Here is a 57671-nt window from a genome sequence, read left to right as displayed (position 1 = left end):
CCGGTATCGGAGCCGGCATCGCTCCCTCCTGGTTTCTTCCGACACTCACTGTGTCCTTTCTTCTCGGTATCGGAGCCATTCTGGCGGGAAGCTTCCTGGGACAGCGCTTATCTCTCCGAAGCAGCTGCCGCTTTGACTGGCTGGGCGGTCTCCTTCTGATCCTTCTGGCTTTTCTGAAGCTGTAAAAGCATATATCTCCGGGCAGCTTTCTACCGTCCGATGAGATCAATGGCCTCCCGGACATTGCCCACACCGATGAGCTTCAGATTTTCCGGTGCCTTCGGTATCCTGCTCAGGCATACTCTCGGAAGCACACAGGTGGTAAAGCCCAGCTTTGCGGCCTCCTGCACCCGCTTTTCCGCCATGCTGACAGCCCGTACCTCCCCGGAGAGCCCGACTTCTCCAAATACCATCATTTTATCATCCACGGGGACATCCCGGTGGCTGGAAGCCAGGGCCATGACAATGCCCAGATCCAGCGAGGGCTCATTGACCCGGATCCCTCCTGCAATATTCACATAGGCGTCACAGTCGGACAGGTGCAGCCCCGCCCGTTTTTCCAGCACGGCAATGAGCAGATTCACCCGGTTGTAATCAGTTCCCGCCGCCGTCCTTCTCGGCATGCCAAAATTGGTCCGGCACACAAGGGCCTGGATCTCCAGAAGCATGGGACGCGTTCCCTCCATGGAACAGGCTGTGACAGAGCCGGAAGCTCCCTCCGGCTTTCCGCTCAGCATGTATTCCGAGGGATTTTTCACCTCTGACAGACCGTCATTTCGCATTTCAAAAACACCGATTTCATTGGTGGAGCCGAATCGGTTCTTTACGCCCCTCAGGATCCGGTAAGGGGCATTCTTTTCTCCTTCGAAATACAACACCGTATCCACCATATGCTCCAGCATCCGCGGTCCCGCCACCGTTCCTTCCTTGGTCACATGGCCCACAATGAAAATGGTGATATTGCAGCCCTTGGCCAGCTGCAGCAGCGTATTGGTGGATTCCCGCACCTGCCCCACGCTGCCGGGTGCGCTTCCCGCTTCTTCCCGGTACATGGTCTGGATGGAGTCGATAACCACGGCTTCCGGTTTCTCCTCCACCAGCACCTCAGAGATCAGATCCAGGTTGGTCTCACATAAAAAGGATAGCTCCCCGGAAAATTCTCCCAGCCGCTCCGCCCTCAGCTTGATCTGACTTAAGGATTCCTCTCCGGAAATATAAAGGACCCGGTGTCCGTTTCCGGCCAGATTCCGGCATACCTGCAAAAGCAGGGTCGATTTTCCGATGCCCGGATCTCCGCCCACCAGGATGAGAGAACCGCCCACCAGGCCTCCGCCCAGCACCCGGTCCAGCTCCTCCAGCCCGGTGGTTACCCGATGTTCCCCGGAGGCTTCAATTTCCGACAGTCTTTTGGGACGTTTTTCTCCGCCGACAACCCCTGCACCGGCTCCGACCTTCACCGATGCTCCTGTCATGGCAAGTCTTCCCGCTGCCGTTGCCGCCTTCCGTACCGGTGCCTCGACGAGCGTATTCCACTGACGGCAGCCTGGGCACTGCCCCAGCCATTTTGATGTCTCATAGCCGCATTCTTTACAGAAAAATGCAGTCGTTCTCGCTTTTGCCATTGCAACCTTTCCTCATAAAAGCTGGGCTGCCGCAGGCTTATATAAGCCCCGCAGCAGCCCGTCGTCTTCAGATTCTCAAATTTCAGTCTCTCTGCCTTATCTCTTTCTGATCTCCACAGCAGCTGAAGCTCCCTCAGAAAGCTCCACGCTGAGGGTCAGCTTTCCGCTCATATTCGTTTTCATGACACCGGCATCCTCTCCGCCGATATTCACATCATATTCGGAATCATCGGAAAGCTCCAGGGTGATCTGAGCGTCCTTTGCGCCCTCCACCTGAAATTTCACTCCCGTATCGTCCGCCTCAAACTCATTGACTGCTGTTCCCGGAACGGATTCGTAGACGAACATCCCGTTTCTCTCCAGCTTTGTAATATCCCGATAGGTCTTTACCTTATAAATGTCACCGCCAAATTCATAATCCTGAAGCTTCGCCTTTACATCAAGGGTATAATCTCCAAAGCTGATGGTTCCGTTTTGCTCTGTGCGAATCAATTCTTTTACTGCTGGCATGGCCTGTCCTCCTGCTATACGAATGAAAATTTTATGTCTGGCTTTTTCAGTTGCCCTTATTATAGTATACAATCCGACTTTTTTCCAGAGATTTAAACATAAAATTTCAGTTTTCCATCCTCAGCCTTTACCGTCACCGAATCGCCGGCCTTGACAGAACCGTCCAGAATCTCTTCGGCCAGCCGGTCCTCCACCTCGCTCTGAATGGTCCGGCGAAGGGGTCTGGCCCCGTATTTCTGATCGTAGCCCTTTTCAATGATGAATGCCTTTGCCGTCTCATCCAGCAGAAGGGTAATATTCATCTGGGACCTGGTCCTTGCACAGAGATTTCTCATCATAATATCCACGATCTCACCCATGTGGGACTTATTCAGCGCATGGAATACGATGGTCTCGTCGATCCGGTTTAAAAACTCCGGCTTGAAGATCCGGCGCACCTCTTCCATGACGCCGTTCTTCATATACTCATAATCCTCCGCCTCGCTGCTCACTGCCCCGAAGCCCAGCCGCTTGGGCTCAATGATCCGGGCTGCTCCTGCATTGGAGGTCATGATCAGAATGGTATTTTTAAAATCGATTTTCCGACCCTGGGCGTCGGTGATATGGCCGTCGTCCAGCACCTGCAAAAGGATGTTGAACACATCGGGATGAGCCTTTTCGATCTCATCAAACAGGATCACGGAGTAGGGATTCCGGCGCACCTTCTCGCTGAGCTGGCCGCCCTCTTCGTACCCCACATATCCGGGCGGTGACCCGACGATCTTGGATACGCTGTGCTTCTCCATGTATTCGGACATATCGACCCGGATCATGGCATTTTCGCTGCCGAACATGGCCTCCGCCAGCGCCTTGGAAAGCTCTGTTTTTCCAACGCCGGTGGGGCCCAGAAACAGGAAGGAACCGATCGGGCGGCGGGGATCCTTGAGGCCCACCCGGCCCCGTCGGATGGCCTTGGAAACGGCAGTCACCGCCTCCTCCTGGCCGACGACCCGCTCATGAAGGATTTCCTCCAGATTTCTGAGCCGTTCCGCCTCACCTTCGGACAGCTTCTTCACCGGGATCTTGGTCCAGCCGGACACCACGTCCGCGATCTCATTTTCAGTCACATAGAGCTTCTTTCCGTTCTTTTCCTTTTCCCATTTTTCCAGGAGCTTTTCCTTCCGCTCCTTTTTCTTCTGCTGCTTTTTCTTGATCTCTCCCGCCTTCTCATAGGCCTCGGCCTGAATAGCCGCCACCTTCTGCTCCTCCAGACGGTCGTATTCTTCTGTCAGCTTCTTGATCTCCTCCGGCTCTGAATAGGTGGTCAGCCGTACCTTGGAGGAAGCCTCATCAATGAGGTCAATGGCCTTATCCGGAAGAAACCGGTCATTGATGTAACGGGCTGACAGCTTCACTGCCGCCTCAATGGCATCCTGGGTGATCGTCACCTGATGATGCTCCTCGTATTTATCCTTGAGGCCCTTTAAGATAGCAACTGCCTCCTCCTCCGACGGCTCCTCCACCATCACCGGCTGGAACCGCCGTTCCAGAGCGGCATCCTTCTCAATATATTTCCGATACTCGTCAATGGTGGTGGCACCGATCAGCTGAATCTCGCCTCTTGCCAGGGACGGTTTTAAAATATTGGAGGCATCGATGGCACCCTCAGCGCCGCCGGCACCGATAATGGTGTGGATCTCATCAATGAACAAAAGCACGTTTCCGTCAGCCCGCACTTCCTTCAGAACATTTTTGATCCTCTCCTCAAATTCGCCCCGGTATTTGGAGCCGGCCACCAGACCGGACAGATCCAGTGTCACCACACGCTTATTCTTCACCGTGTCGGGCACATTTCCCTCCACGATCTTTCCTGCCAGCCCTTCCGTGATGGCAGTTTTCCCCACTCCCGGCTCACCGATGAGGCAGGGATTGTTCTTTGTCCTCCTGCTGAGGATCTGGATGACCCGTTCGATCTCATGCTCTCTGCCAATGACCGGATCCAGCTTTCCCTCTCTGGCAAGGGCCGTCAGATCCCGGCTGTAGCTGTCCAGAGTCGGAGTCGTGCTCTTTCCCTGGCCTTTGCTTTTCCCGTCAAGCTCCTCCTTGGCCTGACTGGTATCGGCCCCCATGGAGGCCAGAAGATCCACATACATCCGCTGGATGTTCACATTCATCGTGGCAAGAAGTCTCGCAGCGGAACACTCGCTGTCCTTCAGCATAGCGATCAGAATATGCTCCGTCCCGATGAGGGGAGACTTAAACTGCATGGCCTCCCGATAACTGGCCTCCAGCACTCTGGCAGCCCTGGGAGAATATCCGCCCGGCTCTGCCATATGAACCGGCGAGGCCGGTGCGATCAGCTTTTCTATGAGGGCCAGCACCCGGTCCTCCTCGATTCCGTGATTGGCAAGGACCTGCGCCGCTGCGCTGGTGCCCTCCCGGATCAATCCCAAAAGGATGTGCTCCGTCCCCACATAGCCCTGTCCCAGGGCCTCGGCCATACTCACTGCCAGACGAAGCGCCTCCTCAGCCTTTCCTGAAAATCTGTTGTTATACATGATGTCGTTGTCCTCCTGGTATTAATGTCTCAGACCAGCTCCGGAAGGCATTTCCGGATATAAGAAGCTCTGGCCTTTTTCAGGTCGTTTTTATCCTCCTCCGGCGCAATGCACTGCATGTTGGCCGGCTGTATTTCCATCATCAGCCCGTAAATATTTACCGGCTCCTTAAACTGCACAAGCCCTTCCATCTCCCCGGCTCTCACCTGGGACAGATACGTCATGGCTTCCTTTAAGCTCAGCTTTTTCGCATAGCGCAGAACACCGTAGGATTTGTAAACCTCATCCTCCATATCCAGCCGGTGATTCCGCAGAGTCAAAGATTTGATCTTCCGCTCACTGGCTGCAAGACGGTCTGCCATCTGTTTCACCAGTGCAATGATCTCCTCCTCGGTAACTCCCAGAGTCTTCTGGTTGGACACCTCATAAAGTGCTCCGAAATTTTCATTGCCTTCTCCGTAAATCCCCCGGACGGTCACCCCGAACCGGCTGATCTCATTGACCAGCTTGGTGAACTGCTTCCCGGCGCTTAACATGGGAAGATGCAGTGTCACCGCCGCCCGAAGTCCTGTCCCCACATTGGTGGGATAAGCCGTCAGATACCCGTATTTTTCATGAAAGGCATAATCAAACCGCTCGTTGACATAATCATCCAGCCTCCCTGCCTCCTCCCAGAGCTTTCCAAGCTCTGCCCGGCCGGACATGCACTGGATCCGCAGATGATCCTCTCCCGCCAGAGTGATGCTGACCGCCTCATCTTCCGACAGAAGCAGACTCTGGGAGCCTTTCTTCTCAGCTCCGGCCCCGTTGATGGCCCGGCGCTCTCTGAGGGCGTCCTTTTCCACGCCATCCAGAGAAGACAGGGGGACCGTCAGAAAGCTCCGTCCGTCTGCCTCGCCGATTCCCTGAAGTCCGTTCTCCAGTTTTCCAACCAGCTCCTTACTGTCCTCCTCGGACAGCTTCTCCGGAAAGGGATAATGCTCCAGATTCCGTACCAGACGGATCCGGGACGCCAGAAACACATCGTGCTGATTTTCCGTATCCTGATACCATTTAAGCATACTCATTCAATCTCTCCTTCAGTTCCCTGATCTCGTCGCGGTAGCGGGCTGCCGCCTCGTATTCCTCTTCCTGTACCGCTTCCTTAAGCCTGGAGCTCAAAAGCTCAATGCTCCTCTCCAGCTTCTCCCGGCCATCCTCCTCTTTTGTCTCAGCCATTCCATGACTGTAAAGGGGACGCTTCCCGGTGTGGGTATCGTTTCCCTGGACCTTTTTGATATTTTCACTCATCAGAAGGTCAAAGACCCGGTAACAGTCGGGACAGCCGAACCGGCTGTTCTTCACAAAATCGCTGTAGGCCGTATGACAGGTGGGGCATACCACCTGATTCATGGCCAGCTCCTCGCTCTCCTTTGTATCGGAATCCAGGCCAAACAAATCTGCCAAAAGCTTCCCGATGGGGTAATCGGTGTCAAATACCGCACTGTAATGGCCGAAATCCATCTCCCTGGCGCAGTGGCTGCACAGATTGTGCTCTGTCTTCACACCTCCGATGACCTCTGTATAACGAATATTTGCTTCTCTGATCTTACACTTCTCACATAACATGGCCGTATCTCATTCTCCTTTCCTGCACGGACCCTCGAACTGATCCATTATGGAATCGACCAGGCCGTGAATCTCCTCGCGGCTGATATCCTGACAGGCCGCCTTTGCCAACAGCACCTGCATTCCGGACATCAGCTCCTCAATCGCCTGTATCTTATCAAAATCCACGGCAATGACGGCTCCCTTTCGCCTGTCCAGCTTCACAAAGCCTTCCTGCTTCAGAACCGAGTACGCCTTATTTACTGTATGCATGTTGATTCCAATGGTTTCAGCCAGACTCCGCACTGAAGGGAGCACATCTCCCTCCCGTATGGCGTCAGTGGCGATACCGACGATGATCTGGTTTCTCAGCTGGATATAGAAGGCTTCGTCACTGTTAAAATCTATATTGATTATCATATTCTCACCCAACTTCTTTCGTTATATTTGTTATACGTATAATAGCACAGAGCTGGACAGATTGCAAGTGGAAGGAGCTGGGGACGGATGTGGGATGAATATCGGAAAGGAATCATGCTTGGCGGGGTAATGCCCCACCGCAGGTCGGCAGACTAGATTGTCTTTTGCGCTCGCTTGTTTAAAACACTTGACAAATAGGCTCAAAAAGAGGAGCCCCGCTCCCAAACTGAATCATCCGCCAGTCCTGGGACGAAGCTCCCTCTTGTTTCTTTAGAAATTATCAAGAAGTCCTTTGTAAAACTCGCAGTAATCTTTCCGTTTCTCTGCCGTAAACTGCATGGCCTCTCTGGGATGTCGGTTTAACTGGCCGGTGAACATATACTGAAGATCAAAGCCCCAAACCACTCCCTGCTCCCGCAGCGGAAGCATATACTTTTCAATAAAGATCAGCAGGCTGTACAGATTGTATTTGGGATTCTTTAAGAAGCCCAGCAGAAGCTCCATGGCGCAGTTGCCTGCCCCCCGCCCCATTCCCTGTGCTGTCGCATCCAGATAGGAAATGCCATAGGACATGGTCTCAATGGTGTTGGCAAATGCAAGATTCTGGTTGTTATGTCCATGGAAGCCCACCTGCTTGCCGGAATTTTCCGCCGCTGCCAGGAAGGTCTTGGCAAGAACGGAGGCATTCTCCGGATAGAGAGACCCATAGCTGTCCACCAGATAGATCACATCCACGCTGGATTCACAGATCATGGCCAGCGCTTCCTCCACCTGATTCAAGTTAGCCTGAGAAATGGCCATAATATTGCAGGTGGTCTCATAGCCCAGATCATGGAGGTACTCGATCATCTCAATGGCCGCCGGAATCTGATGTACATAGCAGGCTACCCGCACCATGTCAATGACACTCTCACTCTTGGGAAGAAAATCCGTTCTGAAATCACACCGTCCCACATCTGCCATCACAGAAATCTTCATATCGGAAACATTTTCTCCTACGATGGCACGGATGTCTTCCTCCTTGCAGAATTTCCATTTTCCGTAATCCTTTTCATTGAACAGGGTTCTGCTGGCCTTATAACCGAACTCCATATAGTCTACACCGCTCTTGATATTGGTTTTATAGAGCTCTCTTACGAACTCGTCGGTAAATTCAAAGTTATTGCAGAGACCGCCGTCCCTGACCGTCGCATCCAGGACCTTCACATCGTCCCTGACGCTCATCAGATTTCCTTTTCTTGATGTCATCTTTGTCTCCCTCGCTTCTGTCACTGTTTATATACTTTAGCGCTTTAAAGTGTACCAGCGAATGTAATTATAACACCGCAGGATTCATTTGTCAACCGTCGTAACACAGTAAAAATAAGAGTGAGAATAAGAGGGTCGCAAAAGTAGAGAGCGATTCCAGCGCAGGACTACCGCTGCATTTTAACCTTTCCCCTGCTGCAACTGTACAATCCAGCTATTCTCTACAGAGCAGCAGCTCCCTTTTCTATCCAAACAAAGAAGCGTTGCTACTGACCTGAAATCATTCTGATTTCAGATCATTGTGCAACACTCCCATCCAACATCATCTGTTGTTTAACCTGTATACGGATTCCTACAAATCCAGGATCTCAAAATCGTCGTCATCATCCAGATCCAGAACCTCATCAGAGACAGCAGACTGTCTCGTCGGACGGACCTGCTTTTCCTTTGCAGGCTGCCCTGAGCGGCTAGCCGCTTTCTCCTTCACAGGCTGCTCTGAGCGGCTGGCCGCCTTCTCCTTCACAGGCTGCTCTGACAGTCCGGCCGACTTCGCCGCGCCGGACTCCCTTACAGGATTGTACGGTTTCTCTGCAGCAAGCTGTCTCACCGGATTGATCGGCTTCTCACCGCCGTCTACCCGGCCGCCGGGAACGGAATCAGACAGGAGCGCTTCCAGCAAATCAAAGTCTGAATCCAGATCATCCTCTTCGTACTCCGGCTCTGCTGCCACAGGCTCCAGATCATCGTCCTCGTACTCCGGCTCTGCTGCCGCAGGCTCCAGATCATCGTCCTCGTACTCCGGCTCTGCTGCCACAGGCTCCAGATCATCGTCCTCGTACTCCGGCTCTGCTGCCACAGGCTTCAGATCATCGTCCTCATATTCCGGCTCTTCTTCCGGTATCACTGGTTCCTCTTCATATTCCGCGGCATGGTCCTCTGTGGACGCCCACATATGTGCCTCTGCTTCCTCATCCTCGCCGTCTAAATCATAATAATCGTCATCCTCATAGGCTTCACCATAAGCTTCGCCGTCATAGGACTCATCCTCGTAATCCTCATCATCAAAAGGCTCGTCCTCTTCATCGCCGGAAGGGCCGTCGTCATACTCATCATACTCATCATGCCCGCCTTCCTGATCGTGACGCTTTCTGGTCATGGAGGCTGTGAGAGCGATCAGTAAAATGAAGCACAGCACAGCCAGTCCGATGATGATCATCATTCGGATCCGCATGGATTTCTGGTAGGAATCCTGGGCTGTCTGGAGCTTGCTCTGGGAAATCTGATTTTCCTGTCCCATGGTAACAAGGCCGGAGGGGGCAGAAATGACCGTACCTTCACTCTGGTCGTAAATAAAGAAACTGGTCTTTCCCTCTTGATTTGTGCCGTAGATCAGATAAAAGCCATCGGCATCATAGGAGGACGGAAACATCCAGCCGCTCACTGTCTGGCCTCCGATGGTAATATCCGCAGGAGTAAAGCCTGAAGGTACAAGCTCCTCAGCAGGAGTCTCTATGGTATAGCTCCTTCCGCCGAGTACGACTGTACCTGCCGGAGAAGCCCCGCTGTTCTGCGCCTCTGTGCCGTCCTGCGTTCCGGCTTCACCACTCTGGGTTCCCTCTTCGCCGCTCTGTGTCTCCGCCTCAGTGCTCTGTGTGCTCCCGGTTTCCGACGGAGCATTGGCTGCTGTCGTTCCCACGATCAGAGGACTGCTGGGGATCTGGTTTCCGGCGGTCTGCGCTGCGGTCTGGGACTCGCTGGCCCCCCGTACCACGCGGATGGTATATTTTGCCGTTGTCACACCATCTGCCGCCGTCACGCTGATGATTACCGGATTCTCACCCATTTTCAGACCGGAATTTCCTGCAATGACCATCTTTGCACCGCTGTCGGTGGTCTGTGCATTGACAAGAAGTTTATCACATTCGGCGCTCACCTCCACCCGGTACTCATACGTACTGGGCGAAAACTCCGGCGAAAGAGTGCCCGGGGACACTTCCAGAGAAGCGAGGGTGGCATCACCGGTCCCGCCTGTGGCGAAAGCCGTCAGGGAAAGGCCTGCAGCCAGCATACCGCACACCAGCAAAAGCGACAGAAAGCGTTTCATACGTAATTTCATAATATCTCCTCGAATCCTTTATCAAAACGGAGTGATCCGCATCATCTCTAATAGATTGGAATGCTCCGCATCATTTTTTTGTCGTCTGTTCCATTATACCGATTTGCCGGGTTCATTGTCAACCGCAGGCCGGAAAGATTCGGAAAAGATTAAGAATTGGTTCGATCAAGGGCTGCCTGCCATTCCTTCTCCCGAAAGCCCGTCAGGACAAAATCATCTCCCACAAGAACCGGTCTCCTGACCAGCATTCCGTCGGAGGCCAGAAGGGCATACTGCTCCTCCTCGCTCATGTCCGCCAGCTTATCCTTAAGCCCCAGCTCCCGGTATTTTAATCCGCTGGTATTGAAAAATTTCCGGAGCTCCAGGCCGCCTTTCTCCTTCCAGGCCTTAAGCTCCTCGGCCGTAGGATTCTCCTCCACGATATGACGATCAGTGAAAGAGACATTCCGTTCCTCCAGCCACCTTTTTGCCTTTTGGCATGTGCTGCATTTGGGGTATTCTACAAATAACATGATTTTCCTCCTCAGAAAAGGAACGCCGCCGGGTTTCCTCCCCTCTGCGGCGTTCTGATGGTCCGATCAATATAAAGGATATCTGTCTGTCAGTTCCTTCACCATGGCCTTTGCCTTTGCGGTGTTGGCCTCGTCCTGGGTGATGACCAGGCGGATGGCTTCCGCAATGATCTCCATGTCAGCCTCCACAAGGCCGCGGCTTGTGACGGCAGGAGTGCCGAGGCGGATACCGCTGGTCACGAAGGGCTTCTCCGGATCATTGGGGATCGCGTTCTTGTTGCAGGTAATATTGGCCGCATCCAGAAGCTTTTCAGCTGCCTTGCCGGTAACACCGACAGGGCGGAGATCCACCAGCATCAGATGATTGTCCGTGCCTCCGGAAACGATGTCGAAGCCTCTCTTCTGCAGCTCGCAGGCCAGCTTTGCAGCGTTTGTCTTGGTCTGAGCCATGTATGTCTTAAAGCTGGGATCCAGCGCTTCCTTAAAGCACACTGCTTTTGCAGCGATCACATGCATCAGAGGGCCGCCCTGAATACCGGGGAAAATTGCCTTGTTGAAATTGAACTTCTCCTGCATTTCATTGCTGGAAAGGATCATGCCGCCTCTGGGACCGCGCAGGGTCTTGTGAGTCGTGGTGGTGGTCACATGGGCATAGGGAATGGGGCTCATATGAAGTCCTGCCGCAACAAGACCGGCAATATGTGCCATATCCACCATGAGATATGCGCCGACCTCATCGGCGATCTCGCGGAACACCTTGAAATTGATCTCTCTTGCATAGGCGCTGGCACCTGCCACGATCAGCTTCGGCCTGCACTCATGGGCAATGCGGCGCACCTCCTCATAATCGATCACGCCGTCGTCATTTACCCCGTAGGGGACAATGTTGAAATAAGCGCCGGACATATTGGCGGGGCTTCCGTGGGTCAGATGGCCGCCGTGGGCAAGATTCATGCCCATCATAGTATCGCCGGGCTTCAGGATCGCAAACTGAACTGCCATATTGGCCTGGGCGCCGGAATGGGGCTGTACGTTCACATACTCGCAGCCAAAGAGCTTTTTGGCACGCTCTCTTGCCAGATCCTCTACCACATCCACGTACTCGCAGCCGCCATAGTACCGTTTTCCGGGATAGCCCTCGGCGTATTTATTGGTCAGAATGCTTCCCATGGCTGCCATGACAGCCTTGCTTACCAGATTCTCGGAAGCGATGAGCTCCAGATGGCTCCTCTGACGTGTAAGCTCGTCCTGCATGGCTTCCGCGATCTCAGGGTCATAGTTCATTACTTCGTCAAATGAATACATGTTTTCCCTCCTGCTGATGCTCTTATTCTTTTATATCCAGTTTAATATGCACATCTTCCAGCTGCTTCGGGCTCACCTCGGAAGGCGCTCCCATCATGATATCCTGGGCATTCTTGTTCATGGGGAACGGAATGACCTCGCGGATAGAATCCTCACCGGCCAGCAGCATGACCATGCGGTCCACGCCGGGGGCAATGCCTGCATGGGGCGGTGCTCCGTAGCAGAACGCGTTGTACATGGCCGGGAACTTGGCCTTTACATCCTCCTCGCCCAGTCCCACCAGGCGGAAGGCCTCTATCATGATTTCCGGGTCATGATTTCTCACGGCGCCGGAGGAAAGCTCAATGCCGTTGCACACCAGATCATACTGATATGCGTAAATTTCCAGAGGATCCTGCTCCTTCAGAGCCTTCATGCCGCCCTGGGGCATGGAGAAGGGATTGTGGCAGAATTCCAGCTCACCGGACTCTTCACCGATCTCATACATGGGGAAATCCACGATCCAGCAGAATTCATAACATTCCTTGTCCATATACCGCTCTGCATAATTGGCCACGATCTTTCTGGCTGCACCCGCAGTCTTCTGGGCCTCCTGCCTTGTTCCGGCAGCCAGAAGCACCAGCTCGCCGCCCTTGAGTGACAGAGCCGACAGAACATCGTCCTTTCTCTCAGCCAGGAATTTGGAGATACCTCCGGTCAGAGAGCCGTCAGCTCCTGCCTTGAACCAGTATGCCTTTCTGCCTGTCTGAACCTCCACATCGGCGCAGATCTTATCGATCACCTTGCGGCTTTCGGTAAATTCCGGGCAGACAACTGCCTTGATCACGGCTCCGTTAAAAGGCTCAAAGCCGCAATCCTTCAGGACTTCGGTTGCCTCCGTAAGCTCCAGCCTGATCCGCAGATCCGGTTTATCCGTTCCGAACCGTTCCATGGAATCCCGGAAGGAGATTCTGGTAAAGGGAGCCCTGGACGCTCTGTCATAAGTTCCGTATTTTTCAAAGACAGGCGGAAGCACCTGCTCGATAATAGAAAAAACATCCTCCTGAGAAGCAAACGCCATCTCCATGTCAAGCTGATAGAACTCACCGGGAGAACGGTCGGCTCTCGCATCCTCATCCCGGAAGCAGGGAGCAATCTGGAAATACCGGTCAAATCCGGATGCCATTAAAAGCTGCTTGAACTGCTGTGGTGCCTGAGGAAGCGCATAAAACTTGCCCGGATGATTTCTGGAGGGCACCAGATAATCTCTTGCACCTTCCGGAGAAGAGCAGGTCAGAATGGGAGTGGTGATCTCCAGAAAGCCCAGATCCATCATTCTCTGACGAAGCTCCGCCACAATACGGGAACGCATCACGATCTTGCTTTTCACCTCAGGATTTCTCAGATCCAGATAACGGTATCTGAGGCGGGCATTCTCATCGGCCTCCCTGGATCTGGACACCTCAAAGGGAAGCGCATTGTAATAGCACTTTCCGAGAACCTCCATGGATTCCGGAACCACCTCGATCTCTCCCGTGGGAAGAGCCGCGTTTTTGCTGGAGCGCTCTCTCACCACACCGGTAACGGAAATGGTGGACTCCCGGTTCACGGAGGAGATCTTCTCCATCATCTCTTCCGATTCAATGACCACCTGGGTCTCGCCGTAAAAATCCCGGAGAATCAGAAAGCCCAGATTCTTGCTGACCCGGCGCAGATTTTCATACCATCCGGCCAGAGTCACAGTTTCGCCCACATGCTCTATTCTCAATTCATTGCAGGTATGTGTTCTTGACTGAAACATGTCTTCACCTCATTTATTTAAGTTTTTACTTGCGATAAAATTCTTTAAATTCCCCGTAGCCTTCCTTTGTCAGCTGCTCCTTCTGGAATTTTTTATTTTTATTCATAGTGGCAACCAGCACCTGAACGCCGGCCTCCCGCTCCTTTTTTGCCTCGGCAAGGGCCTTTACCATGCCCTCCACCGGCATGTTCTTCTCGATCAGATACGCCTTCTTCGCACCTGCCTGCGGCACCTGGAAGCCCTTCTCCATGAGAATGGTGATGATGCGCTCAAAGCCGATGGAAAATCCGCAGGCCGGCGTGTTCATACCGGTGAATTTTCCGATCATCTCATCGTAACGGCCGCCGCCTGCCACGGAACCGCCCAGTTCTTCCATCTTGATCTCAAAAATGGAACCGGTGTAATAGGACATGCCGCGGACCAGAGTCGGATCGAAGACCAGGGCAAACTCACAGGAGGCTGCCGCCTTCACGCTCTCAATGATAGTCTGCATACCGGGGATCACATCGTCTGCGATGACTCCCGAAAGCTTCTCAGAAAGACATCCGAGGCTGTCGCCGCCTTCCTCCATTGCAGCAAATAGTCCCATGTATCTGTCGACGGCATCCTTTGCAAAGCCGTTCTCCAGAAGCTCTGCCTCCACACCGCCCATACCGATCTTATCCATCTTATCCAGGATAATAAAGACCTGATCATAATCCTTTTCCTCAAATCCACTGTAGGCAGCCATTGCCTTAAGCACTCTGCGGTCATTGAAGCAGACCTTAAAGCCTGCAAAGCCCAGCTTTCCCAGCAGCGTCGTGGTCGCGGACATCAATTCGATCTCCGCCAGACAGGTGGGATCGCCCAGAATGTCGATATCGCACTGCATAAACTGACGGAACCGTCCTCTCTGGGGCCGGTCGGCTCTCCACACATTCCCCATCTGCAGCGCCTTGAAGGGTGCCGGAAGGGAAGCGGAATTGTTGGCGTAATATCTGGACAGGGGCACGGTCAGGTCATACCGCATGCCGCAATCCACCACATCCTCCTCGGTCTGTGCCTCAGGGATGTGAAGCTTCTCCCCTCTCTTGAGCACCTTGAAGATCAGCTTCTCGTTCTCTCCGCCCTGTTTGCTGGAGAGGTTTCCGATATTCTCCATACAGGGAGTTTCAATATGGGAAAAACCGAAGCTTTTATAAGTCTCCTGAATCTGATTGATCACATAATCTCTTACCTGCATTTCCGCAGGGAGAATATCCTTCATGCCGGTTACCGGCTTTTTCGTCATTGCCATGATTATCTCCTCTGTTTTTGCCCGTTCTCCGGGCACACACTGTTTATCATACACGAACATCTGTCGGTTTTCAAGACAAAAGTTTCCGTTTTCTGTCAATCATCTCGTCGATCCGCTCCAGATACAGATCGATATCCTTCACATTGTCGCAGCGCTCAATGCGTCCGCCGGGAAATACGGCCTTTGTGGTGGAGCCTGCCCCCATGGCCACAATAGTCTGCTTCTCTTCCATAATAAGAATATTGTAGATCCCGGCCTTGCCCGGCTTCGCATATCCCACATTTTCAAAATTGCCGGCCATGTTTTTCTGGCGGTACAGATAATAGGGCTCAAGGCCGAGTCTGCGGCAGTAGGCGGCGGTGAGATTCATCATCTCCTCCGTATTTTCAAATTTCATATGTGCGTACTGATCCCACATGCGGTTGAGTCTTGCCGCCCGCTTGATCGCCAGCGAATGAACCGTAATGCTGTCCGGCGCCATGGAATAAAGCTTTTCCATGGTATAACGGACATCGTCAATATTCTCCTCGGGAAGGCCCATGATCAGATCCATGTTGATGTTGTCCATTCCTTCGGCTCTGGCCATCCGGTACGCCTCCTCGATCTGTTCCGGCGTATGGCGTCTGCCGATGATCCTTAAGGTCTCCTCTTTCATGGTCTGCGGATTGATGGAGATCCGGGTGACCGGATGACGCTTCAGCACTCGCAGCTTTTCCGGTGTCACGCTGTCCGGCCGGCCGGCTTCCACCGTCCACTCCTGTACATGGGAAAGGTCAAAGCTCTCTTCCACCTTGGAGAGAAGCCGTTCCATCTGGTATGGCTCCAGCGTCGTGGGAGTCCCGCCGCCGATGTAGATCGTATTGAGCTTTTTCCCCGCAAAGGCTTCCTTCGTATAATCGATCTCCTTAAACAGTGCATCCAGATACTCGTCCATCCGGGGCGCCCATTTTGCCACCGGATAGGAGGTAAAGGAGCAGTAAAGGCAGGTGGTCGGACAGAAGGGGATCCCGATGTAAATGCTGTAGCCGTCCTCATAATCGATGTGCTTTAACACCTCTTTCTCCCGTCTGGCGATCTCGATGCTCAGATCGATCTTCTCCTGGCTGGCCAGGTAGGTCTCCCGCATATAATAAGAAATCTCTTTATCGGACGCTCCCTCCTCCAGCATGGCCATGGGGATCTTCGTCGGACGGATGCCGGTCAGCGTTCCCCAGGGAAGTTCTTTCCCGGTATCCTCGCTGAGCAGACTGTAAACAAGACGCTTGAGAAGGGATTTAGCCGCCTTCCGGTCACTGTAATCCACCGGTCCGAAGGCCAGCGAATTTCCCCCTGCTGAACATAACTCCACCCGGATCTCTCCGTCCATATAATCTACGGTCAGCTTCCGGTCATCAGCCGACGGTTCCCCCTCCTTTGTGGTGATCTCTGCCCCGGGATAAAATGCCATGAGAAGGCCCCGCACATCGTATTCAAAGTTTTCCTCACTAAGCTTCAGATAAATCATCGCAATTCCTTTCTCCTGCAGCCGCGGGCACAGTCCCCTCCGCTGCAATTTTTTCTGTTGTCTGCCTGTCTATCGCTTCCTTCAGCCGCTTCAGATAATCGGAAAATCCCACCTTATCGGCGCCATAGGTAAACTGCAGCTCATACTCCAGCAAAAGCCAGGTGGAAATATCCGCCTCGTTGTGCTGGATCACTGCCTCCAGATTGTCAAGGGCTTTATAGAGTTTGGCTTCCTCTGTTTCTCTCAGTTCCATCTCTGCCAGCAGTGCTTTGAATTCCGACCTCTGCACAGGTGGAAAGGAGTCGATCCAGCCCATAAATTCCCTTTTTTCCTTTTCTTCATCATCCTCTGTCTTTAAAAAGGTGGGAATGTCTCCGGTGAATGCCTCACCCAGATCATGGATGAGACACATTCGTATCACCCGGTCCATATCAAGCTTCGAAAATTCATCCTTCAGAAGGAGCGCCATAAGAGCCAGACGCCAGCTGTGCTCGGCCACGCTCTCCCTCCTGCCATTGGAGGTCCAGGAATGCCTGGTATTGCATTTGAGGCGTTCTGCCACCGATAAGATTTCAAGAAATTTTTCCGGCTCCATATCGTATCTCCTTACAGATGCTCCTTGCAGGCCAGTTCCTGCACTTCCACCTTAAAAACAGCCGTCTTGCGAAGCATATTCTCATCAAACTCCCAATCTCCCCGGCCTGTGACATGCTCCATGATCAGACCAATCCCGACCTGCCGTTCTTTCTCATCCGTCACCAGGGCTGCCCGGCCTGTCCCGATCACACTCTGAAACCGCGCCGAGTATTCGCAGGCCAGCTCATCCTCATTGAGCTTATAATTGGTATCCAATTCAAAGCCCACCACAGGATTCCTCTCCATCAGCTCCAGCTTCCGCCCTTTATTTGCCCCATGAAAATAAAAGGTATAAGCGCCTTCCTTTTCCGTAAAGCCGAAGCTTAAGGGAACGATGTAAACTCCGCCCTCATCCTGGAAGCCCAGACGGCAGCAGCTGCACCGACCCACAATATCCTTTATTTTCTCCCTGTCTGTAACCTCTCTGTCTTTTCTTCTCATAAACCCTTGTCCTCCTGTCGCTTTCCGCTGACCATTCCATCAGAGATTCATAACGATCAGTGCCGCTCCCGACACGATCAGCATCCATGTCACCAGCCTTCTGACGGTCTTTTCATTCATGATCCGTCCCGCATACATTCCAAGAAGCAGGCCGGCAAGAGTGAAGGGAAGAAGCACCGCCGCTTTTTTCAGAAGCGATACGTTCAGAATTCCCCAAACCGTGTACAGAATGATCCGGAAGGTATTCTCCACCAGAAAAACCATACAGATATTGGCCTTGAAGGAATGGCTGTCCTCGGTGACCCGGCCCACATAGGCACCCAGCAGGGCTCCTACGCCGTAAAGGCCGCACAGAATTCCCGAGAGGATCCCGATCAGTATAAGGACCGCCTTTGACTCCTTTGTCTTCCTGAGTCGTCTCTCCCGGACAAGCATTTCCAGTCCCACCAGAATGATGACAAAACCGAAAATGATCTTGATCAATCCGTTATCCGCATTTTTTAAAAACAAAATCCCCGGTACGTTTCCCACCAGCACCAGTGCTGCCAGCGGAAGCCATATCTTCCATTTCAGACAGCTTCGTTCCCGCCATGCAAGGATCGCGTTGGTCGGATAGCCTGAAAGCAGCTCCACCGGCGAGATATTGATATTGTCTGCCCCGAAGGTTAAAACTGTCGTAAACACCAGCGTGTTGGCAAAACCGCACAGCCCTTTCACAAAGAAAGCCAGCACTGCCGCAATCATCCACCAAATCATACTCGTTTCCCCTCATGCTGCAGGATCCGGAGCTTTTGTCCGTCTCCTTTTTCAGTCAAATGAAAACGGGGCATCGCCGTGCCCCTATCTCATCCACTGTGTCAGCGGGTTATGGGCCCGCTCATATTGTATCGTCGTGCTCTCCCCGTGCCCCGGATAAACAACCGTATCCTCCGGAAGCACCAGAAGCCTCTCCCGGATAGACCGGGCCAGATCCGACATGGACGAGGTCGGAAAATCCACCCGCCCGTAGGAGCCGGCAAACAGCGTATCGCCGCTCATGAGCACCTGCTCCTCCGGAATATAATAACACAGGCCTCCGGCCGTATGGCCCGGCGTGGCGATCACCTCGATCTCAAAGCCTGCCAGCGACAGCTTCTGTCCGTCTTTTAAAAATTCATCCGCCTTCAGCGTAATGGGACTGGTCCATTTTCCGGACAGATTGTACTCGGCGTTTTCCAGCACCTCCCGCTCCTTCTCTGCGGCATATATTTTGATCCTGCCGTCTGTATCCCCGGAGGTGTTCCTTCCGTTAAACAGATCCCGAAGCTCCTCTGCCCCTTTCATATGATCAAAATGTCCGTGGGTCAGAAGAATGGCTGCAGGCTTTCTCCTGTTGTTCAGGCACCAGTCATAAATAGAACGGGCGCTGTCCGCAGGATCCACGATGACTGTCTCCCCTGTCTGTGTGTTATTCAAAAAGTAACAGTTGGTACTGATCATTCCCAGCACCGCACATTCGATCTTCAGCTTTTTCATATCATCCCGCCGTTCTCTCAATGTCAATGACGTTGTCGATCTGACGCAGCTTTTCGATCAGCTTCGACAGTTCATCCACTCCATGAGTATCAAAGCTCATGGTCACAGTGGCCATCCCCTGTTTGCTGGTGCGGATCATCATCGACGTGATGTCGATCTGCCGCTCTGTAAATACCTTGGAGATATCCACGGCCAGACCCATCCTGTTTCTGGCATAGATCTTGATCTCCGCCGAATAGGTCTCCTGTGTCCTGTCCCCATCAGGAAGCTGCCATTCCGCATCGATCAGGCGGCTTCTTTCCTCCTTCGGCAGATTGATAATGTTGATACAGTCTGTTCTGTGAATGGAAATTCCACGGCCCCTTGTCACGAAGCCCACGATCTCATCTCCGGGCACCGGACTGCAGCATCTGGAAAAACGCACAGCCAGATCATGGACACCCTTCACCACGATTCCGTTCTTGCTCTTTTCTTGAGGACGCTTCTCCCTGGCAGCCGCATCCTCCAGAACCTTTTCATCGGTCAAGAGCTCGCTGGGATTTTTCCGCTTGTATTCCTCCAGAAGCTTATTGACCACCTGGCCTTCCTTGAGGCCGCCGTGTCCGATGGCTGCCAGCACCGCATTCCACTCCAGGAAGCCGTATTTGGAGAGAACCTTCTCCTCATACTCCGGCTTGCCGATCTCGGCAAAGTTGATCCCCTTCGCCTTACAGTAATGATCGATCATGTCCTTGCCGCGGATAATGTTCTCTTCCTTGTTCTGGGTCTTGAACCACTGATTGATCTTATTCTTGGCCTGAGCACTCTTTACCGACTTCAACCAGTCGCGGCTGGGGCCCTTGGAGTTCTGGGAGGTAATGATCTCCACCCGGTCTCCGTTCTGGATCACGTAATCGATGGGAACCAGCTTGTCATTGACTCTGGCGCCCACCATCTTATTGCCGACGGCACTGTGAATGCTGTAGGCAAAATCCACCGTAGTGGAACCGCTGGGCAGGTTTTTCACATCGCCCCCCGGCGTAAAGCAGTAAACACTCTCTGAAAAGATATCCAGGTCGGTCTTCAGGGAGGAGAGGAATTCCTTGTTGTCGGACATATCCTTCTGCCACTCCAGGATCTGACGAAGCCAGCTTAACTTCTCCTCTTCCTTCTGGGCAATGCTCTTGCCGTCCTGCCCTTCCTTATATTTCCAGTGGGCGGCAATGCCGTACTCCGCTGTCCGGTGCATGTCATAGGTACGGATCTGTATCTCAAAGGGCTGCCCGGTGCTGCTGATCAACGTGGTATGAAGAGACTGGTACATATTCGCCTTGGGCATGGCGATATAATCCTTAAACCGCCCGGGAATGGGCTTATACATCTCATGGATGACACCCAGAGCCGCATAACAGTCCTTGACAGTCTCCACAATGATACGCACTGCAAAAATATCGTAAATCTGATCCAGCGTCTTGTGCTGGTTCACCATTTTCTTGTAAATACTGAAGAAGTGTTTCACACGGCCGTCCACCCGGGCTTCAATCCCCGCTGCCTTCATGTGAGTCTTCACTTCTTCCATGATATTCTGTACAAACTCTTCCCTGGTAACTCTGCGCAGGGAAATCTTTTCCTGAAGATCCCGGTATACATCCGGCTCCAGATATTTTAAGGACAGATCATCCAGCTCGATCTTGATCTTGGAAATACCAAGGCGGTCTGCAATGGGAGCATAGATCTCCATGGTCTCCCTGGCCTTCTCCTTCTGCTTCTCCGGCTTCATATACTTGAGGGTACGCATGTTGTGGAGCCGGTCCGCCAGCTTAATGAGAATGACCCGGATATCCTTTGCCATGGCAAGGAACATCTTTCTTAAATTTTCCGCCTGGATCTCCACCTTGTCGGCAGACCAGGACAGCTGAGTCAGCTTGGTGACGCCATCCACCAGAAGGGCCACCTCTTCTCCGAAGGTCTGCTTCATCTCATCCATAGTCATGACCGTATCCTCGACCACATCGTGGAGAATACCGGCAATGATGGATTCCTTGTCAAGCTCCAGCTGGGCCAGGATAATGGCCACGCTCAGGGGATGAACGATATAGGGCTCTCCCGATTTCCTGAGCTGCCCCTCATGGGCGGCGCGGGCAATCTCATAAGCCTTTCTCACCATGCTGAGGTCATCGGAAGGATGATATTTCTTTATGGATTCTATCAAAATATCAAAAAGCTCCTCCGGAGTCGTGGAGGTCAGCATCGTATCGCCCCCGGCGATGATCCGCTTGGACTCCTTTCCTCCGTTTCCGTCGTGGACGACTTCTTCCACCGGCTTCAAAGCACCATCGTCAAATTCCACTGCACCGGCCATATTCAGCTTATCAATCTCACCTGTTCCTGTCATAAATATCGTCACCTTTGGTATGTGTTATTCTGCCCCTGCTGCTTTCCGCTTACCGGGAAAGCATCTTGCTGATCGCATATTCATCTTCATTGATATCCTTCTGCATCGCCAGCGCCTCGTGAAGGTCATAATCCACAAAAGCACCGCCTCTCCAGCCGACTACACGATTGCTCTTGCCTTCAGCCAGAAGCTCCACTGCCTTTGCCCCCATGATGGAAGCATAAACCCTGTCCTTGCAGGTAGGCATGCCGCCGCGCTGCATATATCCGAGGATGGAAGCTCTTGTTTCGATGCCGGTGGCCGCCTCGATCCGCTTCGCCATACTGGTGGAATGACCGATGCCTTCGGCATTGATGATGATATGATGCTTCTTTCCCTTTTTCCTGTGTTCGATAATATGGTTAATGATATCCTGTTCGTTGTTGTCGTACCGTTCCGGAAGAAGAATATCCTCCGCACCGTTGGCAATGCCGCACCACAGAGCAATGTATCCCGCGTTCCGTCCCATAACCTCGATGATGCTGCAGCGCTCGTGGGATGTGGACGTGTCACGGATCTTGTCGATGGCTTCCATGGCTGTATTCACTGCCGTATCAAAGCCGATGGTATAATCGGTGCAGGCAATGTCCAGATCAATGGTGCCCGGCAGCCCTACGGTGTTGATCCCGTGCTCTGCCAGCTTTCCGGCTCCCCGGTAGGAACCGTCGCCGCCGATGACCACCAGTCCTTCAATGCCGTGCTTTCTGCACATCTCGGCCCCCAGCGCCTGGCCCTCCTCCGTGCGGAATTCCTCACAGCGGGCCGTATAGAGAATGGTTCCGCCTCTCTGAATGATCTCAGAAACGCTCCGGCTGTTCATATCCACGATCTCTTCATTCAGAAGGCCGGCATATCCTCTCTGAATTCCCTTAACCTTCATTCCTTTGGCGATGGCAGTCCTGACTACTGCACGAATTGCCGCATTCATGCCCGGAGCATCTCCGCCGCTGGTCAGTACGCCGATGGTGTTGATTTTATTTGCCATAATCTCTTCCTCCAAAACGCCCCATGGGCAGGGTTCTCACCGAAAAATAGAATTACTTCTAATTATATTTGATTATTTCCCTGTTTTCAATAGGCTTTTCCACAACTTTTACGTTCTCTTTCCCATATTTTAGGGCAAGTTTTTCCACAAGTGCCTCGTCGGCCCGTACTGTGTTGGAAATTCCCAAAAGCTTTCTTGCCCGTTCCTTCTTTAAAAAGATTCCCACCTGATCGCTCCCGTCGCTGTCGGCGATCAGTGAAAGGAACTTCTGCTCCCCGGCAAACCAGGATGCCTTGTCCTCAAACTGGACCCACAGGATCCTCGGCAGACTGTCAAAGGGAATGATCCGTTCGCATACCAGCTTGCCTCTGGCTTCGTCGCCCAGGGACACCCTTCCCCGCACAAAGATCTTATTGTCCTCAGTGAGAACCGCCCGGTTTGCTTCGTAATCTCTGGGAAATACGATGACCTCCACCGTCCCCACCATATCCTCAACGGTAAGAAATGCCATCAGCTGGTTGGTTTTTGTAGTCTTGACCGTTTTTCCGGTAATCATACCGCCAACGGTGACAATCCGGCCATCGGTGACCGCTGCCTCTCCCGTCTCATCATCCACATTGAAATCAGAGGTTCTGGCCGTGATATTCCGCTCCCATTTTTCTCTGTATTTTTCCAGAGGGTGGCCGCTGATATAAATACCGAGGACCTCCTTTTCATATGCCAGAAGCTCCTCCTTCTCATATTCTCCCACATCCTGGAAAACAGACTCATGAGCCTTCTTCTCTTCTTCTCCCATAAAATCAAAGAGGCTCATCTGTCCGGCAATATCGATCTTCTTCTCCCGGTTTTTCTGCTCTACCAGCTCCATGGAAGCCAGCATCTTCTGCTTTCTGGTGCCGGGAAGGCCGTCCAGGGCGCCGGATTTGATGAAGTTTTCCAGGCTTCGCTTATTGATCTCCTTGTTGGTCAGCCGGTATATAAAATCCTTGAGATTCAGATAGGGACCGTTTTCTTCCCGGTTCCGGACGATCTCATCAATGACGCTCCTTCCGATGCTCTTGATGGCCGAAAGTCCGTAACGGATCCCTCCGCCGGACACGGAAAAGTCGGCGACGCCCTCATTGATATCGGGCGGCAGAAGCGGAATTCCCATACTTCTGCAGACAAGGATGTATTCCGATACTTTGGAGGAGTTGTCGATGACTGAGGTGAGCAGCGCTGCCATATACTCCACCGGGTAATAATATTTCAGATAAGCCGTCTCATAGGCCACCACGGCATAAGCCGCCGCGTGGGACTTGTTGAAGGCATACTTTGCAAAATCCGTCATCTCATCGTAGATCTGATTGGCGGTCTTTTCGTCGATTCCGTTGGCGATGCAGCCCTTTACCCCCTCTGCCTCATTGCCGTAGACAAAGTTCTGCCGTTCCCGTTCCATGACTGCCGCCTTCTTCTTGGACATGGCGCGGCGCACCAGATCGCTTCTCCCCAGGGTATAGCCGCCCAGATCCCGCACAATCTGCATAACCTGCTCCTGGTAAACGATACAGCCGTAGGTCGGCTTCAGGATCGGTTCCAGCTGAGGGCAATGGTAGGTGATCTCCTCGGGGTGGCTTTTGCCCCGGATATACTGAGGAATAAAGTCCATGGGTCCGGGCCGGTACAGGGAGATCCCGGCGATCACATCCTCCAGGCTGTGGGGCTGCAGCTCTTTCATGAAGCTTTTCATCCCTGCGCTTTCCAGCTGGAACACTCCCTCGCACCGTCCGGTGCAGAGAGAATCGTACACTGCCTTGTCATCAAAATCGATGTGATCGATATCTATGGAAATCCCGCGGCTTTTCTCCACCAGCTTCACCGCGTTCTGAATGACCGTCAGCGTACGCAGTCCCAGGAAATCCATCTTGAGAAGTCCCAGTTCCTCCAGCGTCGTCATGGTGAACTGGGTGGTGATGGAACCGTCAGCTGCCCGGGAAAGGGGCACGTATTCCTCCACCGGCTTCTGACTGATCACCACCCCCGCTGCATGCATGGAGGTGTGCCGGGGAAGGCCCTCCAGACGGCGTGACATGTCGATCAGATATTTTACCTGGTCATTGCTCCTGTAGGCCTCGGCCAGATCCGGGCTTTTCAGTGCCTCGTCAATGGTAATGTTGAGCTCCTTGGGTACCATTTTTGCGATCTGGTCGCAGAGGGCGTAGGGCATATCCAGCACCCTTCCCACATCCCGGATGACGCCCCGGGCCGCCAGGGTACCGAAGGTTACGATCTGCACTACCTTATCCTTGCCGTACTTGCGTCCCACATAGTCGATGACCTCCTGCCTTCTCTCGAAGCAGAAGTCCACGTCAATATCGGGCATGGAGACACGCTCCGGATTCAGGAACCGTTCAAAGAGCAGATTGTAGCGGATCGGATCGATATTGGTGATTCCCAGCGTATAGGCAACAATGCTTCCGGCCGCGGACCCCCGTCCGGGCCCCACCATAATGTCATTGTCCCTGGCATATTTGATAAAATCCCAGACGATCAGGAAATAATCCACATATCCCATGGTCTTTATGACGCCCAGCTCATAATCCAGGCGTTTTTGCAGGGAACCGTCATCGTCGGGATAACGCTTTTTAAGTCCTTCAAAGCAGAGCTCATTTAGATATTCCCAGGAGGTTTTTCCGTCGGGCACGTCAAACTTGGGAAGCTTTGTCACGCCGAACTCAATTTCCACATTGCAGCGCTCTGCAATTTTCTGAGTGTTATCAAGGGCCTCTTCTGCATACGGGAACAGCTTACGCATCTCCTCCTCGGATTTGCAGTAATACTGTCCGCCCTCATAGCGCATTCTGTTCTCGTCGCTGACCTTCTTGCCGGTCTGAATGCACAGGAGGATATCATGGGGCTCCGCATCCTCCGCGAAGGTATAATGGATATCATTGGTCGCCACCAGATCGATCCCCAGCTCTCTGCTCATACGGACCAGCTGCGTATTGACCAGACGCTGTTCCGGGATCCCGTGATCCTGAAGCTCCAGAAAGAAGTTTCCCTTTCCGAAAACACTCTCATATCTTCTGGCCGTCTGACAGGCCTCCTCGTACATGCCCCGGATCAGATTCTTGGGGATCTCCCCCGCCAGACAGGCGCTTAATGCGATGATCCCCTCATGGTACGTCTCCAGTACCTCATAATCCACACGGGGCTTGTAATAAAAGCCGTCAATGAAGCCCTTGGAAACAATCTTCATCAGATTTGAATAGCCGGTATTGTTTTCCGCCAAAAGGACAAGATGATAATACCGGTCCTCGGAATTGTTTCCTTCTTTTTCAAACCGGGAGCCATTGGTCACATAGACCTCGCAGCCCAGAATGGGGCGGATCCCCGCCTCCTTTGCCGCCCTGTAAAAATCAATGACACCGAACATGACGCCGTGGTCCGTGATGGCAAGGCTGTCCATGCCAAGGGCCTTTGCCTGGCCCACCAGCTCCTTTATTTTGCTGGATCCATCCAGAAGGCTGTATTCCGTATGCACATGGAGATGTGTAAACGCCATGGGATTTCCTCCTTTTTTGCAAATACCCCGCAGTCTCCTGCGGGGTACTCAGTTGTCTTATGACTCGCTTTTCAGATATTTCTCGATGGCCTCCATGGCTTTTACTTCATCCTCGCCGTTTACTGTGACCTGCACACTCTCACCGGCGCCCATTCCCAGGGCCATCATACCCATAATACTTTTGGCATTCACTTTTCTGGAACCATCCTCAATATAGATCGTGCTGTCATACTGGCTGGCAACCTGTACAAGCATCGCCACCGGCCGTGCCTCCAGTCCGGCTGGAATCCCAATCGTTATTTTCCGTGTGATCATAGACTCTCCTCCTCGTCATCCCTTAAGGCTTTCGCCAATTCCTTCAATTTCCGCAGACGATGGTTGACACCGGATTTTCCTACCGGCGGAGTCAGGGAGTCACCCAACTCCTTTAAGGTCGCTTCCGGCTGCTCCAGCCTGGCTTCTGCAATTTCCTCCAGGCCCTCCGGCAGCTTGTCAAAACCAAGTTTGTCGCGTATATATAATATATCATTGATCTGCTCTACAGCAGCTGATACCGTTTTGTTGATGTTGGCCGTCTCACAGTTGACCTTCCGGTTGACCGTTCCCCGCATTTCCTTGAGTATCCGGACATTTTCCAGATTCATCAGCGCCACGTGGGCCTCCATGACCCCCAGCATATCCACGATCTGGTTTCCTTCCTTGATGTAGACAACGTGGTATTTCTTGCGAAGCACCGTCTTGGCCTCGATGCCGAACGCTCCGATCAGCTCCGTAAGCTGTCCGGCCTGCTCTACCCTGGTGCAGACGATCTCCAGATGATAGGATTTCTCCGGATTGCTGATGGATCCGCCTGCCAGAAAGGCACCGCGGATAAACGCTCTCTTGCAGCAGGCGTTCTGAACCACTCTGCTGCTAATGAAATCCGCCCGCTCCTCAGGCCTCCCGTCGTCGCTCCAAAGCTTCATGGCCTTGAGTATCCGGGATACAGAAGCCCGGTCCCGCACCGTCAGAATATGGACACCACCCCGCAGGGAAACCTCCGGTGTCACCTGAAAGCCCCTCTTGAGAAGAACTTCAAATTTTCTCACCACATCGGGATTTTCAATACGCGCAGTCAGGATCTCACCATTCTGGGACACCTGCCCACACATGCGGAAAATCGCTGCCGCCTCGGCGATCTGGCAATGTCTAGCACTGCCCACCTGTCGGGAAAGCTCTTCCTTCACTTCCGACGAAAAAGACATGCACTCACCTCAAAACACTTCCTGTTATATCATTCTCAAACCGTATTGTCAAGGAAATCCCCCAGAAGGCGTACTTCCATTTCCAGGGTGACTCCGAATTTTTCTCTCACAATTCCCTTTATCCGGCGGCAAAGCTCCAGGATATCCGCCGCGGTGGCTCCGCCTTTATTGACCACAAAGCCACAGTGTTTTTCCGACACGCAGGCTCCGCCGACGCAGAAGCCTCTGAGTCCTGCATCCATGATCAGTTTCCCTGCAAAATAGCCCTCCGGCCGCTTGAAGGTGCTGCCTGCACTGGGAAATTCCAGCGGCTGCTTTTCCTTTCTTCTGGCCATAAGCTCATCCATCCTGGCCCGGATCGATTCTTTCTCTCCCGGAGTGAGAAGAAGCTCCACCTCCGTGACAATATATTCCATGGGAAGAATGCAGCTTTTCCGGTAACCCATCTGAAGGTCGGAAAGGCTGAGCCGCTTTTCTTCCCCCTCCTTCGTAAGCACCGATGCCGACTGAACCACCTGGGCCATCTCACCGCCGTAGGCCCCGGCATTCATAACCATGGCTCCCCCTACGGTCCCCGGTATCCCGGAGGCAAACTCGAAGCCCGCAAGGCCCACATCGCAGGCGAAAGCCGCCACTCTGGAAAGCATGGCTCCCGCACCGGCAACGATCCGGTTTTCCTCCCCACGGATCTGTCCAAGGCTCTTTCCCACGTGGATCACTGCGCCCCGGTAGCCGCTGTCACTGACCAGAAGATTGCTTCCGTTTCCCAATATAAAATACGGCTTTTCCATTTCCCGGCACAGCCGGATGACTGCCGCCAGCTGTTTTTTATCCTCCGGTGTCACAAAATAGTCTGCAGGGCCTCCCACCTGAAAGCTGGTGTGCTTTTTCATAGGTTCGTCCTTCAAAACCTGTTCTGTGATTTCTTTCAGCCTGTCAATAAACAAATCCATCTTTCCTTCCGCCCTTTGTCCGGTTTTAATCGTCGTCCTCGTCCGTCCGCCCCCTCATCAGGTTCCTCTGAACGCGGTTATAAAGCTCTTTGGCCGCATTATAGCCCATTTGCTTCTGACGGTAATTAACTGCAGCAGACTCCACGATGACGGCCAGATTCCGGCCGGGACGAATGGGAATGTTGTGGCATACCACCTTGTTGCCCAGAAATTCCGTATACTGCTCATCCATGCCGAGTCTGTCATATTCCTTATCCTTATCCCAGTCCTCCAGATTGATGACCAGGTTGATCGTCTGAGTATCCTTCACGCTCTCTGCGCCGAACAGCGCCTTTACATCGAGGATGCCGATGCCCCTGAGCTCGATCATATGCTTTGTGATATTGGGAGCCGATCCCACCAGCGTATCATCGCTGACCTTGCGGATCTCCACCACATCATCCGTCACCAGACGATGTCCGCGCTTAATGAGCTCCAGAGCCGCCTCACTTTTACCGATGCCGCTCTCACCCATGATCAGAACACCCTCGCCAAACACATCCACCAGCACGCCGTGAATGCTGATCGTCGGTGCCAGCTGTACCTTCAGCCAGCGGATCGTCTCCGCCATCAGGTCTGACGTGGTCTTTCCCGTGGAAAGAAGTGGAATCCCGTACTGGATCGCCAGCTCCTTGATCTCCTCATCTGGCTTCAGATTCCGCGCATAGACAAGGCAGGGGATCTTCCGCCTGAAGATTTCCTCATACATATTCCGCTTTGCCTCCTGGCACATGGAATTAGTATAGGCATACTCCACATTTCCGATGATCTGTACACGTTCATGGCTGAAATGATCAAAAAATCCTGCCAGCTGAAGCGCAGGCCTGTTGATATCCGGATAACAGATCTTTATCTGAGAAATATCGATCTCCGGCGTAAGATTCACAAGTTCCACTTTTTCTATCAGCTTCCTCAGCTTAACCACCGGTGCATCCATTCTGTTCCTCCTTCTCCCAATCCTGCAGATTTTTCCGGGTTTGTTCTTCGTATCTGATTCTAATTTTTATCCTAACACAGGAAAGTAGGAAGCGCAAGCTTATTCGGTCTCCTCCCTGTGCTTCTCCTCCTGTGCGGCATCCTTATGGAAAAATTCATAAACAGCCCTTGCCGCCGCCTCGTTCATCTGGGAAAGGCTCTTAAGCTCCTCCACAGTCGCTGCCCGAAGCTTCTCTATGGTCCCGTAATAACGCATCAGTGCCTTTCTTCTTGCCGGCCCCACGCCCTTAATATCCTCCAGGACCGAATGAACCTGATCCTTTCCCCGGAGGCTCCGGTGATACTCGATGGCAAACCGGTGCGCCTCGTCCTGGATCCGCTCCAGCAGCCGGAAGCCCTCGCTCCTCCTGTCGAGCGGCAGCTCCTGTCCCTCAAAATACAGCGCTCTGGTGCGGTGATTGTCATCCTTCACCATGCCGCAGACGGGAATGGAAAGCCCCAGCCGCTCCAGGACCTCCTTCGCCACGGACACCTGTCCCTTTCCGCCGTCCATCATGAGGATGTCCGGAAACCGGTCAAAGCCGCCGCCCTTCCGAACTCCGGCCTTTTCTTCCTTTCCGTGGACAAATCTCCTGGTGAGGACCTCCTCCATGGATGCGTAATCATTGGGACCCTCCACCGTCCGGATCCGGAACTTCCGGTAATCGGCCCGTTTGGGGCGGCCGTTCTCATAAACCACCATGGACCCCACCGACTGAAAACCGCTGATATTGGAAATATCAAAGGCCTCCATCCGTACAAGGCCGGAAAGGCCCAGCACCTCCTCCAGTTCCCGGACAGCTCCTGTGGTCTTCTGCTCCTCTTTCTTTATTTTTTCCCTGTCCTGGTGAAGAATTATGCTGGCATTTTTTTCCGCCATCTCCATGAGCTTAAGCTTCTCACCCTTTTTCGGCACATAAATGGTCACCTTCTGGCCCCTCTTTTCACTGAGCCAGGCTTCGATCAGCTCCTGCTCGTTCTCCTCCAGACCATGCTGCAACATCAGGGCTCTGGGAATAAAAGGCGTCCCAGCATAAAACTGCTTGACGAAATTTGTCATGATCTGGGCCGGTCCATCCCCCTCACCAACAGACAGATGAAAATTGTCCCGGCCAATGAGCTTTCCCTCTCTCATAAAGAAGATCTGCACCACCGCATCGCCGCCGTCGGCTGCATAGGCAATGATGTCTCTGTCCTCCTGGCCGCTGTCGGTGATCTTCTGGGTCTGGGCGATCTTCTGGACGCTGAACAGAAGCTCCCGGACGGAAGCTGCCGTCTCAAAATCCAGTGCCTCCGCCGCTTCCCTCATGTCCTTCTCCAGCTTATTTAAAATCGTATCGTAATGCCCTCCCAGAAAGCTTAAGACCTGATTGACCGACTCCCGGTATTCCTCTTCGCTTATATAGCCCTGGCAGGGAGCCGCGCATTGCTTGATATGGTAATTGAGACAGGGCCGCTCCTTACCAGTATCCTTCGGAAGATTTCTGCTGCAGGTCCGTATCTTATACAGCCTGTGGATCAGTCCGATGCTGTCCTTCACCGCTCCGGCACTGGTATAGGGGCCAAAATAACGGGATTTGTCCCTCTTCATATCCCGCGCAAACAATACCCGCGGAAACGCCTCCCCCACGGTCACTTTGATATAGGGATAGCTCTTGTCGTCCTTCAGCATGGTATTGTAGCGGGGCCTGTACTCCTTGATCAGATTGCACTCCAGAACAAGGGCCTCCAGCTCCGAATCAGTAACAATATATTCAAAGCGTGCGATCCTTGATACCATTTTATTGATTTTCGCCGTTTTCCCCCGGCTGCTCTGAAAATACTGACGCACCCGGTTTTTCAGGCTGATGGCCTTGCCCACATAGATGATCTCATCCTTATCGTCGTGCATCAGATATACGCCCGGTTTTGCCGGAAGCTTTTTCAGTTCCTCCTCAATGTCGAACATGAAACCTCCTCATGCAGAAAATCCCACCGTCCGGTGCAGGCGTATCCGCCGCCCACGCCGACCGATGGGACAATATCCTGTCTGTGCTGTTATTCTTTGATGGATCCGACAGGCGGTTCCTCCGCCGGGGCCTGCTCTGCCGTTGCCTCCCTGACTTCCGCCTGTCCGGCTTCTTCCTGGCCGGCTTCTTCCTGGCCGGCTTCCGCTGCCGGTTTTTCCCCTTCGCCGTCCCGGATCTCCCGGAATATTTTCATAAATTCTTCTCCGGTGATGGTCTCTCTCTCAATAAGGAAGGCAGCGATCTTATCCAGAGCCTCCCTGTTCTCAGACAGCAGGCGGATGGCCTCACTGTGGGCCTCCTCCAGCATCAGCTTCACTTCATTATCAATATCAGCCGCAGTTACATCTGAACAGTTCAGTACTGCCCTGCCGTCCAGATATTTGCTCTCAATGGACTCCAGGCCCATAAGGCCAAACTTCTTGGACATGCCGTACTGCGTCACCATAGCACGGGCCACAGATGTGGCTCTCTCAATGTCGTTGGCTGCCCCGGTGGTCACTGTGTCAAAAACGATCTCCTCAGCTGCACGGCCGCCCAGGAACTGCACCAGCATAGCCCGAAGCTCTGCTTCACTATTTAAATATTTTTCCTCCTCCGGCACATTCATCACATAGCCGAGAGCCCCCATAGTACGGGGCACAATGGTGATCTTCTGAACCGGCTCGGAATCCTTCTGCAGAGCGCTGACCAGCGCATGTCCCACCTCATGGTAGGAAACGATCCGCCGTTCCTTCTCGCTCATGATGCGGTCCTTCTTCTCCTTGCCCACCAGGACCACTTCCACAGCCTCAAAAAGATCCGACTGGCTCACCACCTTGCGGCCATGCTTCACCGCATTGATGGCTGCCTCATTGATCATATTTGCAAGATCAGAGCCGACTGCTCCTGAGGTAGCCAGGGCAATGGCCTCCAGATCCACCGAATCGTCCATGAGAACGTCCTTGGAATGGACCTTCAGAATATTGACACGTCCTTTCAGATCCGGCTTATCCACGATGATCCGCCGGTCCAGACGGCCGGGACGCAGAAGGGCCTTATCCAGGATCTCCGGCCTGTTGGTGGCCGCCAGAATAAATACACCCTTATTGGAATCAAAGCCGTCCATCTCGGAAAGGAGCTGGTTTAAGGTCTGCTCCCGCTCATCATTGCCCCCGCCGTAACGGGAATCGCGGCTCTTACCGATAGCGTCGATCTCGTCGATAAATACAATACAGGGCGCATTTTCCTGGGCCTTTTTAAACAGGTCCCGGACACGTGAGGCGCCCACGCCTACAAACATTTCCACAAAGTCAGAGCCGGACAGGGAAAAGAAGGGCACCTTCGCCTCGCCTGCCACAGCCTTGGCCAAGAGAGTTTTTCCCGTTCCCGGAGGTCCCACCAGAAGGGCTCCCTTGGGAAGCTTTGCACCGATGGTAGAATACCGGCCCGGATTATGGAGAAAATCAACAATCTCCTGCAGGGATTCCTTTGCCTCATCCTCACCGGCCACATCCTTGAAGGAAACTCCCGTCTCCTTCTGAATATCATACATTTTCGCGTTGCTCTTGCCGACGCCCATGACGCCGCCGCCTCCGGCGCGCTTCATGATAAACATGATAAACACCCACACGAGAACCACCGGCAGAATGTATACCAGCAGAAAATCGAGGAGAGTGGAATTGGTGTCCGGCTTTTTGACATTGATCTCCACATCATTGTCAAGAAGCAGCTGTATCAGTTCTGGATCATACGCCGGTACGGTATAATAGGATTCTGTCTGCAGATAATAAAACGGGGTGTCGCCGCTGTTTCCGATCGTATACTCGGAAACAGGGGTAATGACGATCTCATCATCCTTGATCGTCACCTCTTTCACCTTGTGATCCTTCACCATCTGGATAAAATCGCTGTAGGGCACTTCCGTCCTGGTTCCGTCGGAAAGGAAACTGCTCATCATGGAAACACAGAGCAGGGTAACGACTGCCGCCACCACCAGCAGAAGGATCAGCTGATTGTTTCTGCCCGGCTTATTTCCGTTCCCGTTTCCGTTCCTCTTCTGGTTCCGATTCTGATTCGGATTATCCATATATTTTCTCCTTTAGTCTGTAATATCTTCGTCTCAGCCTGACGCTGTCTTTACTATTATAAAGCATTTCATCAAGAAATCAATACGTCCCCCGTGAAATATTGTTCACAATTCTTAACGATTTATAAAATTTTCTTCAAAAACCTCTAGCAATATTTTTTCACTGGTTGTATACTATATAAGTTATTTTTCGACCGAGCTTTTCAACATTATAAGGAGGACAGACATGCCCGTAAAATACGTGTTCGTTACCGGCGGCGTAGTCTCCGGCCTTGGAAAAGGCATCACAGCCGCATCCCTTGGACGCCTGCTGAAAGCAAGAGGCTACACCGTCACCATGCAGAAGTTCGACCCCTATATCAACATCGACCCCGGCACCATGAATCCCATTCAGCATGGCGAGGTCTTCGTCACCGACGACGGAGCCGAGACAGATCTTGACCTGGGACACTACGAGCGCTTCATCGACGAAAGCCTGACGAAAAACTCCAATGTCACCACCGGCAAAATCTACTGGTCCGTTCTTCAGAAGGAACGACGCGGCGATTTCGGCGGGGGCACCGTTCAGGTCATTCCCCACATTACCAACGAGATCAAAGACCGTTTTCACCGCAATTACTCAACCCAGGACACGGAAATTGCCATTATCGAGGTTGGCGGCACTGTCGGCGACATTGAAAGCCAGCCCTTCCTGGAAGCCATCCGCCAGTTCCAGCACGATGTTGGGCATGAAAATGCCATTCTGATTCACGTCACTCTGATTCCTTATCTCAAGGCCTCCGGCGAGCTGAAGACCAAGCCCACTCAAGCCAGCGTCAAAGAGCTGCAGGGCATCGGTATCCAGCCCGATATCATCGTCTGCCGCTCCGAATACCCTCTTGATGATCAAATTCGCGCTAAAATTGCCCTTTTCTGTAACGTTCCCGCCAGTCATGTACTCCAGAATCTGGATGTCGATATTTTATATGAAGCGCCTCTCGCCATGGAAGAGGAGCATCTGGCCGAGGTTGCCTGCCAGAGCCTGCATCTTCCCTGCCCGGAGCCGGATCTCAGTGATTGGAGAGCCATGATCGACGCCTGGAAGCATCCCCAGAAAAAGGTGACCGTTGCTCTCGTAGGAAAATATATTCAGCTTCATGATGCCTATATCAGTGTCGTGGAAGCACTCCGTCACGGCGGTGTTGCCCACCGGGCAGACGTTTCCATCAAATGGGTGGATTCCGAGACCGTCAACGATGAAAATGTGGCGGAGATCCTCGGTGATGTGTCCGGCATCCTTGTTCCCGGCGGTTTCGGCAGCCGCGGCATCGACGGAAAGATCAGTGCCATCCGTTACGCCAGAGAAAACAAGATTCCTTTCCTCGGCCTCTGCCTGGGCATGCAGCTTGCCATCGTTGAATTTGCCCGCAATGTCATCGGTTATGCTGATGCTCACAGTGTGGAGCTTGATCCCCAGACAGCCCATCCGGTCATCCATCTGATGCCCGACCAGAACGGCATCGAGGACATCGGCGGAACCCTGAGACTGGGCTCCTACCCCTGCGTCCTTGACAAGACCACCAAGGCCTATGAGCTCTACGGTCAGGAGACCATCCATGAACGTCACCGTCACCGCTATGAGGTCAACAACGATTTCCGGGCTGTTATGGTGGAGAACGGCCTGACCTTATCCGGCATCTCTCCCGACGGCCGCATTGTGGAGATGATCGAACTCAAATCCCATCCCTGGTTCCTGGCGACTCAGGCTCACCCGGAGCTCAAATCCCGGCCCAACCGGCCGCATCCTCTGTTCCGCGGTTTCGTGGGGGCTGCCCTGGAGTATCAGGAAAAGAAGCAGTAATAGTAATAGAAGCAATCATACACGCGTGTGCCGCCAGGCGCACCAAAAAAAGAGAAGTTCTCCGCAATCCGGAAGAGCTTCTCTTTTTATCAGCTTTATCAACCATGCGGATACATGGTGTTTATACATGATACAGCTTGGAAGTCTGATACTTTGGCTCATAAGTGATATTGACGCCCAGGCGCCGGAAGATCTTCTCGTCCACATGGGACAGGATGACCGTGGAATGGGCTTCACAGCCTTTCAGCTTTGGAAGCTGATCCATAGCCTTCTTTGCCTCCTCATCGGTGGCGGCACAGATGGACAGGGCGATCAGCACCTCGTCTGTGTGAAGTCTGGGATTTTTATTGCCCAGGGAACCGACCTTCAGTTTCTGTATGGGTTCTATGATTGTCGGCGAGATCAGATGGACGCTGTCCTCGATACCGCCCAGAGTCTTGAGCGCGTTGAGCAAAAGAGCGGAGCAGGGTCCAAGAAGCTCAGAAGTTCGTCCGGTAACGATGGTCCCGTCGGGAAGCTCCATGGCTGCCGCCGGTTCCCCGGTTGCTTCTTCCTTGGAAAGTGCAGGTCTGACCACCGCCCGGTCTTCTGCCGTCACGCCGGCCTGCTTCATCAGAAGCTCCAGCTTGTAGACAACATTGTCCTCCACAAGGCCCCTGCGGCGGCCGCAAAGAGCCGTATAATAACGACGGATGATTTCCTGGCGGGAAGCCTCCCTTGTGGCTTCGTCATCAAAAATGCAGTTGCCCGCCATGTTGACTCCCATATCCGTGGGTGATTTATAAGGGCAGGTTCCCATGATCTTCTCGAGCATGGCCGAGAGCACCGGAAAGATCTCCACATCCCGGTTATAGTTGACCGTAGTCTCACCGTAGGCTTCCAGATGGAAGGGATCGATCATATTCACATCATCCAGATCTGCCGTAGCCGCCTCATAGGCCAGGTTCACCGGATGCTTGAGAGGCAAATTCCAGATGGGGAAGGTTTCAAATTTGGCATAGCCGGCCTGGATCCCCCTCTTATGCTCATGATAAAGCTGGGACAGGCAGGTGGCCATCTTACCGCTGCCGGGTCCGGGTGCCGTCACCACCACCAGCTCTCTGGTGGTCTCAATGTACTCATTGCGCCCGTAGCCCTCCTCGCTGACAATACGGGCCAGATTGGAAGGATAACCCTCAATGGGGTAATGACGGTACACCTTCACCCCCAAAGCCTCCAGCCGCTTTTTAAAGGCCTCCGCCGCCGGCTGTCCCTGATATCTGGTCAGCACCACACTTCCCACATAAAGACCGATGCCCCGGAACTCATCAATGAGCCTCAGCACATCCGAATCGTAGGTGATTCCCAGATCTCCCCGCACCTTGTTTTTCTCTATATCGGCAGCGCAGACAGCCATGACGATCTCCACCTGATCCTTGATCTGGAGAAGCATCTTTAATTTACTGTCCGGCTCAAAGCCCGGAAGTACGCGGGACGCATGATAATCATCAAAAAGCTTGCCGCCAAATTCCAGATACAGCTTGCCGCCAAACTGGGAAATCCGTTCCTTGATATGAGCGGACTGCATCTGAAGGTATTTTTCATTGTCAAATCCTGTCTTCTTCACTTTTGTATCCCCCTCCAAAGGCGTCTTCTACACTCTCCCATTATACAGAATTGACCGCCGCCTGACAAGGCCGGTTTTCATAAATTTTGCCGACAAAACGGCGCCGCAGTAAACGGCGCCGAGTCGATCAAATCCTTATCCCTCTCATCTGAGAAAGATCTTCCATTTCAAATAGAAATTCTTCTTTTTTATCATAATGCCGAAGCTTACCCAAAAATCCCAAAGCATAACGATTATAAGCACCGTGCTGACAACCTTCATCACCCGGTAATCCAGCCTTGATACAAAATGAAGGATCGGCTGGAAACACCGTCCCATAAACACGGTGATCATGGATGCAAAGGCTGCGCTGGTGGGAATAGAGGTGTACTTTGTAATATGTAACGGTATTTTTGAGTAATTCCAGTATTCGATACCGCACAAATGCTCTACCACGATTCCCAGGACGATCTCGCCGACACATACAAACAGCATCGCTCCCAGAAAATAGAGTACATACCGCTTCTGCTTTGTCAGCTTCCTCTGCATCCGGCACGGCAGATGGATATGCTCCGGCGTTCCCATCATAAAATACATCACCAGGACCAGCATGCCATAACCTAAAAGAAATGGCGCGTTCATATTGCGGTTGTTGATGTATCCTTTCGTGACGGCCAGCCAGAGGTTTTCCACCAGAAATCCCAGAAAGGATATCAGGGCTGCCATCATCCCCAGCACGTATATATCCTGACCGTGAATCGTCAGAGCTTTTTTGTTTTTTCCTTTCATTGAATTTTCCCTTCTTCCGACTCATTGCTTCGTTTATACTTTATCACGGCTGCCGGGAAATTTCAATGGACGTCGGTGCACGCCTGAAAACCGCAGCCGTTTATTCTGCCTTCTCTTCTGCCTTTTCCTCTGCTTCCTCTTCTGCAGGCTGCTCGGAAGTACAGTGAGGACATCTGGTAGCCTTGATGTCGATCTCGCTTAAACAGTAAGGGCATTTCTTTGTGGTGGGAGCCGCAGGAGCCTCCTCCGGCTTTTTGTGTGCCTTCGCTGCAAGGCTGTTCATTCCCTTGACCATCATAAAGATCACAAAGGCCAGAATCAGGAAGTCCAGCACCACGGTAATAAAGGTTCCGTAATTGAAAGTTGCCGCACCTGCCGCCTGAGCCTCCGCCAATGTTGCATAATTGCTTCCGTCCAGTGAAATGAACCAGTTGTTGAAATCAATGCCTCCGGTAATCAGAGTAATGAGAGGCATGATAATGTCATTGGTCAGAGAAGTAATGATCTTCTGGAAAGCGCCGCCGACGATCACAGCAACTGCCATATCCATCACATTCCCCCGCATGATAAACTCTTTAAACTCACCAATGATTCCCTTTTTCTTCTCTTTTGCCAAAACAAACTCCTCCTTTTCTTAATTTTCCTTTTCCTGATTTTCCATTTCCTTATTGATACGCTCCTCGCAGGAACGCATAGCAAGAATGGTCTTTTCCATAAGCTCTTCCAGACTCCAGCCCAGCATCTCGGCGCCGTCCCGGATCACATCTCTGGAACAGCCCGCTGCAAAGCGTTTGTCCTTGAACTTTTTCTTGAGGCTCTGCACCTCCATATCCATCACGCTCTTTGACGGACGCATCCTGGCTGCCGCTCCGATGAGACCGGTCAGCTCATCTGCTGCAAACAGGACCTTTTCCATGGTGTGCTCCGGCTTAATATCCGTCACAAGACCATAGCCATGGCTGCAGACCGCGTGGATCAGTTCCTCCTCCGCACCGCCTTCTCTCAGAAGCTCCGGTGCCTTTTTGCAGTGTTCCTCCGGATACAGTTCAAAATCAATATCATGAAGGAGACCGACGATTCCCCAGAAATCCTCTTCCTCTCCGTATCCCAGTTCCTTTGCATACCACCGCATGGCCCCCTCCACAGTCAGACCATGAAGGATGTGAAAGGGCTCCTTATTGTATTTTTTCAAAAGTGCAAGGGCTTCCTCTCTCGTAAGTACCGTTTTCATTTACTGTTCCTCCTGCATACAATTCATAAAAAGTTCATGATAATGGGGATAATCCTTTTTCAGTGAAACAGGCTTTCCCTCCGGTCCCAGGAAGCAGTGACTGCTCTCGCCAATGCAGCGCACGGTTCCATCCTTCTTATCCCGGACTTCATAAGAAAGGCTGAGCTTTACCCCGTTATAAGCTGTGATCTTAAGGCGGATCTCCACCTCATCGTCAAAGCGTACCATCGACCTGTACTTACAGGCCACAGACACCACCGGGCTCACGATGCCGGCTGCCTCCATCTTTCGGTAGCCTGCACCGATTCTGTTTAAGAAGTCCACTCTGGCTTCCTCAAACCACCGAATATAATTGGAATGGTGTACAACCCCCATCTGATCTGTCTCATAATACTGGGCTCTTCTCTCATAAACCCCACTGCACATCGTATGCCTCCGCGGTTCCCCTTTTTTATACTATCTCTTATCTTACTCCATTCCGGTCTGTCCGTCAACGAAGTTTTGTGGTATACTTGTAGCCATACAGAAAGGAGCCGACATGGGACAGGATCTTCCGTTTTTTCTCAATCTCACAAGAAAACAGCTGTACCGGCGCCTCCATGCCCTGGCCCGTCCGCTGGAGGAGCTTCCGGATAAGCTCGTGGACAGGCACCGGTCTGCCATCGACGATTCTGATACTCTGCCGGATATTAACGGCTCCGCTCAGATCTGCGGCACCGACGGCAGTTCTATTTACTGGAACCGCTCTCTTTTGGAAAAGACAGCGGCCTCCTCACCTGATACAAAAAAATCCGAAGCCCTGCTCCTCCACCAGATCATTCACTGTCTGTTCGGCCATCCGTTTTCCTCTGTTTATTCCTGCCATCCAGGCAGCTTCCGTCTGGCCTGTGATATCTCTGCCTGGTACATTGCCGGTGTCTGGATCCCGGAGCTTTTGCCCGATGGAATGGCGGATTCATTAAAACAGCTTGCTTCCTGCCTTCCTGACATTTCTCTTTATCACGCCGGAGAGCTTGCTGCCGCTCTGGAACGGGAAAAAGTTCCTTCTTTTCCGGAACTTTCCATCCTTACTGAACAGTTTTCCTTTGACAGTCATGAGCTGTGGCCCATCCTTCATTCAGCGGCTTCCGCTCCCAAGCTGTCCCCCAAAGCAGGAGGCGAAGGAAAGGGCAGCGGCGGCGTATCCGGCCCTGTTCATGGGAATAACCGGGATTCGGCCAAAAGCCGCTGGAAAAAGCTGCAGAACCAGCTCACAATAAAGGGGGCGCCTCTGTCCCCGGAAAAAAATCCTGCCCAAGCCGGCGGCAGCATGGGAAGTATTTCGCGAAGAGGGCATCGCGCCCTCACTCTCACCGATACCCGCCGCCACGATTACCGAAGTCTTTTGAAAAGTCTTGCCTGCTGGGGAGAAGAAATGAAGCTGAATTCCAGCGATTTTCAGTACGCCCCCTACCTGTACGGGCTGGAGCACCTGGACGGCATCCCTCTCATGGAACCGCTGGAATACGAGGAGACCGCCAGGATCCGTGAGCTGTGCATCGTCATTGATACCTCCGCCTCCTGCTCCGGCAGCCTGACCCAGGCTTTTCTTGAAGAGACACGGAATCTGATTCTGGAAAATGATCTGTTCTTTCACCCGTTTAATCTCCATATCCTCCAGTGCGACCTTGCGGTGGAACGGGACGATAAGCTGACCTCCATGGACGACCTGGAGCATTACATCGAGACGCTGGAGATCCACGGTATGGGCGGTACCGATTTCTGTCCCGCCTTCGAGCATATAAAGAAGCTGCAGGCCTGCGGAGAATTTACGGATCTGCCTGCGATCCTCTTTTTTACCGACGGAGCAGGCATCTATCCCTCCGAATCCCCCGGTGTCAGAACGATTTTCCTGTTTCTCAGACGCCATTATGACAACATCGACGTACCGCCCTGGGCGGAAACGCTGGTGCTCGATGAACCCGCAGAAGATATTGTTACGGAAAGGAAGCTGTTATGAATATCCAGGAAGCCAAAGAAGAACTCTGCCGTACCATCAAGGCCTACACCGCAAAAAATGAAGCTGGTCTCTACCGGATCCCCCAGCTTCACCGCCGTCCCATCCTTTTAATGGGACCGCCCGGTATCGGGAAAACAGCGGTGGTGGAACAGGCTGCCATGGAATGCGGCGTCGCTTTTCTTTCCTATGCCATGACCCACCATACCCGCCAGAGTGCCATCGGACTGCCGGTGATCCGGCAACAGACCTTCCACGGCGAATCCTGTTCTGTCACAGAATATACCATGAGCGAGATCGTTGCCGACATTCTTCGTACCATGGAAGAAACCGGAAAAGAGGAAGGAGTCCTCTTTCTCGACGAGATCAACTGTGTATCTGAAACGCTCCTCCCCACCATGCTGAGGCTTCTTCAGTTCAAAACCTTCGGAAGCCATCGGCTGCCGGAGGGCTGGATCATCGCTGCGGCAGGCAACCCGCCCAGATTCAACCGCTCCGCCCGTGAATTTGACATCGTGACTCTGGACCGAGTCCGTCTTCTCACCCTGGAACCGGATCTGGATGCGTGGCGTACCTACGCCCTTCGCCGGAATATCCACGGTTCCGTCCTTTCCTACCTGTCCCTGAAGCCGGAGCATTTTTATGTGTTCCGCCGCACCGACCTGGGAAAGGAATTTGTCACGCCGAGAAGCTGGGAGGATCTTTCCAGGACCCTGGAGCTTTATGAGGAGCTGGCCCTGCCCGCAGGCGAAGCCTTCTTCTCCCAGTACCTCCAGTGTGCCGAAGTGTGTACAAGCTTCGCTTCCTATTACCGCTTATACCGGTCCCTCTCAGCCGATACCCGCCTGGAAGCCCTGACTTCTTCAGGACAATTGCCGGAGCATGTTCCCAATCTGGCAGAGGCTCCTGCCGACGAAAGACTCTGCATCGCAGAATATCTGATTCAGAATCTTCACCGGCAGCTTGGCGCCTGGAAGGAACATCAGCTTCTGCTCCAGAGCCTTTCCTATTTCATCAATGGTCTTGTCCCGTTACAGCCGGATTTTCCGTCTTTGGAATCCATCTGTCAGGAGCAGCTGGAAAAGCGCGGCAACTCTCTCCAAAAGAAAAAGGAGTTCGGTCTCCTTCCCCGACAGGAAGAAGAACGGGAACTCCTGCTTGCTGATACCATAAAAGCCTGGGCATCTGAGGCCCGCCTGAGAGGACTGAGGACGGACACCTCCGGCTTCGAAAGCCGACAGATTTCTGATGTGATTTCCGTCATGAAGAGTCTGGCAGCCGACGCCTTTGAAGAACTGGAACAGGAAGCCCTGCGCCTGGAGTCGGTATTACGTGCTTCCGTCACCTTTGCCCGCGCAGCCTTTCGGGACGGCCTCACTGCCTGCCTGTTTTTCACCGAGCTTCTTGAACAGCCGGAGACGGCAGAGTTTTTAAAGAAGCGGATGGGTACGGAATATGAATTCTGTATAAAAGAAGCCCAGGGATAAAAAACCGTCTCTTTTATTTCACCTTTATCGCCTTATGCGGACACATCTCCTGACAGCAGAAGCACCGGATACATTTTTTATAATTATAGACCGGCGGATTCTTCCGTCCGTCCGCGAAGGTGATAGCCTTCCCCTCCACCGGACAGCTTTCCACACAGACGCCGCATTTCACGCACTTTTCCCTGTCCACGTAAGGTTTCTTCTGGAACACATTGAAAAACCGGCTCATTCTCACCCAGACACCGCTTCTGGCACGCCGCCTGTCCACATGGAAATCGGCTTTTCCAAACCGCCTGGCAGCTTCCGTCAACGTAATCTCCCTGCCGCCGTCCTCCGAAAGAAGAAGTTCCAAATGCTCCTCCTGCCAGAAGCCAAGCCCCATCCTCTCCCCGTGATAATTGGTGGGAACCATTTCCGGGGAAAGGTTGATCAGATGGCAGAATACACTGTCCAGGGCCACCGGATCCTTTGACACAAGCAGCACATTCATGGGAACCGGATCTCCGGAAGTGGGCCCGTTTCCCTCCATGGCCACGATCCCGTCCATGATATAAAGCCTCGGCTTTACAAACTGATTCAGATCAATGAGCATTCTTGCAAAGCTGTCGGCACTGGGATACATGGTATGTCCCTGGGCCTTGTGAAGGCCGTGGATACAGCCGTACATATTTTTGACGGCTCCTGTGATCCGTTCCAGGGCATGAGTCTTCATTTTGCAGACATTGATGAGAGCATCCGCTTCAAAGACCTCCTTTGACAGGAAAAAGCTCTTTGCCTGGACTCCGTTTTCATAGGGCACCTCACCCATGCCGGTAAAATCCACCACCGGGACTCCGTATTTTTCCAGGACAGCGTCCATCCCGGCTCCGGCTGCCGTGGCCCCGGCAGTTCCCACGCCGCAGGAATCCCCTGCCGTAAGAGAAGTCACTCCTGCTTCCCTGAGAAGCCTGGCCGCAGCTCCCATCACCGCCGGATGCGTCACCACCGCTCTGGAAACCTTAGCCTTTCGCACCAGATTCGGTTTGAGAAGCACCTTTTCCTCCGGCTTTACGAAAGCTTCCATGCCGCCCAGCAAACGGATCCCTTCTTTCAGCTTTTCATATACTGTATCTTCTTCGTAAGTATCACAGGGGATCAGCACGACCCTGCTCCGTTTTTCCGTCATTCTTCTCTCCATTCCGCCCGGATCCCTATAACGGGCACTTTCATCGGAACGACACCGTGATCCCGTCCGCAAAAGCTTCTCCGGCTTTCGCTCCAAGCCGCGCTGCCGCTTTCAGAAGCCCTTCATCGTCCCGTTCTCTCACCGCAAAGAAAATATCCCGCGGCATTCCGACGGCCAGTCTTCTGCCGCCTGTGACAACAAGCTCTGCCTCAAGACGATCCTCTCCCATTACCAGCCGGTTCTTCAGAGACTCCCGCTCATAGCATTCCTCCAGAAGCCGGTACACTGTACGGTAATAGGCCCGGAAATAATCTGCAGGTGAAAAAGAAAGAGCAAGGCCCTGCCGGTTTTCCTCTGCTTCTCCTTCCGGAAGCTCCGTTTTTTCCGTCTCCCGGACACGCACCGACAGACATTTGGCTCCGTAATAAATCATACAGGCAGTCGCTGCCTCCGGTTCACGGCCGCAGATCTCCGTGATCTCACCTGCCAGCCGGCAGCCCTCCGCCAGAGCCGGTCCGCTGTTATTGCTCCGCCCGATGGCTTCCCAGACACTGAAAGCCATGTCGTTCCCGGCGTCTGCCTTCCCTCCGCAGCCGATCAGGCCTGCCCGTCTCCGTCCCTGATAACGAACTCCGGGGAGCCCGCCCTCCTGACGGATATTGGGAAGGGGGACCAGATAATCGGTTCCGTATATTTTTCCGCTGACCAGTCTGGTGAAAAACATTCCCAGATAATAGGATACCGTGGACCGGATGCTCTCATCCAGCTCCAGGATCCCTCCGGACTTTCTCAGATACTCTCCGCTGGCATCGAGAGCGTACTCTACGATGGAAAGTCTGCGGTTCAGATCTCCGACCGCCCTGCCCGGATAATCGCCAAAGGTTCCCTCCTCCGGAATCGCACAGGTGACTACCGCATGGAGAAGCTCCTCCGCAGTCACCGACAGATCGGTATCGCCCCGGAGGAACCGCGGGACATCCCCGTGGCCGGCAGCCTCCACATTCAGCTTGTATTCTCTCAAATCATCCATTCTCATGACAGATACTTCCTTTCCCGGTCAAAGCCTTTGTCTGCCGTCGACCGTATCGGCTCCGGTATCATCCATTCCTCCCGCTGCCCGCTGATTCCCTGTCCGCTGTTGGGTGTCTCCCTGGAATAATAGAAATCTGCTGCAAACAGCGCCACCAGCACAGCACACAGAATCAGCCGGACTTTCATGGGGATTCTCCGGATGACCCTGTTCATGATAAGCGGTGCCAGTAGGTAAATAAACGCACATCCGCCAAGGCCGAAGATCAGCAGCCCCTCGGCGCAGATCCGCCCGTTCAGATTCAGAAAATAACCGCTGTAATCCCACCAGCGGACACCGTATAAGCGCTCCAGATACCAGCTGGTAGCATATTCGATTATTCCGCAGATCAGAATCGTCATAAAAAAGGTCGCCACCGGTCTGTCCCGGAGTTTCTTTAAAAGCAGCAGCACGAGAACACCGCCGGAGCCGTATATGGGCAGCCACGGCCCATGGAAAACTCCCCGGTTCACAAACTCGCCGCTCTGAACCAGATGAAGGCCCACCTCCCAGCACCAGCCCACGATGGAAAAGATGAAAAACAGGAGAACGATTCCGGTCACTCCATACCTGCAGTTGTAATCGGTATCCGGGTGATCCAGCCGGACAGCCTCCGGCACCGTGAACAGTACGGACGGGTAGCTGGCTGTCACATCGATCGGGACAGTCAGTGCCTGCTCCTCCTTGAGCCTCCAGTCGGCCAGGTCCGCAACCAGGATCTGCCTTCTCATGGCCGCTCTGAGCTCTCCTTCTTCAGGCGGCATGGTCAGATATCGATCCGTAAACACATAGCTGTATTCTGCTCCCGAAGCAAGTGCCTTTTCTCTGAGAGCCAGATAAAGCTCAGCCTTTGCACCTGCCTTATAAGGATTTGCATACAGGATATTGACAAGCCCAAGCGTGATCGTACTTAAAAGGGACCAGCCCAGGAACGAACAATCCATCAGGAATGCTTTCCATTTGTTTCCCTCCATCATCTTCCTTGAGATGCGAATAGCCTCCCGACCTTTGATATCGGGATTCTCCGCCGCCAGATAGGGAACCATCATATAGGAATAGCTCTTGATCCAGCCGCCGATCACCGTTAAGGACCAGAGCCACTGGTACAGGGATTTTCGGAGCATGACCCGGGCGACAGCCCAGACGCGCCTGATCCGGTACAGAAAGAAGATCCTGTTTCCCTTCGTATGGTTATAGGTATCTGCCTCCAGAAAGAAACGACAGCCGCCTACGCGAATGATATTCCGGACAAGAAGCCACCAGAAAAACAGGAGTGCAGCTCCCGCGGCAGCAGAAATCAGTGACAGCCATGCACCGTCAAAAACAGGATCCAGGAGCAGCGCGATGATCCCGGAAAAGACAGACCCGGTGGCTGCGATATAATTGTAAAGAGCAGAAAAAACCCCTTCCTTGTAGGGGCTGTTTTTTATGATCTCCTCTTCCTCCCGGCTCCGCTCCTCAAATCTCCCAAGGATCAATTCCGGAATATGCTTTCCCCGAATGTCATTGACATCGAAAACCGTATTTTCCTGAATCACATTCTCCGTCTCTTTCGAGGAATCATAGGAAAACACAGCGGAAAAGGTGCTGTTGTATGTTCCCGCCATCAAAGCAACAATAAAAGCGACGGCAACGACCCGCCAGTAATGCTTTTTCATGATGCCCCGGCTTCTTCTCTTCAGTTCTTTTCTGCTCCACATAAACTGAACCCTTCTTCTTTCTCTTTGATTCATTGTACCACAAAAGCGCCGCTCTGTACAGCAATGCAGCGGCGGCCGTTTATTGCATTCTTCCTTCCCCTATGCTATAATGGAAAAAATTATCTTTGAAGTGGGGAAATGCCATGAAGGTTCATGAATCTGCCGAAAACTATCTGGAAACCATTTTGATCCTCAGCCAGAAAAACGGAAATGTCCGTTCCATCGATATTGCAAATCATCTGGAGTTTTCCAAGCCCAGCGTCAGTGTGGCCATGAAAAATCTGCGCAGCCAGGGACACATTCTGGTGGACAAGGACGGCTATATCACATTGACCGAATCCGGCCTGCGGATCGCCGAAACCATTTATGAGCGCCACACCCTCCTCTCCAGCTGGCTCATCCATCTGGGTGTCTCCGAAGAAACTGCCATGGAGGATGCCTGCCGGATGGAGCATGTGATCAGCGCCGAGAGCTTTGCCGCCATCAAACGTCATGTGGCCGGAGGCTCTGCGAAATAATTCATTACCGGAGGATCTCCCCGAGGAAGCTCTCTCCTGCGATCCCGTTTTTCAATCCAAAATAGTCCAGCACAGTCCTTCCGATATCCGCGAAGGACTTTCTTGTGCCGAGATTCGTCCCCGCCTTTATGGGCGGACCGGCCATGATCAACGGCACGTATTCCCTGGAATGATCCGTAGAGGAAGTGGACGGATCACAGCCGTGATCTGCCGTGATCATCAGGATATCTTCCTCCTTCAGAAGTCCGAGAAGCTCCGGCAGCCGCTCATCAAAATACGTCAGCGCCGCCGCATAGCCATCCACATCGTTTCTGTGTCCGTAGAGCATATCGTAATCCACCAGGTTGGTGAAACACAGTCCTTCAAAATCCCGTTTCATATATTCCACAGTCCTGTCTATCCCTTCGCCATTCCCGCCGGTTCTCACAAACTCGCCGATTCCCTTTCCCGCAAAGATATCGTTGATCTTTCCCACGGCCAGCACGCTTTTTTCATTGTTCAAAAGCACATCCAGCATGATGTCCTGCGGCGGCACAAGAGAAAAATCATGGCGGCGGCTTGTGCGGACAAAAGCTCCCGGCTTTCCCTCAAAGGGTCTGGCGATCACCCGGCCCACCGCATATTTCCCTGTGCAGAGCTCCCTCGCCGTTTCGCAGATGCGGTAAAGCTCCTCCACCGGAACGATCTCCTCATGGGCAGCTACCTGGAACACGCTGTCTGCCGATGTGTAGACGATCAGCGCTCCGGTCCTCATATGTTCTTCACCGAAATCCCGAATGGCGTCTGTACCGGAATACGGCTTATTGCAAAGGACTCCCCGTCCCGTCCGTTTCTTAAATTTGTCAAGCAGCTCATCGGGAAAGCCTTCCGGAAAAACAGGCATAGGAGCCTCCGACACAAGACCTGCGATCTCCCAGTGGCCTGTCGTCGTATCCTTTCCTCTGGAAGCCTCCTCCAGACGGCCCACGGCCCCCTCAAAAGCGGAGGTATCCTTTCCATACCATTCTCTCACGCCGTCAATGGCTCCAAGCCCCAGCCGTTCCAGATTGGGCAGAGAATAGTTTCTGCTTCCCGCACAGGCCCGGAGCGTATTGCTACCTGTATCTCCGTAATTCTTCGCATCCGGCATTTCTCCAATGCCCACACTGTCCAGTACGATCAAAAAAACCCGTTTCATAAACAAAAAGTCCCCCTTTCTGTTATCTCCATCATAAACAGAAAGAGGGAAAATTTCAAGGCTCTCTTCTTCCTTTCTCCGGCTCGCCATTCCTGTCCAAAGAGCCGCCTTCCATGCTGCAGAAGCTTCCGGAACAGCCGGGGCAGCTGCCGCCGCAGCCGCAGCTTCTGCCCTTCTTTTTACTCTTCCTCATACTCCGCAGTGCCAGGACCACAAGGACCGCAACCAGGAGAGCAATTAAAATCGTCGCCAGATTCTCATATAAAAGCTCTAACATCACTTTGCACCGCTTTCCGTTATCCCAGTGCCACATCCAGGATCATCATCAGAATAAAGCCTGCCGCGAACCCGGTCGTTGCCAGGTTGGAATGGGCCCCCTCCGATGCCTCCGGTATCAGCTCCTCCACCACCACATACAGCATGGCACCGGCTGCAAAGGCAAGAAGGTAGGGAAGGATCGGAAGAAATACTCCTGCGAGGAGAATCGTGAGCGCCGCTCCCACCGGCTCCACAGCGCCGGAGAGCGTTCCCATAAGAAAAGCCTTTTTTCTGCTGACGCCGCCCTCACTCTTTAAGGGCATGGAAATAATGGCTCCCTCCGGGAAATTCTGAATGGCAATTCCAAGGGCAAGGGTAATCGCCGATGCCGTTGTGATCCCGCTTTCTCCGGAGAGAAGTCCCGCAAGCACCACGCCCACGGCCATTCCTTCCGGCAGATTGTGAAGCGTCACAGCCAGGACCATCATCGTGCTTTTCCGCCAATGGCTCTCCGGGCCTTCCGCCTCTTCACTGTCCAGATGCTGATGAGGAACATGACTGTCAAGAAACAAAAGAAAGCCCATGCCCAGCAAAATCCCGACAGCCGCCGGAAGGAAGGAGAGCTTACCCATTCCCTCTGACAGATTGATCGCGGGGATGATCAGAGACCACACAGAGGCGGCCACCATTACTCCCGAAGCAAAGCCCAGAAGAATCTTTTGAATTGCCGGATGCAGCCTGTCTTTCAGGAAAAACACACAGGCCGCTCCCAATGTCGTACCGATAAAAGGAATCATGATTCCGAGAAAAATATCCATATCCACCCTTTCCAAAGCCTGATCATGTAAGAAGATCAGAAGCTTCTCAGCCTATCGCTGCCGTCATCCACCGTATTTTCAATGGCACGGATCACCACGTCATATCCGTAGCCGTCGTTGACCTTCACATGGACCGTGTCGCCCACCTTGTGTCCCAGGATCGCCTGACCGATGGGGGACTCGGTACTGATATAGTTTTTAAGAGAATTGCCGCGGACAGAGGTCACCAGCTTGTAGGTCTCCTCCTCATCATCCTCCTCAAAATAGAGCCTCACCGTATTGTTTAACCCCACTTCATCCTCTTTGGATTCCTCGGATACCACCTCGGAGGTTTTTAACATCCGCTCCAGATATCGGATCCGGCTCTCATTCTGATTCTTGTCTTTTTTGGCCGCATGGTATTCAAAATTCTCACTCAGATCCCCATGGGCCCTGGCCTCCTTGACCGCCTCCAGCGCCTGCTTGCGCACCACCAGCTTCCGGTATTCGATTTCTTCCTCGATTCGTTTTACATCCTTCTCTGTCAACTGATTCCTCATGAAAACGCCTTTTCAACCTTTCTAACGCACCATATCCCTGGTAATGTCCTTCAGGGTGGCTGCGCCGCACATGGACATGGTGTCAGCCAGCTCTGCCCCGATTTTTTCCACATATGCTGCTACGCCTTCCGCACCGCCGCCATATACCGCCGATACGAAGGGTCTTGCGATGATGACTGCATCTGCGCCCAGGGCCAGAGCCTTAAATACATCAACACCGGAACGGATGCCGCCGTCCACCAGGATCTTCATGGAGCCGTCCACAGCCTTCACGATCTCCTCCAGCACCTCCGCCGTGGCCGGGCACTGATCCAGCACACGACCGCCGTGATTGGAAACAACAATGGCGGATGCCCCTGCTTCCTTTGCCTTCAGTGCACCCCTGACCGTCATGACTCCCTTGACAATGAACGGAACCTCACCGCAGGAATCCACAATGGCTTTCAGTTCCGGAACTGACTTGCGGCCTGCAGGCGGCGTCATATTCTTCAGGAAGGGAAGACCTGCCGCATCCACATCCATGGCCACCGCAAACGCTCCTGCCTCCTTCACCATAGCCATCTTCTCCTGAACGGTTTCCAGGTTCCAGGGCTTCACCGTAGGAACGCCAAGGCCTCCCGCCTTCTTTACCGCCTCCGTGGCCCCCTTCATCACCGCCGGATTCGTTCCGTCACCGGTAAAGGCGGCAATACCGGCCTCGGCACAGGCTGAGACAAGCACGTCATTGTAGCTCTCATCGTTGTATTTCTCTCCGTAATGAAGATTTACAGCACCCACCGGGCCTGCAAAGAACGGATATTTAAACTCCTTGCCGAACAGGGAAAGGCTGGTATCCACCGGCTCGTTGGCACAGAGCGTATCCATATTGACGCGGATCTCCTGCCACTTGTCATAATTGCGGATGGCCGTATCGCCGACTCCCTTGGCACCCGGCCCGGGAACCTGATTTTTGCAGGCTTTTCCGTTGCATACGGGACAGGCCTTGCAGAACTTTCCGATACAGGTGCGTGCATTTTCCAAAACTTCCTGATATGTCATAATGATCCTCCACTGACAAAGGGGACTGCTTCCCCTGAATTTTCCTCCATTATAACACAGATTTTTATTTTTTCCTCCTCTTTTTTGCCCAAACAAAGGAGCGCTGCTCCTGACCCGAAATCCTTCTGATGTCAGGTCATTGTGCAGCACCCCACATTCTCATTCCATTATTTCTTTATTTCAAGCTCTTCTGCTTCCACAAGTGTTTCTTCTGACTGGACGTAGGAAATGTCCACACGGTCCCCCACATCCAGGATCACAGCCATGGGATATTCCTTGGCACTCACCGTATAATACACCGTTCCCTTTTCCAGACGGAGATAATAAATGGTATTGCCGTCGATATTGGCCGACCGGATCTCTTCGATCTTTCCGGAGGTCTTGAGAAGCTCTACCTCAGGCTCAGTCTCCGGTTCTTCCTCTGCCAGAATCTGATTTTCTATCAGAAGCTCATGATATTTCTGCTGGCAGTCGGAAACCGTATTTCCTGTAGCCACGATCTGATATTGCTGGACATTGACCATGGCATACATTTTTACCAGTCCTGCCGCATCCTTGAGGGCCATAAAATACGTGGGCTGATCCGAAATATTCAGAAGCAGCGGGAAGGTTGCCTTATAGCTGAACTGCTGGACCGCACCCTCTGCTGAGGATGCCGCCGAATACTCCTCGGCTCCGGCACAGGAATAATACCGCGCCTCCTTGGTCCGCTGGTTCACCAGGATAAAGCCGATATTGCCCCGGTCTCCGGTCACGGAAGTGATGCCCGTATACAGCCATACATCATCATCCTGGGCAATATAATTGAAACCGTCCGTGGTCTCGGTGCAGTCCTTCTGACCGAATATGGAGTTCCAGAAGCCGTTGTGGTATCTGCCGTAATAATCATACTGGTTAACGATCAGGTCCGAAGAATACACCCGGTCCACCCAGGAGGGCACATCCCCGATATCATAATACTGGCTTTCTCCGGTAACGGCGTTCACAAGAACAGCCCCGTTAATATCGGCTCCTCCGAAAAGACCGATCCGTTTCGTCAGAACCGATGCGATCCAGTAAGGGGTTCCTTCATCGTCGATCTCAAAATTCACATCGTCAAACATGAGCGTCGGATACTGGAACCGCAGATGACGCAGCAGATTCCTGTTGAAATACTCCGACGGTGAATATTTGATTCCCTCCTCCAGGCGGACAACCTCCACATCCTGACTGCGCATGTCGATACGGATATAAGCCGGAATACCGGTTCCCCGGTTGTTCCACCATTTGAAGAAATCGCTGTAGTTCAGATAATTGACGCGGACAGGATTCCCCTGATAATTGATCTGGGCGGATGCATCATCCACCTCAAACTGGCTGACCAGATCACTCAGCTCACCCAGCTTTCTGTTAGCCAGGTTGTTGGAGGAATTCTCATCCAGAAGAGGGATCTGGCTCCATCCGATCTCCGACACCTCTGCGGCAAAATCCCCGGTGGTCATGGGCATCAGTTCAGAATAAGCCTTCGCGCGGAACACGACCCAGCCGGCAATGGATCCCACCACCATCACAAGAATGGACAGGATCACGATGACAAAGGGCACCGCCAGCTTTTTGCGGGTATATCCCACATACTCCCTCACCGAGCTGGAACGGAAGCCCTGCAAAAGGATCATGCAGACCGAAAATACAATGCACAGGAGGATCACAAAGCTGTAAAGGCCTTCATTGTGAATATTCAGTGCAGGCAGCTTCAGATAGAAATAAATACCGCCGAACACCAGCGTGATCAGAAGGCTGATGAGCACCCGGAACACCGGTCCTCCCTTGGGCGGCTTTGGCTGCCGCACCTTCCGCTCCGGCGCCTGCGCTCCCGGGTTCATCCCCGAAGTATACATTTTAAAATCAAAAATTTTCATGCCGTAACTTTCCTTTCTTTCATCCATCAACTGTCTTTATTATATTGCCCGGCGGCATGAAAAGCAAATAAAGATTGCATAAAGAGCTTATTTTTCGAAGGGGAATGTAAACTGGCTGAGTCCGAATTCATCCCGCAGCTCCATAAACTCCTTCTGAACCGCCTCGGTCATAGGCACTCCCCTGTCCTTTCTGTACTGCCATACCTCATATTCCTTTTCTCCGGCCGTATAAATGCGCTCCTGACCCGGCGCCTTCTCGGAGCCCCGAAGCTCCCTTAAAATATCGCCGCAGGTCTTTTTGAAGGCTTCCGCACCCATGAAAGCCTCCGTATCGATGGCCATGAAAAAGTGACCCAGATGATAGGGATGAAGGGTCCCATCCTCATTTTTCCCGGAGAGAGCCCTAAGGAAAATTCCCGACTGGAGCGCTGCCGAAAGGATCTCTACTACAGTGGCATATCCATAGCCCTTGTAGCCGCCCAGGGTCTCGCCGATACCGCCGAGAGGCGCCAACGCTGCCTTTCCGCCCCGAATATCCTTAAGGATCTGTGCGCTGTCCGTCATGGCGGAGCCATCCCTGCCGATGACCATACCGACCGGCGTATCGTGGCCGATCCGCGCATAATACTCGATCTTTCCGTTCTGGGTAATAGAGGTGGCGCAGTCCAGCATAAAGGGGAAAGGCTCGTCGGTGGGCATTCCGAAGGTAAGAGGATTGGTCCCCAGCATATTCTCCACACCGAAGGTGGGAGCAATGGAGGGTCTTGCATTCGTTCCCGTAATACCGATCATGTCCTCCTTCACCGCCATGGATGCCCAGTAGCCTGCAATGCCGTAGTGGGAAGAATTCCGCACCGCCACCATTCCCATGCCGTACTGATGAGCCTTCTCGATACACATGTCCATGGCCCGTTTTCCGGCCACCATTCCCATGCCGTCATTGGCATCGAGAACAGCCGTCGTGGCCGTCTCCTTTAACACATCGATCTTTGTCACCGGATTTAAGATCCCGGCCTTGATCCGGTCAATGTAAATGGGCTTGAACCGGTTGCAGCCGTGGCTTTCGATCCCCCGCCTGTCGCTTTCCAGGAGCACATCGGAGCACAGCCTTGCATCCTCCGCCGGCACTCCCATCTTTTCAAACACTGCCGTCATAAAATCGTCCACCAGCTTCCACGGCACAAAAGGTCTCGTATCTTTTTCCATAAAACATCCTCCTTCCAAAACAAAAAAAGGCGATGTAAAACAAACACTCTCGTGTTCTACATCGCATCTCATTCACTCACGGATTCTTTTTTCTGTTATTTTTACTATATCACGATTATAATTTTGCGTCAAGTTTTATCCGATAACGAATCCCATCACGCCATTTTTTCATTGCAAATCCCCGGGCCATGTGATACAATTCAGTTAATTAAAAACAGTACGGAGATCCTGAGAGCATAGAAAACAATAGAAATATTGGGGGAGATCTATGCTTTTTTCTTTCTGCCGTGCTTTGAAGGAGGCTGTCATGGACGCAAGCTTGTTTGATCTCATGGAGGAAAATCCCGTCATTGCCGCCGTTAAAGACGAGAAGGGACTTTCCCTGTGCTGTTCCTCCGGGGAGATCCGGGTGGTATTTGTCCTTTTCGGCGATCTGGTCGGAATCGGCGGAATCGTAGACCGGATCAAGGAAGCCGGAAAACTGGCCATGGTCCACGTGGACCTGATCGAAGGACTGGGAAGTCGGGAAATTGCCGTGGATTTCATCAAGACCTACACGAAAGCCGACGGCATCATCTCCACCAGACCCTCCCTGATCAAACGAGGGAAGGAGCTTGGTCTTTACACCACCCTCCGGATCTTCCTTCTGGACTCCATGTCCCTCGGAAATGTGGAACGCCAGCTTGCCTCAGCCAGACCTGACATGCTGGAGATCCTCCCCGGACTGATGCCCAAGATCATCCGAAAGGTCAGCAAAATGACGCGGGTTCCGGTCATTGCCGGAGGGCTGATCTCCGATAAGGAGGATGTGATCGGTGCATTATCGGCGGGAGCCCTGGCCGTTTCCTCCACCAATCCTGTGGTCTGGAACTTATAACGAACTGTAAAGAGAAGGAGATATTTTTATGGCAAAATATGTGATGGCGCTGGACGCGGGAACAACCAGCAACAGATGTATTCTTTTCAATGAAAAAGGAGCCATGTGCAGCGTGGCTCAGAAGGAATTTACCCAGCATTTTCCCAAACCCGGCTGGGTCGAGCACGATGCCGACGAGATCTGGTCCACTCAGCTTGAGGTTGCCTTAAAAGCAATGGAAAACATCGAAGCCACAGCGGCTGACATTGCCGCCATCGGCATCACCAACCAGCGGGAAACCGCCATTGTATGGGACAAGGTGACCGGTGCTCCCATTTACAATGCCATTGTATGGCAGTGCCGCAGGACCTCGGAATACTGCGATACTCTGAAAGCAAAGGGGCTTACGGATATCTACCGGGAAAAGACGGGCCTGGTCATTGATGCTTATTTTTCCGCCACAAAGATCAAATGGATCCTCGATCATGTGAGCGGCGCCAGAGAGCGGGCCGAGCGGGGCGAGCTGCTTTTCGGCACCGTGGAGACCTGGCTCATCTGGAAGCTGACCAAGGGGAAGGTCCATGTGACCGACTATTCCAACGCCTCCCGCACCATGCTCTTCAACATCAAAACCCTTCAGTGGGATGATGAGATCCTGGCAGAGCTTGATATACCGAAAAGCATGCTGCCGGAGGTGAAGCCCTCCAGCTGCATATACGGAGAATGTGATCCCCAGTTCTTCGGCGGTCCCATTCCCATCGGCGGCGCGGCCGGCGACCAGCAGGCAGCCCTCTTCGGTCAGACCTGCTTTGCCCCAGGCGAAGCAAAAAATACATACGGCACCGGCTGTTTCCTTCTGATGAACACCGGCGATACTCCCGTTTACTCCAAAAACGGCCTGGTAACCACCATTGCCTGGGGCCTGGACGGCAAGGTGACCTACGCCCTGGAGGGTTCCATCTTTGTGGCAGGTGCAGCTATCCAATGGCTCCGTGATGAGTTAAAGCTCATCGACTCCACGCCCGACTCGGAATACATGGCAAGAAAGGTGCCGGACACCAACGGCTGCTATCTGGTGCCCGCCTTCACCGGCCTTGGCGCTCCCCACTGGGATCAGTACGCCAGGGGAACCATCGTGGGCCTGACCCGCGGCGTCAACAAATATCATATTATCCGGGCCACCCTGGATTCCCTCTGCTATCAGGTCAACGATGTGCTTCAGGCCATGAAGGCTGATTCCGGCATCGAGCTCAGCACCCTGAAGGTGGATGGAGGCGCCAGCGCCAATAATCTGATCATGCAGACTCAGGCAGATCTGAGCAACGCCCCGGTGAACCGTCCCCAGTGTGTGGAGACCACCGCCATGGGTGCCGCTTATCTGGCCGGTCTGGCTGTAGGCTACTGGTCCGGCATCGATGACATCCGCCAGAACTGGGTCATCGACAGGATCTTTGAACCGGAGATCTCCGAAGAAGAGCGGGCTTCCAGAATCAAAGGCTGGAACAAGGCTGTCAAGTGCGCCTATGGATGGGCAAATGAAAACGAATAGAAGATGATTCAGAACCCCGCGGGATGTTCCATGGAATGTGACACAAGCTTGCCTTTACTGCTCAGCTTGTATGCCGGAAACCCGCGGGGTATTGTACAAGCTTGCGTTTCTTGCTTAGCTTGTATGATAATACCCTCAGGTCATTGTTTCACCCATCACTTCGGCGAGCTGTACTCTTCCAGCACCCCAATCTCCTCCGTCACCTGTCCCCAAATCGGATTGGATACAAGAGTCAATTCCCCGTCATCCCCGTATTTATAAATCTGAAATACGATTTTGATAATGCCGGCTTTTTCGTCCACGCTGTCCTCATTGAAAGCCGCTCGGATCTTATCCCCCTTCTCCAAGCCTCCGGAAGAGATCTCGATCCCAAAGCCTTTCAGAGAAAGATGGATTTCATCCGCGTTTTTCACAGATTCCGGTGCCGCCGCCTCCGGATTATCCACCGGTTTTACGATAATGGTTTCCTCATCCACAGCAATTACCTCCGCATCAAACCATCCGTTTCCTTTCTCCCCACAGCTTTCGAGCATGCCAAGCGCCAGAAACAGCACCAGCAAATACCTCATTTTCTTCATTCCCGTTCCTCCCTTCCCCTTTGGCTTCTCCCTTTTCTCACTTTCAGTCTAACATGGTTTCCGGTTTTCCGACAGGGAATTTTTTCTTAAGAAATTCGGTTGAAATTCGGCCTCCTCCTTTACGTTTTTCCGCCTGGCAGGCGCCGTACATTACCACAAAAGATAAATTTTTTCAAGACTTGCAATACGGCATTTTCAACGGTACAATCATCGAACTACCATACCGGAGGTGATTCTATGGACGATACGTTTATGCTGCTTTTGTCAGAGCAGAGCCAGGTGGATTTACTGAAAAAGACAAATGCCTATGCCGGCCGGTACGGACTGTGTCTCACTGATGCGGACATTCAGGAATTGATAGTCAGACGCAGAGAATGTCTGACTGAACAGCAGAGAGTCGAATTCGGAAATGGGATCCTCGATAAAATCATATTCGCTTTTTGCGATTCGGCCTATATCTATCAGGATAATTATGCGGAGACCATCGCAGAACTGCAGCGGATCTTCTATTTGTACAAGAATGAATCCCTGAATGAATGGACAGACGATGAACTGATCCGGATCATGAGAGATGCCATTGACCGGGAATGTCAGGGCTCACTTGAATATCTGGAAGAAACCCTTCTGGATCAGTTTGCCAGAAATATCCGGGCCAACACCCGAAGGTTTATGGGGAGGTATGAAGAAGATGATGAAATATTCTGATGTCACTGCCCTCTATCCGATGGAGGATCTGATTCCCGTTGTGGCAAAGCTGGCGGAAAAATTTACCGCAAAGGAAAGCAGCTCCGTGACCTATGAACAGGCAAGAAAGCTCATGAAGGCCGTGATCTACTGCATCGCCCATCTGGAAATCGGTGAAACCGCCCTCGCGGCAGCCGGCACCCTCCCGGCCGGGGAAGCATACCGGCTTGGCTATGAGGCCGTCATAGGAAAAACGAGAAATACCCAGGAAAAATATAATAAACTGATGGACTTCTTTGACCATTACGGCAACCGAAACTATCGGGACACAATAGGGGCTGTTGCAAAAGTAGAGTAATAATCTACGGAGCAGCAGCTCCTTTTTTGTACGAAAACAGAAAACGGGCCCCAAAAGGACCCGCATCCGTGGTATAATTAAGTATGTCAAGTACAA

51 protein-coding genes (1 of these 51 running past the window's edge) are annotated in these 57671 nt (G+C 52.8%); 9 read left to right on the top strand and 42 right to left on the bottom strand.

The window, feature by feature from the left end; all coding sequences use genetic code 11:
* On the top strand, positions 1-185 hold the 3' portion of the coding sequence (locus tag QJ036_RS09345; protein WP_283231126.1) for a manganese efflux pump. 367 nt of this gene lie to the left of the window's left edge; the window shows 185 of its 552 coding nt (coding positions 368-552); its start codon lies off the left edge, out of view; its stop codon occupies positions 183-185.
* Positions 186-209: 24 nt separating this feature from the next.
* Here QJ036_RS09345 and radA read toward each other — a convergent pair whose 3' ends face one another.
* The 26 genes from radA to ftsH all read right to left on the bottom strand — a co-directional run bounded on the left by radA (position 210) and on the right by ftsH (position 33236).
* The gene (gene radA / locus QJ036_RS09340) at positions 210-1622 is read right to left on the bottom strand and encodes a DNA repair protein RadA (RefSeq protein ID WP_283231125.1); all 1413 of its coding nucleotides are present in this window, start codon (positions 1620-1622) and stop codon (positions 210-212) included.
* Between the two features lie 96 nt (positions 1623-1718).
* Entirely contained in the window at positions 1719-2132 is a 414-nt protein-coding gene (locus QJ036_RS09335; protein ID WP_283231124.1) for an endosialidase, read from the bottom strand.
* Positions 2133-2224: 92 nt separating this feature from the next.
* Complete coding sequence (locus QJ036_RS09330) at positions 2225-4669, bottom strand: ATP-dependent Clp protease ATP-binding subunit (RefSeq protein WP_283231123.1); 2445 nt, start codon at positions 4667-4669, stop codon at positions 2225-2227.
* Between the two features lie 29 nt (positions 4670-4698).
* Positions 4699-5736, bottom strand: a complete 1038-nt coding sequence (locus QJ036_RS09325; RefSeq protein WP_283231122.1) for an ATP--guanido phosphotransferase — start codon at positions 5734-5736, stop codon at positions 4699-4701.
* Positions 5723-6277 carry a UvrB/UvrC motif-containing protein gene (locus tag QJ036_RS09320; RefSeq protein ID WP_283231121.1) on the bottom strand — a complete coding sequence of 185 codons (555 nt, stop codon included), beginning with the start codon at positions 6275-6277 and terminating at the stop codon, positions 5723-5725. The genes QJ036_RS09325 and QJ036_RS09320 overlap by 14 nt, the downstream gene beginning before the upstream one ends.
* Before the next feature lie 9 nt (positions 6278-6286).
* Positions 6287-6676, bottom strand: a complete 390-nt coding sequence (locus QJ036_RS09315; protein WP_283231120.1) for a GntR family transcriptional regulator — start codon at positions 6674-6676, stop codon at positions 6287-6289.
* Between the two features lie 270 nt (positions 6677-6946).
* The gene (locus tag QJ036_RS09310) at positions 6947-7924 is read right to left on the bottom strand and encodes an aldolase catalytic domain-containing protein (RefSeq protein WP_283231119.1); all 978 of its coding nucleotides are present in this window, start codon (positions 7922-7924) and stop codon (positions 6947-6949) included.
* A 352-nt stretch (positions 7925-8276) separates the two neighbouring features.
* Complete coding sequence (locus tag QJ036_RS09305) at positions 8277-10040, bottom strand: cadherin-like beta sandwich domain-containing protein (protein ID WP_283231118.1); 1764 nt, start codon at positions 10038-10040, stop codon at positions 8277-8279.
* 149 nt (positions 10041-10189) lie between these two features.
* Positions 10190-10552, bottom strand: a complete 363-nt coding sequence (locus QJ036_RS09300; RefSeq protein ID WP_283231117.1) for an arsenate reductase family protein — start codon at positions 10550-10552, stop codon at positions 10190-10192.
* A gap of 66 nt (positions 10553-10618) precedes the next feature.
* A complete protein-coding gene (gene glyA, locus QJ036_RS09295) occupies positions 10619-11857 on the bottom strand; it encodes a serine hydroxymethyltransferase (RefSeq protein ID WP_283231116.1) in 1239 nt (412 codons plus the stop codon).
* Between the two features lie 22 nt (positions 11858-11879).
* The gene (gene aspS / locus QJ036_RS09290) at positions 11880-13637 is read right to left on the bottom strand and encodes an aspartate--tRNA ligase (RefSeq protein ID WP_283231115.1); all 1758 of its coding nucleotides are present in this window, start codon (positions 13635-13637) and stop codon (positions 11880-11882) included.
* A gap of 25 nt (positions 13638-13662) precedes the next feature.
* Positions 13663-14913, bottom strand: coding sequence for a histidine--tRNA ligase (hisS, locus tag QJ036_RS09285; protein ID WP_283231114.1), 1251 nt, complete (start codon positions 14911-14913; stop codon positions 13663-13665).
* 70 nt (positions 14914-14983) lie between these two features.
* Positions 14984-16417, bottom strand: a complete 1434-nt coding sequence (gene hemZ / locus QJ036_RS09280) for a coproporphyrinogen dehydrogenase HemZ (RefSeq protein WP_283231113.1) — start codon at positions 16415-16417, stop codon at positions 14984-14986.
* A complete protein-coding gene (locus tag QJ036_RS09275) occupies positions 16398-17012 on the bottom strand; it encodes an HD domain-containing protein (protein ID WP_283231112.1) in 615 nt (204 codons plus the stop codon). Before QJ036_RS09275 ends, hemZ begins: the two co-directional genes overlap by 20 nt.
* Before the next feature lie 11 nt (positions 17013-17023).
* Positions 17024-17494 (bottom strand): pyridoxamine 5'-phosphate oxidase family protein, encoded by a 471-nt coding sequence (locus QJ036_RS09270; protein ID WP_283231111.1) that lies wholly within the window; start codon positions 17492-17494, stop codon positions 17024-17026.
* 39 nt (positions 17495-17533) lie between these two features.
* Positions 17534-18250, bottom strand: a complete 717-nt coding sequence (locus tag QJ036_RS09265) for a sulfite exporter TauE/SafE family protein (protein WP_283231110.1) — start codon at positions 18248-18250, stop codon at positions 17534-17536.
* A gap of 84 nt (positions 18251-18334) precedes the next feature.
* Positions 18335-19009 (bottom strand): MBL fold metallo-hydrolase, encoded by a 675-nt coding sequence (locus QJ036_RS09260; protein ID WP_283231109.1) that lies wholly within the window; start codon positions 19007-19009, stop codon positions 18335-18337.
* A gap of 1 nt (position 19010) precedes the next feature.
* A complete protein-coding gene (locus QJ036_RS09255; protein WP_283231131.1) occupies positions 19011-21239 on the bottom strand; it encodes a RelA/SpoT family protein in 2229 nt (742 codons plus the stop codon).
* Between the two features lie 193 nt (positions 21240-21432).
* Positions 21433-22407 (bottom strand): 6-phosphofructokinase, encoded by a 975-nt coding sequence (pfkA, locus tag QJ036_RS09250; protein ID WP_283231108.1) that lies wholly within the window; start codon positions 22405-22407, stop codon positions 21433-21435.
* A 58-nt stretch (positions 22408-22465) separates the two neighbouring features.
* Entirely contained in the window at positions 22466-25951 is a 3486-nt protein-coding gene (locus tag QJ036_RS09245; protein WP_283231107.1) for a DNA polymerase III subunit alpha, read from the bottom strand.
* 57 nt (positions 25952-26008) lie between these two features.
* The gene (locus tag QJ036_RS09240) at positions 26009-26266 is read right to left on the bottom strand and encodes an HPr family phosphocarrier protein (RefSeq protein ID WP_283231106.1); all 258 of its coding nucleotides are present in this window, start codon (positions 26264-26266) and stop codon (positions 26009-26011) included.
* Entirely contained in the window at positions 26263-27195 is a 933-nt protein-coding gene (whiA, locus tag QJ036_RS09235) for a DNA-binding protein WhiA (RefSeq protein WP_283231105.1), read from the bottom strand. Before whiA ends, QJ036_RS09240 begins: the two co-directional genes overlap by 4 nt.
* A 35-nt stretch (positions 27196-27230) precedes the next feature.
* Complete coding sequence (murB, locus tag QJ036_RS09230; protein WP_283231104.1) at positions 27231-28148, bottom strand: UDP-N-acetylmuramate dehydrogenase; 918 nt, start codon at positions 28146-28148, stop codon at positions 27231-27233.
* Between the two features lie 25 nt (positions 28149-28173).
* Entirely contained in the window at positions 28174-29124 is a 951-nt protein-coding gene (gene hprK, locus QJ036_RS09225) for an HPr(Ser) kinase/phosphatase (RefSeq protein WP_283231103.1), read from the bottom strand.
* A 99-nt stretch (positions 29125-29223) separates the two neighbouring features.
* Positions 29224-31110: an excinuclease ABC subunit UvrC gene (uvrC, locus tag QJ036_RS09220; RefSeq protein ID WP_283231102.1), complete on the bottom strand. Its 1887-nt coding sequence runs from the start codon at positions 31108-31110 to the stop codon at positions 29224-29226.
* Between the two features lie 89 nt (positions 31111-31199).
* Positions 31200-33236, bottom strand: coding sequence for an ATP-dependent zinc metalloprotease FtsH (gene ftsH / locus QJ036_RS09215; RefSeq protein WP_283231101.1), 2037 nt, complete (start codon positions 33234-33236; stop codon positions 31200-31202).
* 226 nt (positions 33237-33462) lie between these two features.
* On the opposite strand from ftsH, the gene QJ036_RS09210 reads away from it, so the two are divergent.
* Positions 33463-35076, top strand: a complete 1614-nt coding sequence (locus QJ036_RS09210; RefSeq protein ID WP_283231100.1) for a CTP synthase — start codon at positions 33463-33465, stop codon at positions 35074-35076.
* 121 nt (positions 35077-35197) lie between these two features.
* On the opposite strand, the gene QJ036_RS09205 is transcribed toward QJ036_RS09210, so the two are convergent.
* The 5 genes from QJ036_RS09205 to QJ036_RS09185 form a co-directional block, all read right to left on the bottom strand.
* On the bottom strand, positions 35198-36682 hold the full coding sequence (locus QJ036_RS09205; RefSeq protein WP_283231099.1) for a DUF1846 domain-containing protein: 1485 nt from the start codon (positions 36680-36682) through the stop codon (positions 35198-35200).
* Positions 36683-36826: 144 nt separating this feature from the next.
* Positions 36827-37450, bottom strand: coding sequence for a putative ABC transporter permease (locus QJ036_RS09200; protein ID WP_283231098.1), 624 nt, complete (start codon positions 37448-37450; stop codon positions 36827-36829).
* Positions 37451-37550: 100 nt separating this feature from the next.
* Positions 37551-38066 carry a large conductance mechanosensitive channel protein MscL gene (gene mscL / locus QJ036_RS09195; RefSeq protein ID WP_331487520.1) on the bottom strand — a complete coding sequence of 172 codons (516 nt, stop codon included), beginning with the start codon at positions 38064-38066 and terminating at the stop codon, positions 37551-37553.
* Between the two features lie 18 nt (positions 38067-38084).
* Positions 38085-38681: a hydrolase gene (locus tag QJ036_RS09190; RefSeq protein WP_283231097.1), complete on the bottom strand. Its 597-nt coding sequence runs from the start codon at positions 38679-38681 to the stop codon at positions 38085-38087.
* Positions 38682-39107 carry an acyl-CoA thioesterase gene (locus QJ036_RS09185; RefSeq protein ID WP_283231096.1) on the bottom strand — a complete coding sequence of 142 codons (426 nt, stop codon included), beginning with the start codon at positions 39105-39107 and terminating at the stop codon, positions 38682-38684.
* 112 nt (positions 39108-39219) lie between these two features.
* Here QJ036_RS09185 and QJ036_RS09180 point away from each other — a divergent pair, with 112 nt between their 5' ends.
* Positions 39220-40680, top strand: a complete 1461-nt coding sequence (locus QJ036_RS09180; RefSeq protein WP_283231095.1) for a VWA-like domain-containing protein — start codon at positions 39220-39222, stop codon at positions 40678-40680.
* Positions 40677-42164, top strand: coding sequence for an ATP-binding protein (locus tag QJ036_RS09175; RefSeq protein ID WP_283231094.1), 1488 nt, complete (start codon positions 40677-40679; stop codon positions 42162-42164). Before QJ036_RS09180 ends, QJ036_RS09175 begins: the two co-directional genes overlap by 4 nt.
* A 13-nt stretch (positions 42165-42177) precedes the next feature.
* On the opposite strand, the gene QJ036_RS09170 is transcribed toward QJ036_RS09175, so the two are convergent.
* From QJ036_RS09170 to QJ036_RS09160, 3 genes are read right to left on the bottom strand one after another with little or no spacing between them, the layout of a single operon-like run.
* Positions 42178-43329 carry a DUF362 domain-containing protein gene (locus tag QJ036_RS09170; RefSeq protein WP_283231093.1) on the bottom strand — a complete coding sequence of 384 codons (1152 nt, stop codon included), beginning with the start codon at positions 43327-43329 and terminating at the stop codon, positions 42178-42180.
* A 40-nt stretch (positions 43330-43369) separates the two neighbouring features.
* Complete coding sequence (locus QJ036_RS09165) at positions 43370-44365, bottom strand: hypothetical protein (protein ID WP_283231092.1); 996 nt, start codon at positions 44363-44365, stop codon at positions 43370-43372.
* Complete coding sequence (locus QJ036_RS09160; RefSeq protein ID WP_283231091.1) at positions 44362-46098, bottom strand: DUF975 family protein; 1737 nt, start codon at positions 46096-46098, stop codon at positions 44362-44364. Before QJ036_RS09160 ends, QJ036_RS09165 begins: the two co-directional genes overlap by 4 nt.
* Before the next feature lie 143 nt (positions 46099-46241).
* Between QJ036_RS09160 and QJ036_RS09155 the strand changes: the two genes are divergently transcribed.
* Positions 46242-46616: a metal-dependent transcriptional regulator gene (locus QJ036_RS09155; RefSeq protein WP_283231090.1), complete on the top strand. Its 375-nt coding sequence runs from the start codon at positions 46242-46244 to the stop codon at positions 46614-46616.
* Positions 46617-46620: 4 nt separating this feature from the next.
* Here QJ036_RS09155 and QJ036_RS09150 read toward each other — a convergent pair whose 3' ends face one another.
* The 7 genes from QJ036_RS09150 to QJ036_RS09120 all read right to left on the bottom strand — a co-directional run bounded on the left by QJ036_RS09150 (position 46621) and on the right by QJ036_RS09120 (position 53550).
* Positions 46621-47793: a phosphopentomutase gene (locus QJ036_RS09150; RefSeq protein WP_283231089.1), complete on the bottom strand. Its 1173-nt coding sequence runs from the start codon at positions 47791-47793 to the stop codon at positions 46621-46623.
* Positions 47794-47848: 55 nt separating this feature from the next.
* Positions 47849-48070, bottom strand: a complete 222-nt coding sequence (locus tag QJ036_RS09145; protein WP_283231088.1) for a FeoB-associated Cys-rich membrane protein — start codon at positions 48068-48070, stop codon at positions 47849-47851.
* Between the two features lie 19 nt (positions 48071-48089).
* Complete coding sequence (locus QJ036_RS09140) at positions 48090-48869, bottom strand: ZIP family metal transporter (protein WP_283231087.1); 780 nt, start codon at positions 48867-48869, stop codon at positions 48090-48092.
* A gap of 35 nt (positions 48870-48904) precedes the next feature.
* A complete protein-coding gene (gene greA / locus QJ036_RS09135; protein WP_283231086.1) occupies positions 48905-49408 on the bottom strand; it encodes a transcription elongation factor GreA in 504 nt (167 codons plus the stop codon).
* A 21-nt stretch (positions 49409-49429) separates the two neighbouring features.
* Positions 49430-50446 (bottom strand): alpha-hydroxy-acid oxidizing protein, encoded by a 1017-nt coding sequence (locus QJ036_RS09130; protein WP_283231085.1) that lies wholly within the window; start codon positions 50444-50446, stop codon positions 49430-49432.
* A 167-nt stretch (positions 50447-50613) separates the two neighbouring features.
* Positions 50614-52344, bottom strand: coding sequence for a CvpA family protein (locus QJ036_RS09125; RefSeq protein ID WP_283231084.1), 1731 nt, complete (start codon positions 52342-52344; stop codon positions 50614-50616).
* An 87-nt stretch (positions 52345-52431) separates the two neighbouring features.
* Positions 52432-53550 (bottom strand): Ldh family oxidoreductase, encoded by a 1119-nt coding sequence (locus QJ036_RS09120; protein WP_283231083.1) that lies wholly within the window; start codon positions 53548-53550, stop codon positions 52432-52434.
* Positions 53551-53857: 307 nt separating this feature from the next.
* Between QJ036_RS09120 and QJ036_RS09115 the strand changes: the two genes are divergently transcribed.
* Positions 53858-54427, top strand: a complete 570-nt coding sequence (locus tag QJ036_RS09115; protein WP_283231082.1) for a glycerol-3-phosphate responsive antiterminator — start codon at positions 53858-53860, stop codon at positions 54425-54427.
* 28 nt (positions 54428-54455) lie between these two features.
* Positions 54456-55955, top strand: a complete 1500-nt coding sequence (glpK, locus tag QJ036_RS09110; RefSeq protein ID WP_283231081.1) for a glycerol kinase GlpK — start codon at positions 54456-54458, stop codon at positions 55953-55955.
* Between the two features lie 155 nt (positions 55956-56110).
* On the opposite strand, the gene QJ036_RS09105 is transcribed toward glpK, so the two are convergent.
* Complete coding sequence (locus tag QJ036_RS09105) at positions 56111-56533, bottom strand: hypothetical protein (protein ID WP_283231080.1); 423 nt, start codon at positions 56531-56533, stop codon at positions 56111-56113.
* 237 nt (positions 56534-56770) lie between these two features.
* Between QJ036_RS09105 and QJ036_RS09100 the strand changes: the two genes are divergently transcribed.
* Together QJ036_RS09100 and QJ036_RS09095 are read left to right on the top strand one after the other, a co-directional pair.
* Positions 56771-57238, top strand: a complete 468-nt coding sequence (locus QJ036_RS09100) for a DUF6323 family protein (RefSeq protein WP_283231079.1) — start codon at positions 56771-56773, stop codon at positions 57236-57238.
* Positions 57222-57575: a DUF6179 domain-containing protein gene (locus QJ036_RS09095; RefSeq protein ID WP_283231078.1), complete on the top strand. Its 354-nt coding sequence runs from the start codon at positions 57222-57224 to the stop codon at positions 57573-57575. Before QJ036_RS09100 ends, QJ036_RS09095 begins: the two co-directional genes overlap by 17 nt.
* The last annotated feature ends 96 nt before the right edge of the window (positions 57576-57671 follow it).

Source organism: Fusibacillus kribbianus (assembly GCF_030053595.1).
GTDB lineage: Bacteria > Bacillota > Clostridia > Lachnospirales > Lachnospiraceae > Lientehia > Lientehia kribbiana.
This window is presented reverse-complemented; position numbering and strand designations above follow the sequence as displayed.

Coding starts and splice junctions, on each gene's coding strand:
- ftsH (WP_283231101.1), bottom strand. CDS start 33,236: ATGGATAATCCGAATCAGAATCGGAACCAGAAGAGGAACGGAAACGGG.
- QJ036_RS09145 (WP_283231088.1), bottom strand. CDS start 48,070: ATGTTAGAGCTTTTATATGAGAATCTGGCGACGATTTTAATTGCTCTC.
- QJ036_RS09305 (WP_283231118.1), bottom strand. CDS start 10,040: ATGAAATTACGTATGAAACGCTTTCTGTCGCTTTTGCTGGTGTGCGGT.
- QJ036_RS09180 (WP_283231095.1), top strand. CDS start 39,220: ATGGGACAGGATCTTCCGTTTTTTCTCAATCTCACAAGAAAACAGCTG.
- QJ036_RS09320 (WP_283231121.1), bottom strand. CDS start 6,277: ATGTTATGTGAGAAGTGTAAGATCAGAGAAGCAAATATTCGTTATACA.
- QJ036_RS09265 (WP_283231110.1), bottom strand. CDS start 18,250: ATGATTTGGTGGATGATTGCGGCAGTGCTGGCTTTCTTTGTGAAAGGG.
- QJ036_RS09255 (WP_283231131.1), bottom strand. CDS start 21,239: ATGCTGACCTCCACGACTCCGGAGGAGCTTTTTGATATTTTGATAGAA.
- QJ036_RS09190 (WP_283231097.1), bottom strand. CDS start 38,681: ATGAAAACGGTACTTACGAGAGAGGAAGCCCTTGCACTTTTGAAAAAA.
- QJ036_RS09270 (WP_283231111.1), bottom strand. CDS start 17,494: ATGAGAAGAAAAGACAGAGAGGTTACAGACAGGGAGAAAATAAAGGAT.
- QJ036_RS09210 (WP_283231100.1), top strand. CDS start 33,463: ATGCCCGTAAAATACGTGTTCGTTACCGGCGGCGTAGTCTCCGGCCTT.
- radA (WP_283231125.1), bottom strand. CDS start 1,622: ATGGCAAAAGCGAGAACGACTGCATTTTTCTGTAAAGAATGCGGCTAT.
- QJ036_RS09100 (WP_283231079.1), top strand. CDS start 56,771: ATGGACGATACGTTTATGCTGCTTTTGTCAGAGCAGAGCCAGGTGGAT.
- QJ036_RS09260 (WP_283231109.1), bottom strand. CDS start 19,009: ATGAAAAAGCTGAAGATCGAATGTGCGGTGCTGGGAATGATCAGTACC.
- hisS (WP_283231114.1), bottom strand. CDS start 14,913: ATGGCAATGACGAAAAAGCCGGTAACCGGCATGAAGGATATTCTCCCT.
- QJ036_RS09275 (WP_283231112.1), bottom strand. CDS start 17,012: ATGGAGCCGGAAAAATTTCTTGAAATCTTATCGGTGGCAGAACGCCTC.
- aspS (WP_283231115.1), bottom strand. CDS start 13,637: ATGTTTCAGTCAAGAACACATACCTGCAATGAATTGAGAATAGAGCAT.
- QJ036_RS09105 (WP_283231080.1), bottom strand. CDS start 56,533: ATGAAGAAAATGAGGTATTTGCTGGTGCTGTTTCTGGCGCTTGGCATG.
- glpK (WP_283231081.1), top strand. CDS start 54,456: ATGGCAAAATATGTGATGGCGCTGGACGCGGGAACAACCAGCAACAGA.
- QJ036_RS09310 (WP_283231119.1), bottom strand. CDS start 7,924: ATGACATCAAGAAAAGGAAATCTGATGAGCGTCAGGGACGATGTGAAG.
- QJ036_RS09325 (WP_283231122.1), bottom strand. CDS start 5,736: ATGAGTATGCTTAAATGGTATCAGGATACGGAAAATCAGCACGATGTG.
- uvrC (WP_283231102.1), bottom strand. CDS start 31,110: ATGTTCGACATTGAGGAGGAACTGAAAAAGCTTCCGGCAAAACCGGGC.
- QJ036_RS09150 (WP_283231089.1), bottom strand. CDS start 47,793: ATGAAACGGGTTTTTTTGATCGTACTGGACAGTGTGGGCATTGGAGAA.
- QJ036_RS09170 (WP_283231093.1), bottom strand. CDS start 43,329: ATGACGGAAAAACGGAGCAGGGTCGTGCTGATCCCCTGTGATACTTAC.
- QJ036_RS09240 (WP_283231106.1), bottom strand. CDS start 26,266: ATGATCACACGGAAAATAACGATTGGGATTCCAGCCGGACTGGAGGCA.
- murB (WP_283231104.1), bottom strand. CDS start 28,148: ATGGATTTGTTTATTGACAGGCTGAAAGAAATCACAGAACAGGTTTTG.
- pfkA (WP_283231108.1), bottom strand. CDS start 22,407: ATGGCAAATAAAATCAACACCATCGGCGTACTGACCAGCGGCGGAGAT.
- QJ036_RS09300 (WP_283231117.1), bottom strand. CDS start 10,552: ATGTTATTTGTAGAATACCCCAAATGCAGCACATGCCAAAAGGCAAAA.
- QJ036_RS09200 (WP_283231098.1), bottom strand. CDS start 37,450: ATGAAAGGAAAAAACAAAAAAGCTCTGACGATTCACGGTCAGGATATA.
- whiA (WP_283231105.1), bottom strand. CDS start 27,195: ATGTCTTTTTCGTCGGAAGTGAAGGAAGAGCTTTCCCGACAGGTGGGC.
- QJ036_RS09335 (WP_283231124.1), bottom strand. CDS start 2,132: ATGCCAGCAGTAAAAGAATTGATTCGCACAGAGCAAAACGGAACCATC.
- QJ036_RS09095 (WP_283231078.1), top strand. CDS start 57,222: ATGATGAAATATTCTGATGTCACTGCCCTCTATCCGATGGAGGATCTG.
- QJ036_RS09185 (WP_283231096.1), bottom strand. CDS start 39,107: ATGTGCAGTGGGGTTTATGAGAGAAGAGCCCAGTATTATGAGACAGAT.
- QJ036_RS09140 (WP_283231087.1), bottom strand. CDS start 48,869: ATGGATATTTTTCTCGGAATCATGATTCCTTTTATCGGTACGACATTG.
- QJ036_RS09120 (WP_283231083.1), bottom strand. CDS start 53,550: ATGGAAAAAGATACGAGACCTTTTGTGCCGTGGAAGCTGGTGGACGAT.
- QJ036_RS09115 (WP_283231082.1), top strand. CDS start 53,858: ATGGACGCAAGCTTGTTTGATCTCATGGAGGAAAATCCCGTCATTGCC.
- QJ036_RS09155 (WP_283231090.1), top strand. CDS start 46,242: ATGAAGGTTCATGAATCTGCCGAAAACTATCTGGAAACCATTTTGATC.
- QJ036_RS09160 (WP_283231091.1), bottom strand. CDS start 46,098: ATGTGGAGCAGAAAAGAACTGAAGAGAAGAAGCCGGGGCATCATGAAA.
- hemZ (WP_283231113.1), bottom strand. CDS start 16,417: ATGATTTATCTGAAGCTTAGTGAGGAAAACTTTGAATACGATGTGCGG.
- QJ036_RS09130 (WP_283231085.1), bottom strand. CDS start 50,446: ATGACATATCAGGAAGTTTTGGAAAATGCACGCACCTGTATCGGAAAG.
- QJ036_RS09175 (WP_283231094.1), top strand. CDS start 40,677: ATGAATATCCAGGAAGCCAAAGAAGAACTCTGCCGTACCATCAAGGCC.
- QJ036_RS09165 (WP_283231092.1), bottom strand. CDS start 44,365: ATGAGAATGGATGATTTGAGAGAATACAAGCTGAATGTGGAGGCTGCC.
- glyA (WP_283231116.1), bottom strand. CDS start 11,857: ATGTATTCATTTGACGAAGTAATGAACTATGACCCTGAGATCGCGGAA.
- QJ036_RS09125 (WP_283231084.1), bottom strand. CDS start 52,344: ATGAAAATTTTTGATTTTAAAATGTATACTTCGGGGATGAACCCGGGA.
- hprK (WP_283231103.1), bottom strand. CDS start 29,124: ATGGATGCACCGGTGGTTAAGCTGAGGAAGCTGATAGAAAAAGTGGAA.
- QJ036_RS09315 (WP_283231120.1), bottom strand. CDS start 6,676: ATGATAATCAATATAGATTTTAACAGTGACGAAGCCTTCTATATCCAG.
- QJ036_RS09330 (WP_283231123.1), bottom strand. CDS start 4,669: ATGTATAACAACAGATTTTCAGGAAAGGCTGAGGAGGCGCTTCGTCTG.
- greA (WP_283231086.1), bottom strand. CDS start 49,408: ATGAGGAATCAGTTGACAGAGAAGGATGTAAAACGAATCGAGGAAGAA.
- QJ036_RS09245 (WP_283231107.1), bottom strand. CDS start 25,951: ATGGCGTTTACACATCTCCATGTGCATACGGAATACAGCCTTCTGGAT.